Annotated in this window: 50 protein-coding genes (1 of these 50 only partly in view); 39 read left to right on the top strand and 11 right to left on the bottom strand. The window is 67.5% G+C overall.

Going from position 1 to position 56,781, the window contains the following annotated elements; translation table 11 throughout:
• A protein-coding gene (locus AC5YGJ_RS05350) for a TonB-dependent receptor (RefSeq protein WP_496185981.1) crosses the window boundary here: on the top strand, positions 1-94 show its final stretch. The gene continues 3,596 nt to the left of window position 1, outside the view; only the last 94 of its 3,690 coding nucleotides appear in the window; its start codon lies off the left edge, out of view; its stop codon occupies positions 92-94.
• A gap of 100 nt (positions 95-194) precedes the next feature.
• On the opposite strand, the gene AC5YGJ_RS05345 is transcribed toward AC5YGJ_RS05350, so the two are convergent.
• Positions 195-554, bottom strand: coding sequence for a response regulator (locus AC5YGJ_RS05345; RefSeq protein ID WP_249844201.1), 360 nt, complete (start codon positions 552-554; stop codon positions 195-197).
• Positions 544-1,707, bottom strand: a complete 1,164-nt coding sequence (locus AC5YGJ_RS05340) for a two-component system sensor histidine kinase NtrB (RefSeq protein ID WP_496185980.1) — start codon at positions 1,705-1,707, stop codon at positions 544-546. Before AC5YGJ_RS05340 ends, AC5YGJ_RS05345 begins: the two co-directional genes overlap by 11 nt.
• Positions 1,708-1,858: 151 nt before the next feature.
• Between AC5YGJ_RS05340 and AC5YGJ_RS05335 the strand changes: the two genes are divergently transcribed.
• From AC5YGJ_RS05335 to AC5YGJ_RS05315, 5 genes are all read left to right on the top strand, one after another.
• Positions 1,859-4,969, top strand: coding sequence for a response regulator (locus tag AC5YGJ_RS05335; RefSeq protein ID WP_496185979.1), 3,111 nt, complete (start codon positions 1,859-1,861; stop codon positions 4,967-4,969).
• Positions 4,966-5,790: a CheR family methyltransferase gene (locus AC5YGJ_RS05330; RefSeq protein ID WP_309336710.1), complete on the top strand. Its 825-nt coding sequence runs from the start codon at positions 4,966-4,968 to the stop codon at positions 5,788-5,790. Before AC5YGJ_RS05335 ends, AC5YGJ_RS05330 begins: the two co-directional genes overlap by 4 nt.
• Positions 5,790-6,365, top strand: a complete 576-nt coding sequence (locus AC5YGJ_RS05325) for a chemotaxis protein CheB (protein WP_496185978.1) — start codon at positions 5,790-5,792, stop codon at positions 6,363-6,365. The genes AC5YGJ_RS05330 and AC5YGJ_RS05325 overlap by 1 nt, the downstream gene beginning before the upstream one ends.
• On the top strand, positions 6,362-7,495 hold the full coding sequence (locus AC5YGJ_RS05320) for a hybrid sensor histidine kinase/response regulator (RefSeq protein WP_496185977.1): 1,134 nt from the start codon (positions 6,362-6,364) through the stop codon (positions 7,493-7,495). The genes AC5YGJ_RS05325 and AC5YGJ_RS05320 overlap by 4 nt, the downstream gene beginning before the upstream one ends.
• A gap of 83 nt (positions 7,496-7,578) precedes the next feature.
• Complete coding sequence (locus tag AC5YGJ_RS05315) at positions 7,579-8,007, top strand: BLUF domain-containing protein (RefSeq protein ID WP_496185976.1); 429 nt, start codon at positions 7,579-7,581, stop codon at positions 8,005-8,007.
• Positions 8,008-8,023: 16 nt separating this feature from the next.
• Here AC5YGJ_RS05315 and AC5YGJ_RS05310 read toward each other — a convergent pair whose 3' ends face one another.
• Positions 8,024-8,344: an ArsR/SmtB family transcription factor gene (locus tag AC5YGJ_RS05310; RefSeq protein ID WP_496185975.1), complete on the bottom strand. Its 321-nt coding sequence runs from the start codon at positions 8,342-8,344 to the stop codon at positions 8,024-8,026.
• Positions 8,345-8,415: 71 nt separating this feature from the next.
• Here AC5YGJ_RS05310 and AC5YGJ_RS05305 point away from each other — a divergent pair, with 71 nt between their 5' ends.
• The 3 genes from AC5YGJ_RS05305 to AC5YGJ_RS05295 all read left to right on the top strand — a co-directional run bounded on the left by AC5YGJ_RS05305 (position 8,416) and on the right by AC5YGJ_RS05295 (position 10,398).
• A complete protein-coding gene (locus AC5YGJ_RS05305; RefSeq protein ID WP_423172521.1) occupies positions 8,416-8,868 on the top strand; it encodes a YeeE/YedE family protein in 453 nt (150 codons plus the stop codon).
• Positions 8,865-9,278 carry a DUF6691 family protein gene (locus AC5YGJ_RS05300; RefSeq protein ID WP_249844192.1) on the top strand — a complete coding sequence of 138 codons (414 nt, stop codon included), beginning with the start codon at positions 8,865-8,867 and terminating at the stop codon, positions 9,276-9,278. The genes AC5YGJ_RS05305 and AC5YGJ_RS05300 overlap by 4 nt, the downstream gene beginning before the upstream one ends.
• 67 nt (positions 9,279-9,345) lie before the next feature.
• Positions 9,346-10,398: a linear amide C-N hydrolase gene (locus AC5YGJ_RS05295; RefSeq protein ID WP_249844191.1), complete on the top strand. Its 1,053-nt coding sequence runs from the start codon at positions 9,346-9,348 to the stop codon at positions 10,396-10,398.
• Here AC5YGJ_RS05295 and AC5YGJ_RS05290 read toward each other — a convergent pair.
• On the bottom strand, positions 10,395-11,195 hold the full coding sequence (locus tag AC5YGJ_RS05290) for a DUF6491 family protein (protein ID WP_496185974.1): 801 nt from the start codon (positions 11,193-11,195) through the stop codon (positions 10,395-10,397). The two genes, AC5YGJ_RS05295 and AC5YGJ_RS05290, sit on opposite strands and share 4 nt — an antisense overlap.
• A 93-nt stretch (positions 11,196-11,288) precedes the next feature.
• Here AC5YGJ_RS05290 and AC5YGJ_RS05285 point away from each other — a divergent pair, with 93 nt between their 5' ends.
• Positions 11,289-11,984: a helix-turn-helix transcriptional regulator gene (locus AC5YGJ_RS05285; RefSeq protein WP_249844189.1), complete on the top strand. Its 696-nt coding sequence runs from the start codon at positions 11,289-11,291 to the stop codon at positions 11,982-11,984.
• A 127-nt stretch (positions 11,985-12,111) separates the two neighbouring features.
• Complete coding sequence (locus AC5YGJ_RS05280; protein WP_496185973.1) at positions 12,112-13,062, top strand: DMT family transporter; 951 nt, start codon at positions 12,112-12,114, stop codon at positions 13,060-13,062.
• Between the two features lie 9 nt (positions 13,063-13,071).
• Here the strand turns inward: AC5YGJ_RS05280 and AC5YGJ_RS05275 are convergent, their stop codons facing one another.
• Positions 13,072-13,392, bottom strand: coding sequence for a hypothetical protein (locus tag AC5YGJ_RS05275; RefSeq protein ID WP_496185972.1), 321 nt, complete (start codon positions 13,390-13,392; stop codon positions 13,072-13,074).
• Between the two features lie 27 nt (positions 13,393-13,419).
• Here AC5YGJ_RS05275 and thrA point away from each other — a divergent pair, with 27 nt between their 5' ends.
• Genes thrA through thrC form a run of 3 tightly spaced genes read left to right on the top strand, consistent with a single transcriptional unit; the run spans position 13,420 to position 18,151 of the window.
• Positions 13,420-15,924, top strand: a complete 2,505-nt coding sequence (gene thrA / locus AC5YGJ_RS05270) for a bifunctional aspartate kinase/homoserine dehydrogenase I (RefSeq protein ID WP_496185971.1) — start codon at positions 13,420-13,422, stop codon at positions 15,922-15,924.
• Complete coding sequence (locus AC5YGJ_RS05265) at positions 15,921-16,835, top strand: homoserine kinase (protein WP_309336730.1); 915 nt, start codon at positions 15,921-15,923, stop codon at positions 16,833-16,835. The genes thrA and AC5YGJ_RS05265 overlap by 4 nt, the downstream gene beginning before the upstream one ends.
• A 29-nt stretch (positions 16,836-16,864) precedes the next feature.
• On the top strand, positions 16,865-18,151 hold the full coding sequence (gene thrC, locus AC5YGJ_RS05260; RefSeq protein ID WP_496185970.1) for a threonine synthase: 1,287 nt from the start codon (positions 16,865-16,867) through the stop codon (positions 18,149-18,151).
• A 131-nt stretch (positions 18,152-18,282) separates the two neighbouring features.
• Here the strand turns inward: thrC and AC5YGJ_RS05255 are convergent, their stop codons facing one another.
• Complete coding sequence (locus tag AC5YGJ_RS05255; RefSeq protein WP_249844183.1) at positions 18,283-19,035, bottom strand: Crp/Fnr family transcriptional regulator; 753 nt, start codon at positions 19,033-19,035, stop codon at positions 18,283-18,285.
• A 137-nt stretch (positions 19,036-19,172) separates the two neighbouring features.
• Here AC5YGJ_RS05255 and hisS point away from each other — a divergent pair, with 137 nt between their 5' ends.
• The 19 genes from hisS to cueR all read left to right on the top strand — a co-directional run bounded on the left by hisS (position 19,173) and on the right by cueR (position 39,771).
• Positions 19,173-20,570 carry a histidine--tRNA ligase gene (hisS, locus tag AC5YGJ_RS05250; RefSeq protein ID WP_249844182.1) on the top strand — a complete coding sequence of 466 codons (1,398 nt, stop codon included), beginning with the start codon at positions 19,173-19,175 and terminating at the stop codon, positions 20,568-20,570.
• Positions 20,570-20,866: a hypothetical protein gene (locus AC5YGJ_RS05245; protein ID WP_309336734.1), complete on the top strand. Its 297-nt coding sequence runs from the start codon at positions 20,570-20,572 to the stop codon at positions 20,864-20,866. The genes hisS and AC5YGJ_RS05245 overlap by 1 nt, the downstream gene beginning before the upstream one ends.
• Positions 20,867-21,066: 200 nt before the next feature.
• Positions 21,067-21,375: a YerC/YecD family TrpR-related protein gene (locus AC5YGJ_RS05240; protein ID WP_249844180.1), complete on the top strand. Its 309-nt coding sequence runs from the start codon at positions 21,067-21,069 to the stop codon at positions 21,373-21,375.
• Between the two features lie 34 nt (positions 21,376-21,409).
• The gene (gene hisG, locus AC5YGJ_RS05235; RefSeq protein WP_496185969.1) at positions 21,410-22,321 is read left to right on the top strand and encodes an ATP phosphoribosyltransferase; all 912 of its coding nucleotides are present in this window, start codon (positions 21,410-21,412) and stop codon (positions 22,319-22,321) included.
• A complete protein-coding gene (gene hisD, locus AC5YGJ_RS05230) occupies positions 22,318-23,613 on the top strand; it encodes a histidinol dehydrogenase (RefSeq protein WP_309336738.1) in 1,296 nt (431 codons plus the stop codon). Before hisG ends, hisD begins: the two co-directional genes overlap by 4 nt.
• Positions 23,610-24,704 carry a histidinol-phosphate transaminase gene (hisC, locus tag AC5YGJ_RS05225; protein WP_496185968.1) on the top strand — a complete coding sequence of 365 codons (1,095 nt, stop codon included), beginning with the start codon at positions 23,610-23,612 and terminating at the stop codon, positions 24,702-24,704. The genes hisD and hisC overlap by 4 nt, the downstream gene beginning before the upstream one ends.
• Positions 24,701-25,774: a bifunctional histidinol-phosphatase/imidazoleglycerol-phosphate dehydratase HisB gene (gene hisB, locus AC5YGJ_RS05220; protein WP_309336742.1), complete on the top strand. Its 1,074-nt coding sequence runs from the start codon at positions 24,701-24,703 to the stop codon at positions 25,772-25,774. Before hisC ends, hisB begins: the two co-directional genes overlap by 4 nt.
• Positions 25,771-26,373 (top strand): imidazole glycerol phosphate synthase subunit HisH, encoded by a 603-nt coding sequence (gene hisH, locus AC5YGJ_RS05215; protein ID WP_496185967.1) that lies wholly within the window; start codon positions 25,771-25,773, stop codon positions 26,371-26,373. Before hisB ends, hisH begins: the two co-directional genes overlap by 4 nt.
• Positions 26,370-27,104, top strand: coding sequence for a 1-(5-phosphoribosyl)-5-[(5-phosphoribosylamino)methylideneamino]imidazole-4-carboxamide isomerase (gene hisA, locus AC5YGJ_RS05210; protein ID WP_496185966.1), 735 nt, complete (start codon positions 26,370-26,372; stop codon positions 27,102-27,104). The genes hisH and hisA overlap by 4 nt, the downstream gene beginning before the upstream one ends.
• On the top strand, positions 27,098-27,874 hold the full coding sequence (gene hisF / locus AC5YGJ_RS05205) for an imidazole glycerol phosphate synthase subunit HisF (RefSeq protein ID WP_249844173.1): 777 nt from the start codon (positions 27,098-27,100) through the stop codon (positions 27,872-27,874). The genes hisA and hisF overlap by 7 nt, the downstream gene beginning before the upstream one ends.
• On the top strand, positions 27,864-28,484 hold the full coding sequence (gene hisIE / locus AC5YGJ_RS05200) for a bifunctional phosphoribosyl-AMP cyclohydrolase/phosphoribosyl-ATP diphosphatase HisIE (RefSeq protein ID WP_496185965.1): 621 nt from the start codon (positions 27,864-27,866) through the stop codon (positions 28,482-28,484). Before hisF ends, hisIE begins: the two co-directional genes overlap by 11 nt.
• A 98-nt stretch (positions 28,485-28,582) precedes the next feature.
• Positions 28,583-30,172 carry a calcineurin-like phosphoesterase C-terminal domain-containing protein gene (locus tag AC5YGJ_RS05195; protein WP_496185964.1) on the top strand — a complete coding sequence of 530 codons (1,590 nt, stop codon included), beginning with the start codon at positions 28,583-28,585 and terminating at the stop codon, positions 30,170-30,172.
• A gap of 45 nt (positions 30,173-30,217) precedes the next feature.
• Positions 30,218-30,502 (top strand): hypothetical protein, encoded by a 285-nt coding sequence (locus AC5YGJ_RS05190; RefSeq protein ID WP_496185963.1) that lies wholly within the window; start codon positions 30,218-30,220, stop codon positions 30,500-30,502.
• Positions 30,503-30,586: 84 nt separating this feature from the next.
• Complete coding sequence (locus AC5YGJ_RS05185; protein WP_496185962.1) at positions 30,587-31,609, top strand: glucokinase; 1,023 nt, start codon at positions 30,587-30,589, stop codon at positions 31,607-31,609.
• Positions 31,610-31,660: 51 nt separating this feature from the next.
• On the top strand, positions 31,661-32,659 hold the full coding sequence (locus tag AC5YGJ_RS05180; protein ID WP_496185961.1) for a glycosylasparaginase: 999 nt from the start codon (positions 31,661-31,663) through the stop codon (positions 32,657-32,659).
• Positions 32,656-33,387, top strand: a complete 732-nt coding sequence (locus tag AC5YGJ_RS05175; RefSeq protein WP_496185960.1) for a copper homeostasis protein CutC — start codon at positions 32,656-32,658, stop codon at positions 33,385-33,387. The genes AC5YGJ_RS05180 and AC5YGJ_RS05175 overlap by 4 nt, the downstream gene beginning before the upstream one ends.
• Positions 33,388-33,723: 336 nt before the next feature.
• Positions 33,724-36,681: a TonB-dependent receptor plug domain-containing protein gene (locus AC5YGJ_RS05170; RefSeq protein WP_496185959.1), complete on the top strand. Its 2,958-nt coding sequence runs from the start codon at positions 33,724-33,726 to the stop codon at positions 36,679-36,681.
• 130 nt (positions 36,682-36,811) lie between these two features.
• A complete protein-coding gene (locus AC5YGJ_RS05165; protein WP_496185958.1) occupies positions 36,812-39,304 on the top strand; it encodes a heavy metal translocating P-type ATPase in 2,493 nt (830 codons plus the stop codon).
• A gap of 11 nt (positions 39,305-39,315) precedes the next feature.
• Complete coding sequence (gene cueR / locus AC5YGJ_RS05160) at positions 39,316-39,771, top strand: Cu(I)-responsive transcriptional regulator (protein WP_249844164.1); 456 nt, start codon at positions 39,316-39,318, stop codon at positions 39,769-39,771.
• Positions 39,772-39,849: 78 nt separating this feature from the next.
• Here cueR and AC5YGJ_RS05155 read toward each other — a convergent pair whose 3' ends face one another.
• Together AC5YGJ_RS05155 and AC5YGJ_RS05150 are read right to left on the bottom strand one after the other, a co-directional pair.
• Positions 39,850-40,044 (bottom strand): heavy-metal-associated domain-containing protein, encoded by a 195-nt coding sequence (locus AC5YGJ_RS05155; RefSeq protein ID WP_496185957.1) that lies wholly within the window; start codon positions 40,042-40,044, stop codon positions 39,850-39,852.
• 219 nt (positions 40,045-40,263) lie between these two features.
• Positions 40,264-43,341: a TonB-dependent receptor gene (locus tag AC5YGJ_RS05150; RefSeq protein ID WP_107232421.1), complete on the bottom strand. Its 3,078-nt coding sequence runs from the start codon at positions 43,339-43,341 to the stop codon at positions 40,264-40,266.
• Positions 43,342-44,419: 1,078 nt separating this feature from the next.
• Between AC5YGJ_RS05150 and AC5YGJ_RS05145 the strand changes: the two genes are divergently transcribed.
• The 6 genes from AC5YGJ_RS05145 (at position 44,420) to AC5YGJ_RS05120 (ending at position 54,339) form a co-directional block, all read left to right on the top strand.
• A complete protein-coding gene (locus tag AC5YGJ_RS05145) occupies positions 44,420-46,885 on the top strand; it encodes a GH92 family glycosyl hydrolase (protein ID WP_496185956.1) in 2,466 nt (821 codons plus the stop codon).
• Between the two features lie 96 nt (positions 46,886-46,981).
• On the top strand, positions 46,982-48,031 hold the full coding sequence (locus AC5YGJ_RS05140; protein ID WP_107232423.1) for a LacI family DNA-binding transcriptional regulator: 1,050 nt from the start codon (positions 46,982-46,984) through the stop codon (positions 48,029-48,031).
• Positions 48,032-48,091: 60 nt separating this feature from the next.
• Entirely contained in the window at positions 48,092-49,405 is a 1,314-nt protein-coding gene (fucP, locus tag AC5YGJ_RS05135; protein WP_249844160.1) for an L-fucose:H+ symporter permease, read from the top strand.
• A gap of 7 nt (positions 49,406-49,412) precedes the next feature.
• On the top strand, positions 49,413-50,408 hold the full coding sequence (locus AC5YGJ_RS05130; protein ID WP_249844159.1) for a carbohydrate kinase family protein: 996 nt from the start codon (positions 49,413-49,415) through the stop codon (positions 50,406-50,408).
• Positions 50,405-51,631, top strand: coding sequence for an AGE family epimerase/isomerase (locus tag AC5YGJ_RS05125; protein WP_309336768.1), 1,227 nt, complete (start codon positions 50,405-50,407; stop codon positions 51,629-51,631). Before AC5YGJ_RS05130 ends, AC5YGJ_RS05125 begins: the two co-directional genes overlap by 4 nt.
• 89 nt (positions 51,632-51,720) lie before the next feature.
• Complete coding sequence (locus AC5YGJ_RS05120; protein ID WP_496185955.1) at positions 51,721-54,339, top strand: beta-mannosidase; 2,619 nt, start codon at positions 51,721-51,723, stop codon at positions 54,337-54,339.
• A gap of 56 nt (positions 54,340-54,395) precedes the next feature.
• Here the strand turns inward: AC5YGJ_RS05120 and mtnC are convergent, their stop codons facing one another.
• From mtnC to AC5YGJ_RS05105, 3 genes are all read right to left on the bottom strand, one after another.
• Positions 54,396-55,091, bottom strand: a complete 696-nt coding sequence (gene mtnC / locus AC5YGJ_RS05115) for an acireductone synthase (protein WP_496185954.1) — start codon at positions 55,089-55,091, stop codon at positions 54,396-54,398.
• A gap of 3 nt (positions 55,092-55,094) precedes the next feature.
• Entirely contained in the window at positions 55,095-55,652 is a 558-nt protein-coding gene (locus AC5YGJ_RS05110) for a 1,2-dihydroxy-3-keto-5-methylthiopentene dioxygenase (protein WP_249844155.1), read from the bottom strand.
• A 98-nt stretch (positions 55,653-55,750) separates the two neighbouring features.
• A complete protein-coding gene (locus AC5YGJ_RS05105; protein WP_496185953.1) occupies positions 55,751-56,392 on the bottom strand; it encodes a methylthioribulose 1-phosphate dehydratase in 642 nt (213 codons plus the stop codon).
• Between the last annotated feature and the right edge of the window lie 389 nt (positions 56,393-56,781).

The raw sequence follows: 56,781 nt of genomic DNA, 5'->3' as shown, positions 1-56,781 counted from the left end.
TGTGGGCTACAACTTCACCGACTTCAGCGATGACCTGACCCGGTTCGACTACACCCACCGCGGGTGGTACCTGAACCTGGTGGGGCGCTATTGATGAGGGCAGCCGAGCGTGGGCTCGGCGCTACAGGAGCGGATACGCCGGGCCATGCCCGGCGGAGAGGGGGTGGTAGCGCCGGGCCATGCCCGGCGACTACTCACTCCTGCTTCAGCAGCTGCACCAACTGGCGCAGGCGGTAGGGCTTGGGCAGGAATTCCACCTGCTCGGGCAGCGGGGGCAGCTGCGAACGCGCATAGCCGGACGACAGGATCATCCGCGCCTGTGGCTGTTCGCGGGCGACGTGTTCACTCAGCTCGATGCCGGACATGCCGTTGGGCATGCTGATGTCACTGAACACCACATCGAAACGCGCTTCGCCCTTCAGCAGCGCGGCCGCTTCCTGGGCATCGGCGGTCGTGGACACGTCGATGCCGAAGTCGCGCAGGGCCAGGCCGATCATCTCGCGCAGATCGGTCTGGTCCTCCACCATCAGTACGCGGATCGGGTCATCGGTCATCGGCAGGGTCCTCTATTGCAGGGAGCAGCAGGCTGACCGTGGTGCCGACACCGGGCGTGGTGGACACGTCGACGAAGCCGCCGCTCTGGGTGGTGAATCCGAACACCTGGCTCAGGCCCAGACCGCTGCCCTTGCCGATGTCCTTGGTGGTGAAGAAGGGTTCGGTTGCGCGCTCGGCGATGTCGGCAGCCATGCCATGGCCCTCGTCACAGACGCTGAGGGTGACATAGCCACGTTGCAACGTGCTGTCCGCATCCGGGTCGAGCCGATGCTCCAGTGCGGTGGCCACCAGGACGCGGCCGCCATCGAGGGTGGCTTCCACGGCATTGGCCACCAGGTTGCTCAGCGCGGTCTGCAGCTGCATCGCGTCGGTGCTCACCGCGGGCAGGCCGGGCGTCAGCCGCAGGTCCAGCACCACCGTGGGCGGGCAGGCGCGCTGCAGGTCCGGCAGCCAGTGCTGCAGCTGTGCGTTGATGTCCAGTGGCTCGCGGATCAGGGTCTGCCCGGTGCTGAAGGCCAGCAGCTGGCGGGTCAGCAGCGCGCCGCGGTCGGTGGCGGCCTGGGCCGCATCCAGCAGTTCGGCCGCGCGCCTGTCGTTGCTGCCTACGCGCATGGCCAGCAGATCCAGCGCATTGCCGATGGTGGTCAGCAGGTTGTTGAACTCGTGCGACAGCCCCCGGCTGAGCCGGCCCACCGTTTCGAACTGCTGGGTGTTGCGCAGCGCACGCTGGGCATCGCGCAGCAGCCGTTGTGCCTGCCATTGCTCGGTGATGTCGCGGGTGATCTTGACGAAGCCGAGCAGTTCGCCGGCTTCAACCACCGGCTCGATGACCACGCTGGCGCGGAACGAAGACCCATCACGGCGTACCCGCCAGCCTTCGCTGGCGACATGGCCCTGCTGCGCCGCGACGCGAAGCAGGCGTTGCGGCTCGCCGGCCTCGCGGTCGGTGGCCAGATAGAAGCGTCCGAAGTGCGTTCCGACTACTTCAGCGGCTGAATAGCCCTTGATGCGCTCTGCGCCCGGGTTCCAGCTGCACACGATGCCTTCGGGATCAAGCAGGTACAGCGCATGGTCGCGCACGCTGTCGATCAGCAGTCGCAATTGGCGGGAAGGGTCCGTCAGCACGGACGTCGTAGAAGCGGCTGCGTCCACGTGGAAATGAGCATTACCCCAGGGAGGGACGTGAAGCTAGGCAGTGCAGTGTGAAGGGTGTGTGGAGGTCTGGCACGTGCCAATGGTCCTGTGCGGCTGAATGCGACACGGAGTACCATCACCCACCCTTTGTCTTCTGGAACCGACCTGCATGCGTCCTGGTGCGACTACGCGCGACCGCTGGATCTGGATGGCCTCCGCTGTGCTGTTGGCCGCGACCATCGCGTTGGAACTCGTGGTCCCGCTTGGCTATGCCGTGTGGCTGGCCTATTTCCTGGCCGTGGGCGTCACGGTGTTCCAGCGCAGTGCGCGCGCCCCGTTCATCGTGGCTGCGGTCGCCTGTGTCCTGCTGGTCATAGGATTCAACATCGCGCCCGCCAGTTCCAATTCGGCGTTCTCGTTCGTCAACCGCAGCATCGGCGGCTGTGCGTTCCTGATGATCGCGCTGATTGTCTCGCGGGCCATCCAGGCGCGGCGGGAGGCAATGCGGGCACTGTGGCTGCAGGAGGCCGAGAACGCGGTGGCAATGAGCCTGCGCGGCGACCTCGGTCCGGAGCAGATCGCCGAGGCGGCAGCCACCAGCCTGGGCGCGCAGCTGGAGGCCGACGTCGGTGCCGTGTACCGGCTGGACGGAGGCAGGTTGCAGCTGACCGGTGGCCTGGCGCTGCCGTCCGGCATGCCCGCGTCGCTGGCATTGCAGGAGGGCGTGGCCGGGCAGGTGGCGCGGGACGAGCGCATCCGTCACCTGCTGGGGGGCGACGACGCCCTGCTTGAACTGCAGACCAGCCTGGGGCGCCTGCCGGTGCGCGAGCGCATCCTGGCGCCGATCAGCAGTGATGGCAGCGTGGTCGGCATCATCGAGCTGGGACGCGCCCGGATGGGCGGGCAGCGCGATCTGGATCGCGAGCTGCTGGCGCGTTGTGGCGAGACGATCGGCATGGCCCTGCGCGCTTCGCTGCTGCGCGCTCAGCTGGTCGTGCTGCTGGAAGAATCACAGCGCCAGGGCGAGGAACTGCAGGCGCAGCAGGAAGAGCTGCGGGTGGCCAACGAAGAGCTGGAAGAGCAGAGCCGCAGCCTGCAGCAGTCGCAGAGCCATCTGGAAGAGCAGCAGGCCGAGCTGGAACAGAGCAACGTGCAGCTGGAAGAGCGCACCCACGAGCTGGAAGCGCAGAAGCAGGCGCTGCTGGTTGCACAGTCACAGCTGGTGCGCAACAGCAACGAGTTGGCGGCTACGTCGCGCTACAAGTCCGAATTCCTGGCCAACATGTCGCACGAGCTGCGCACGCCGCTGAACAGCTCGCTGATCCTGGCCAAGCTGCTGGCCGACAACAAGGACGGCACGCTCACCGAGGAGCAGGTGAAGTACGCCCGCGCGATCCTGTCGTCCAACAACGACCTGCTGGCCCTGATCAACGACATCCTCGACCTGTCCCGCATCGAGGCCGGCCATGTCGAGCTGGCCGATGAGGTGGTGGTGGTGGACAGCGTGCTGCAGCGCCTGCGCGAGACGTTCGAGCCGATGGCGCGGCAGAAGGGCCTGGCCCTGCAGATCGAGGCCGACGCGCTGGCACCGAGCCAGCTGATGGCCGACAGCCAGCGCCTGCAGCAGATCCTGAAGAATCTGCTGGCCAATGCACTGAAGTTCACCGAGCACGGCAGGGTCAGCCTGCATGTGCGTGCCGGTGGCAACGGTCGCATCCGCTTCGAGGTCAGCGACAGTGGCATCGGCATCGCGCGCGAGCAGCTGCAGGTCATCTTCGAAGCGTTCCGCCAGGCCGATGGCAGCACCCGTCGCCGCTATGGCGGCACAGGCCTGGGCCTGTCGATATCGCGGGACCTGGCCGAGCGCATGGGCGGCAGCATCCAGGTCGACAGCGAACCGGGTCGAGGCAGCTGCTTCATTCTGGAACTGCCGTTGCAGGGCGCTCCGGTGTCTGTGCCCGGTGACACCCCCGTTGCCGCATCTGCGTTGCCCCAGCCTGCGGCAGCGGTGGTCGATGCACGCAGCACGACCGCGCCTGTGGTTGCGCCATCACCTGCGCCTGGGGCGGCCAGCGTGGCCGATGACCGCGGCCGCCGCCAGCGTGCAGGCCGCCTGATCCTGGCGGTGGAGGACGACGCGACGTTTGCCGAAGCCCTGGTGGCACTGGCCCACGAGCTGGACTTCGACTGCGTGGTGGCCGGATCAGCCGAAGAGGCCCTGGCCCTGGCCAGTGAACTGCGACCGAACGGCATTCTGCTTGATATCGGTCTGCCGGACGTGTCCGGCCTGAGCGTGCTGGAACGCCTGAAGCGCAACCCCGATACCCGCCACATTCCGGTGCACGTGGTCTCGGCGATGGACCGCAGCCAGGTCGCGCGCGAACTCGGTGCGATTGGTTTTGCGATCAAGCCGACCACGCGCGAACGCCTTGTGTCGGCCATCGAGCAGCTGGAGCAGACCAGTCAGCGTGACGTGCGGCGCCTGCTGATCGTCGAGGACGACAACGAGCTGCGCCACAACCTGGAACTGCTGCTGGGTCGCGAGCAGTTGCAGATTGTCGCGGTGGGCACCCTGGCCGGTGCGCTGGAGCAGCTCAGCACGGTCACCTTCGACTGCATGGTGATGGACCTGTCGCTGCCCGACGGCAGCGGCTACGACCTGCTCGAGCACATGGCCGGCAACGACGATGTCGGCTTCCCGCCGGTAATCGTCTACACCGGCCGCGCGCTCAGCCGCGAGGAAGAACAGCGTCTGCGCCGCTACTCGAAGAGCATCATCATCAAGGGCGCACGTTCGCCCGAGCGCCTGCTGGACGAGGTCACCCTGTTCCTGCACAGCGTGGAAGCCAGCCTGCCCACCGACCAGCAGCGCCTGCTGCGCGAGGCCCGCCGTCGCGACACCGTGCTTGATGGCCGTACCGTGCTGCTGGCCGAAGACGATGTGCGCAACATTTTCGCGCTGTCCAGCGTGCTTGAACCGCTGGGGGTGACTCTGGAAATCGCCCGCAATGGCCAGGAGGCGGTGGATCGCCTGGCCGAGCGTGAGGTCGACCTGGTGCTGATGGACATCATGATGCCGGAGAAGGACGGGCTGGCCGCGATGCGAGAGATCCGCGCGCAGCGCCATCTGCAGGACCTGCCGATCATCGCGCTGACCGCCAAGGCCATGCCGGACGATCGCGAACGCTGCCTGCAGGCCGGCGCCAACGATTACATCGCCAAACCAATCGACGTGGACAAGCTGGTTTCGCTGTGCCGGGTCTGGTGCTCGCGGCAATGAACGATCAGGCGCTGTTCGACCTGGAACTGAAGGTCCTGCTGGAGGCGATCTACCAGCGCTACCACTACGACTTCCGCAGCTACGCGGTGTCATCGCTGCGGCGGCGCATGCGCCAGGCCATGCAGCGCTACGAGTGCGCACGCCTGGCCGACCTGCAGCATCGCCTGCTGCACGAGCCGGAGCTGTTCGCCCAGGCGATGCAGTTCTTCACCGTGCAGGTGTCGGAGATGTTCCGAGATCCCGCCTACTTCCGCGAATTGCGCGAGCAGGTGGTGCCGGTGCTGCGCACCTATCCCTCGGTGAAGTTGTGGGTAGCCGGTTGCAGCACGGGTGAGGAGGTCTGGTCGCTGGCGATCCTGTTGCACGAGGAAGGCCTGCTCGAGCGCAGCATTGTCTACGCCACCGACATCAACCCGTCGGCGCTGGCCACGGCCGAGGCCGGCGCCTATGGCATCGACCGGATGGCCCAGTTCAGCCGCAACTACCTGGCCGCCGGTGGCACCGCGTCGTTGTCGGACTACTACGCCACCGCGTACGACGGCGCCGTGTTCGACCGCCAGCTGCGCCGCAACGTAGTGTTCGCCGATCACAGCCTGGCCACCGATACCGTGTTCTCCGAAGTGCACCTGGTGTCGTGCCGCAACGTGCTTATCTATTTCAACCGCGATCTGCAGGACCGCGCCGTCGGCCTGTTCCGCGAGGCGCTGGTGCATCGTGGCTTCCTCGGCCTGGGCAGCAAGGAGTCGCTGCAGTTCGGGCGTCACCATGATGCCTTCGAGGTCTGTTCGCGCGAACATCGCTTGTACCGGAAGGTTGCGTGATGGCCATGAGCAGGCGGCCTGGGTTGCTGGTGATCGGCGCATCCGCAGGCGGGGTTGCTGCCCTGCAATCGGTGCTCGGTGCGCTGCCCGCAACGTTTCCCGCGCCGGTGCTGGCGGTGCTGCATCTGCCACGCGATCGCACCAGCCGCATTGCCGAAGTGCTGACGCCCTGCTGTGCGCTGCCGGTGCGCGAGGCGGAGGACAAGCAGCCGCTGCAGCCGGGAACCGTCACCTTCGCCCCGCCGGACTATCATCTGCTGGTGGAAGACGCGGCCTCGGTAGCGCTGTCGGTTGACGCGCCGGTGCTGTATTCGCGCCCGGCCATCGACCCGTTGTTCGAATCGGCTGCTGCGGTGTTTGGCCCGCAGGTACTGGCCCTGTTGCTGACCGGGGCCAGCAGCGACGGCAGCGAAGGGGTGGCTGCGGTTCGCGCTGCTGGTGGCCACGCCTGGCTGCAATGTCCCGAGGAGGCCGAGGCATCGATGATGCCGGCCTCCGCCCTGCAGCACGCTGGCGCCGATGCCGTGCTGCCCCTTGAACTGATGTGCCGTCGCCTGAAGGAGTTTTCCGCATGAATCTGCTGCCACCGGACCCTGCGCAATCGCAGACCCCGGTCAACCTGCTGATCGTCGATGACGTGCCGCAGAACCTGGTAGCCATGCAGGCGCTGCTGCAGCGCGAGGGCGTGAATCTGCTGCTGGCCGGCTCGGGCGCACAGGCGCTGGAGCTTCTGCTGGAACATGAGGTGGCGTTGGCGTTGCTGGACGTGCACATGCCGGAGATCGACGGCTTCACCCTGGCCGAACTGATGCGGGGTTCGTACCGCAGCCGCACCATCCCGATCATCTTCCTGACCGCCTCGCCGGATGACCCGGTGCGCGCCTTCAAGGGCTATGAGACCGGCGCGGTGGATTTCCTGCACAAGCCGGTGGCGCCGCAGGTGATCCTGAGCAAGGTCAATGTCTTCATCGAGCTGTACCAGCAGCGGCAGCTGCTGAAGGCGCGCAACGAGGCATTGGAGCGCGCCCTCAAGCTCAACGAGACCATGGCGGCGGTGCTGACCCACGACCTGCGCACGCCGTTGTCGGCGATCCTGTTGTGCGCCGACAAGCTGGCGCTGGACCTGCCTGCCGACAACATCGGCGCCCGCCAGACGCTGGCGCACCTGGAGGCCAGTACGCTGCGCATGGCGCGGATGGTGGAGCAGCTGCTGGACTTCTCGCGGATCCGCAGCGGCGGCCTGCGCCTGCAGGCGAGCAGCTGCGATCTGGGCGATGTGGCGCGTGCGGTGGTGGCCGAAGCCGGCAGCGCGCATGGCCACTCGCGGATCCGCCTGGACATGCACGGTGACACCGCGCTGCAGGGCGATTTCGATCGCCTCGGCCAGGTCGCGGCCAACCTGATCGGCAATGCGCTGACTCATGGCAGCGAGGCGAGGGTGGAGGTGGATGGCCGCGATGCGCGCAACGTGCTGCTGCGGGTGAGCAATGCCGGGCACATCGATGAAGCCCTGCTGCCGCGCCTGTTCGAACCGTTCAAGGCCAGCTTCCATCCCAGCAACGGGTTGGGCCTGGGCCTGTACATCGTCGATCAGTTCGTACGTGCCCACGGCGGGCGCATCCAGGCCAGCAACGAGGCCGGGCAGGTGGTGTTCGAGGCGCGACTGCCCCGACGCTGCGACGTCCCGGGCGTGACCGCAAACTGAACTCTTCAGCAAGCGTGAACCACTTCTGAGACGGGCTCGTCCGCAACTGTTACCGTGGCTTCACCTCCTGCCAGGGAAGCGCCATGCCTCTGCGCGCCATCGCCTACGTCAGCCAGGCGTCACCGGACCTGTCACCCGAAAGGCTGGATGCATTGGTCGAAGACGCCGCGCGCTTCAACAAGCTGGCCGGGGTGACAGGCGTACTGCTGCATGACGGCGCTCGCTTCCTGCAGTACATCGAAGGTCCGCCGGATGGCATCGATTCGGTGTACGAACGCATCCTGCAGGCGGGCAGCCATGTCGACATCGTGGAGCTGGCGCGCGGACGTCTGGGCCAGCGCCAGTTTCCCTACTGGGCGATGCGCGCACTGGCGGTGGACGCGATGCTGCTGCGCCAGCTCTCATCCGGCGACTGGTCCGGGTTTACCCGCGCCCTGCAGGGCGACCGTTCCGCGCCCACGCCGGTGGACCTGCTCGACACCGTCGTGCAGCCGGTGCTGCACGCCGTCTGAGTGCCCCCCCCTCGGTTCAGCGTGCCGGGCCGCCGCAGTAGGCGGCGTGCAATGCCTGCAGTACGCCCAGTGCCGGGCCTTCGATCATCCGGTAGTGGATCGATTGTGATTGGCGCCGCGTCGCCACGATGTCCAGCGCGCGCAGCACCGCCAGATGCTGCGACAGCGCCGATGCGCTCAGCCCGGTCAATGCCTGCAGTTCAGGCACCGGCGCTTCGCCTTCCACCAGCCGGCACAGCACCTGCAAACGCGCCGGGTGGGCCAGGCTCTTGAGCAGGGCGGCCGCATGCGCGGCATGTTCGGCCATCGCGGTGGTGTCGAGCGGGGCGCGGGCCATGGTTGACCTTGTGGTTTGGATGGCGCTAATTTAGTAAAATCTAAATTACGTGGCAATCGAATGCGCGCAACATGCGAGGGCAGGGCATGAACGTGCCATGGGCGGCACTGGCCGGTGGCGGGCTGATCGGGCTGGCTGCGGTGCTGTTGCTGGCGACCACCGGCCGCGTGGCCGGCATCAGCGGGATCGCGGCCGGCACGCTGCGCCCCGCGCAGGGCGAGCGCGGTTGGCGCTGGGCCTTCCTGCTCGGTCTGCTGCTGGCAGCGGGCGCAGTGCTGTGGTGGCAAGCGGCGCCCGGGCAGCCGGCGCGCGCGCTGATCCGCGATGCGCTGCCAGCCTGGCAGCTGGTCGGCGCGGGCCTTCTGGTCGGCTTCGGCACCCGGCTGGGCAATGGCTGCACCAGTGGACACGGCGTGTGCGGCATGGCGCGTGGTTCGCGCCGGTCATTGGCCGCGGTACTGGTGTTCATGGGCTGCGCGATGCTGACCACCTTCGTGATCCGTCACGGCGGAGCCATCGCATGAGCCGCGCGATCTGGGCCGCAGGCCTGTCCGGCGCGCTGTTCGGCGCGGGGCTGGCACTGGCCGGCATGACCGACCCGCGCCGGGTGCTCGGCTTCCTCGACGTGGCCGGCGACTTCGATCCGACCCTGGCCTGGGTGCTGGGCGCGGCCGTGCTGGTCAGCGCGCTGGGCCAGCGCTGGGTGCTGCGGCGCACGCAGCCGCTGTTCGCCACGGGTTTCCAGCGGCCCGCGCTGACCGGCGTCGATGCGCGTCTGCTGCTGGGCGCGGCCCTGTTCGGCATCGGCTGGGGCTGGGCGGGCTACTGCCCGGGGCCGGCCCTTGCCGGGCTGGCTGTGGGGTCGCGTGAAGCGCTGTGGTTCGTGCCCGCCATGCTGGCAGGCTTCTGGCTGCACGCGCGGGTCACGCGCTGAGCTTTCACCGTTGTGTCACCGCACGTGCGGTGAGATCCGCTGATCACGGGGAACGGAGCGCAGCGACATGGCACGGATGACGTGGAAGCAGAAGGCAATGCTGGCGGTGGCACTGGTGGCGGCCGGCGCCCCCGCACTGGCCTGCACGCGTGCGGTGTACCTGGGTGACAACGGCGATGTGATCACCGCGCGGTCGATGGACTGGAAAGTCGATGTGGCGACCAATCTCTACGTGCTGCCGCGTGGCATGGCACGCACCGGCCAGGCCGGGCCGAAATCGCTGGCGTGGACGGCGCGCTACGGCAGCGTGGTGGCCACCGGCTACGACGTGTCGACCACCGACGGCATGAACGAGAAGGGTCTGGTTGCCAACCTGCTGTGGCTGGTCGAGTCGGAGTACCCGCAGCAGCGTGGCAACAAGCCCGGCCTGGCCATCTCACTGTGGGCCCAGTACGTGCTGGACAACTTCGCCACGGTGGACGAAGCGGTGGCGGCGTTGCGGCGCGAGCCGTACTCGATCATCACCGACAAGGTGCCGGGCGAGGATCGCCAGGCGACGCTGCACCTGTCTCTGTCCGATGCCAGCGGTGACAGCGCCATCGTCGAGTACATCGGCGGTCGCCAGGTGATCCATCATGACCGGCGCTACCAGGTGATGACCAACTCGCCGATCTTCGAGCAGCAGCTGGCGCTCAACACTTACTGGCAGCAGATCGGTGGCACGGTGATGCTGCCGGGCACCAACCGCTCGGCCGACCGCTTCGCGCGGGCGTCCTTCTACATCAATGCCATCCCCAAGGCCGAAGATCCAGTGGTGGCGCTGGCCAGTGTGTTCAGCGTCATCCGCAATACGTCGGTGCCCTATGGCATCACCACGCCGGGCGAGCCGAACATCTCGTCCACGCGCTGGCGCACCGTGGCCGACCACAAGCGCCGGCTGTACTTTTTCGAATCGGCGTTGACCCCGAACACGTTCTGGGTCGATCTGAACAAGGTCGATTTTGCTGGCAAGGTGCTCAAGCTCGACCTCGGCCCGGACCAGCGCAATACCTTCGCAGGTGATGCACTGGGCCAGTTCGTGCCCAGCGCACCGTTTACCTTCCTGGGGGTTGACGGCTAGCGCGGGGCCTGGTCGGGGACGTCCTTCGGATACACCGCCAGCACCGGGCAGGCCGGTCGCATGAAGCGTGGGGTGAACGAGCGCAGGTCACCTGGAATGTCCGACGGCGTCTCCACCATGCGGTCGCCGGGATTGCCGCAGATCAGGCCATTCTGGAAGCCGGACTGGAAATACACCGAGGTGGCGCCGGCCTGGATCGGGCAGCTGCCGGCCAGTTCGACCCGGTAGAAACGGTGCCCGCCGCTGCGGCGTGGGTTGGTTTCGACCACCACGCCCTGTGCATCCTCGCTCCAGCTGCGTACATGGCGGCTGGCGAAGCAGAACGCCGGCGACGCCTGGAAGGTCTGGCGGGTGCGGCTGCGCGGCTGCCGCGCCTCGCCCTTGGCGGTTACCGTGACACTGGGGAGCGTGGCGGCATATTGCCGTCCACTGGCCCGCGCCGTACTGGCGAATTCACGGTTGTCGATCGGAGTGACGCCGGCCACGGCGCAGCGGCGTCCATCGACCACCACCTGCTCGCTGGGGCGTCCACAGGCCCAGCCCGACGGTGCCTCCAGCCGCAGCGTGCCGGCGTCATTGATGCCGGGACAGGCAGCGCTGAAATCGATGCGATACGCCTGGCCCTGGCCATTGCGAACGGCAATGGCCGTTGCGGTCTCCTGCTCGACCTGCTGCACGTCACGTGCGTCCAGGCAGTGTGGTGCAGGGGCAGCGCGCTCGGTCGGCGACTGGCCAGCGGCGGCCATCGGCAGCAGGCCAGCAAGCACCAGCGGAAGCGTGCGGATCGTGGTGTTCATCCTGCCATCCCTGCGGTCGGAGCCGGCTGCACCATAGCATGGCCCCTCCGCGCCCGCGTTGCAGGCAGATGTCGGCGCGCGCACACTCGTCACATGGGCGCGATCTTCCACCTTCGGCACTATGGACAGGCCACCGGCCTGGACCGCCATGACTATGCGCAGTGGGTGCTGCCGCTGCAGGGTGAGCTTCAGTTCGAGATGGAAGGCCAGGGTGGCCGGTTGGATCTGCTGCAGGGAGCCTTCGTTGCCGCTGGCGAGGCACACGACCAGATGGCCGATGGTCCCAATGGCTTCGTGATCGTGGATTGCCCTCCTGGCGTGCTGGATGACGATACCCAGGAGCACCTGCGCCGCCAGCGTTGGCTGTACCTGCCATTGTCAGTGCGCCAGCGGCTGGCACAGGTGCGCGAGGATCAGCCATTGCCGGCGCTGTTGCCGCAGCTGCTGCAGATGTTCGCGCCTGCAGGCAGCGGTGCACGGCTGCAGAGCCTGTGCGCGCAGGTGCAGGCCGATCCCGGAAGGGCGTGGCCAGTGGCGCGCATGGCGGTTGTCGTGGGCGTAAGCGAAAGCCGCCTGCATGCACTGTTCCAGCGTGAGTTCGGGCTCAGTCCGCAGGCCTGGCTCAGTGCCTGCCGGCTGCGTTGGGCCAAGCACCAGCTGCGCACCAGCGCTGCGCCGATCAGCGATATCGCCCTGGCCGCAGGTTATTCCGAGCAGAGTGCACTGACCCGGGCACTGCGCCGCGAATATGGGCAAACGCCCGCCGCCTGGCGCCGGGGCGCCATCTGATCTGTAGAGCCGAGCATGGGCTCGGCTCTACAGATCAGCGACAGCGACGGGCAGTAGCCTGGGTCAAGCGCGCTCGCCGCGCCGCCGCTTACACTGCGCGGCCTGTGCTCTCCCCCTGACAATTCCAATGCGCAACAACCCGATGGCCCTGGGCATCGCCAATGGCGTTGCCGCCGGCGCGCTGTGGGGCGTGGTCTTCCTCGCGCCCGCCGTGCTGCAGTCATTCAATGCCCTGCAGTTGTCTGCTGGCCGCTATCTGGTCTATGGCCTGATTGCGGTGCTGCTGCTGTTGCCGCGCTGGAAGCGGTTGGCGCCGCAGCTGGGGCGCGCCGAGTGGTTCGGCCTGCTGTGGCTGAGCCTGGCCGGCAACCTGGTGTATTTCCTGCTGTTGGCCACCGCTGTGCAGTGGGCCGGTGGTGCGGCCGCATCGCTGATCGTCGGCTTGATTCCGGTGGTGGTGACCGTGGTCGGCGTGCGCGAGCAGGGCGCGGTGCCGCTGAAACAGCTGATGCCTGCGTTGGGCCTGTGCGTGGCGGGTGTGGCACTGGTCGGCTGGGAAGCATTGATGTCCGAGCATCTGGCAACACCGTGGCGGCAGCGCCTGATCGGCCTGCTGTGCGCGTTCGGCGCGTTGTTCTCCTGGGCGCTGTATTCGATCGGCAACAGCCGCTGGCTGGCCCGTCGCCCGGACCTGTCCAGCCACGACTGGTCACTGCTGACCGGCGTCACCACCGGCGGGCTGGCCCTGCTGCTGGTGCCGATGGCGTTCGTCGGCCACACCGGCAGCCATACCCCGGCACAGTGGAGCGGCTTCTGGGCGATCAGCGCCGGCGTGGCGGTGGTGGCCTCGATCCTCGGCAACGCGTTCTGGAACCGCGCCAGCCGGCTGCTGCCACTGACCCTCACCGGGCAGATGATCGTGTTCGAAACCCTGTTCGCGCTGTTGTACGCGTTTGCCTGGCAGCAGCGCTGGCCAACCCTGCTGGAAGCTTTGGCCATCGTGTTCCTGGTCGCCGGGGTGATGCTGTGCGCGCATGCCCATCGTGCGCCGCGGGCGATCGCCGAACATGCGGGCTAGTTGCAGGCGTCAAGCGCGCTGATGCCCGCTTTGTCTCAGATGCAACCAAATGCCGGCACGTTGAGCGATGATCGCGGCAGTCGATTTTTGCATCGCAGCACTTGACAGCCGCCCGGCGCGCAGTGTTTTCTGTACGCCATGGTCCTTGATGCCGCCCACGCCAGCCTGATCGCCCCCGCCACCGCGGGCCGTTCGACTGCGCAGGTCGCCATCACCACCATTACCACCACCACCGTCACCACTGCCCTGGTGCGGCCCGTCGTCTTCGTGTAACTCCCGAAAACCACGGCCCCGCACCATCCAGGTGGCGGGGAAACTCGACACCTGCATGCGACGGGGCCTCCTGCCGAGGTCTGCATGTCTCTCCACGCCCCCGCCCATCCCGTAGCCCCGGCCGATCTGGCTGCGCCGACCACTGTCGTGCACAAGTTCGGTGGCACCTCCGTGGCCGATGCCGAGCGCTACCGCCATGTCGCCGGCCTGCTGCTGGCCCGCCCCGAAACCCTGCAGGTCACCGTTGTCTCGGCGATGAAGGGCGTCACCGACGCACTGATCGAGCTGGCGCAGCTGGCGGCCAAGGGCGATGCAGGCTGGCGCGAGGCCTGGCATGCGCTGCGCGCCCGTCATCGCGGCGCTGCCGTGGCCCTGCTCGGCGAGCACGTGGGCGACACCGTGGAGTGGATCGATGCGCGCTTCGATCAACTGGCAGAGGTGCTGGCGGCGCTGGCGGTGATCGGCGAGCTGCCGCGCGAGGTGCTCGACCGCGTGCAGGGCCTGGGCGAAGTGTTCTCCGCACAGTTGTTGGGTACCCATCTGCGCGCGCTGGGCGAAGACTGCGCGGTGCTCGATGCGCGCGACGTGCTGGTGGTGGGGCATGGTGAGCTGGGCGTGGACGTGGACTGGGAAGCCAGTGCGGACCGCCTGGCCAAATGGCGCCTGCAGCATCAGCAGTCGCGGCTGGTCGCCACCGGCTTCGTCGCCCGTGACCGCCACGACCGCATCACTACCCTCGGCCGCAATGGCAGCGATTACTCCGGTGCGATCTTCGCCGCGCTGTTCAATGCGGATGAGCTGCACATCTGGACCGATGTCGATGGCGTGCTGTCGGCCGACCCGCGGCTGGTGCCCGAGGCGGTGCAGCTGGAGTCGCTGAGCTACGACGAAGCCTGCGAGCTGGCCTATTTCGGCGCCAAGGTAGTGCACCCGCAGACGATGTCGCCGGCGATCCGCCTCGGCCTGCCGATCTTCATCCGCAATACCTTCCAGCCGGCACATCCGGGTACGCGCATCAGCGCCGAGCGCTCGCCGCGCGGGCCGGTGAAAGGGTTGACCCTGAGCCCTGGGCTGGCCCTGCTGAATCTGGAAGGCACCGGCCTGATCGGCGTGCCCGGTACGGCCGAGCGTGTGTTCGCTGCGCTGCGCCAGGCACAGGTGTCGGTGGTGATGATCTCGCAGGGCTCGTCGGAACATTCGATCTGCTGCGTGGTACGCGCCGCCGAAGCCGCACGCGGTCGCGAAGCACTGCTGCACGCGTTCGCGCATGAACTGTCGGTCGGCCAGGTGCAGCGCGTGCAGGTCAGCGAGGGAGTGAGTGTGCTGGCGGCGGTCGGCGACGGCATGGCCGGCCAGCCGGGTGTGGCGGCGCGCCTGTTCGAGGCGCTGGGCCGTGCGCAGGTGAACATCCTGGCCATCGCCCAGGGCTCGTCCGAGCGCAACATTTCGGTGGCGGTGGACAGCGCCGATGCCACCCGCGCGCTGCGCGCTGCACATGCCGGGTTCTGGCTGTCGCCGCAGACCTTCGCGGTGGGTGTGATCGGGCCGGGCAATGTGGGCGCCGCGCTGCTGGACCAGTTGCTGGTGGCGCGGCCGCAGCTGCTGGCCAAGGCCAACGTCGACCTGCGCCTGCGCGCGCTGGCCTCGCGTTCGCGCATGCGCCTGGAAGCCGACGGCCTGCACGCCGACTGGCGGCAGGCGTTGCAGCAGGCCGGTGAGGCCAGTGACCTGGATCGTTTCACCGAGCATCTGCTGGGCGCACACCTGCCGCATGCGGTGGTGATCGACTGCAGTGGCAGTGCCGAGGTGGCCGAACGCTACGAGGGCTGGCTGGCAGCTGGCATCCATGTGGTCACGCCGAACAAGCAGGCTGGCGCCGGCCCGTTGCCGCGCTACCAGCGCATCCGTGCGGCCGCCGCCGCCAGCGGGGCGCGCTTCCGCTACGAAGCCACGGTAGGTGCGGGCCTGCCGGTGATCACTACGCTGCGCGATCTGGTCGATACCGGTGACGAGGTGCTGGCCATCGACGGCATTTTCTCCGGCACGCTGGCCTGGCTGTTCAACCGCTTCGATGGCAGCCAGCCGTTCTCGGCGCTGGTGGCGCAGGCGCGCTCGATGGGCTACACCGAACCGGACCCGCGCGATGATCTGTCCGGTGTGGACGTGGCGCGCAAGCTGGTGATCCTGGCGCGCGAGGCTGGGCACGCGCTGAGCCTGGAACAGGTACAGGTCGAAAGCCTGGTGCCGGCGCTGCTGCGCGAGGGCAGCGTGGATGACTTCATGGCGCGCCTGGGCGAGTCCGATGCCAGCCTGCTGCAGCGGCTGCAGGAGTCGCGCAAGCGCGGTGCGGTACTGCGCTACGTGGCGCGGCTGGGTGCCGATGGCGCTTCGGTCGGCCTGCAGGAGCTGCCGGCCGACCACGCCTTCGCCAACCTGCGGCTGACCGACAACGTGGTGCAGTTCCGTACCCGTCGCTACTGCGACAACCCGCTGGTGGTGCAGGGCCCCGGTGCCGGACCGGAAGTGACCGCCGCCGGTGTGTTCGCCGACCTGCTGCGGGTGGCCGCCGGTGAAGGAGCACGCCTGTGATCGCACGTGCGTTCGCGCCTGCTTCGGTGGCCAACGTTGCGGTCGGCTTTGACATTCTTGGCCACGCGATTGCGGGCATCGGCGATACCGTGAGCGTGCGTCGCATCGATGAACCGGTGGTGCGCATCGATGCCATCCGCGGCAGCGCGGTCGAGTTGCCGCTGGAGGCGGCCGGCAATACCGCCGGCGCCGCGTTGATATCGCTGCGCGAGCGGCTGGGGCTGGCGTTCGGCTTCGCCATCGAGATCGACAAGGGCATTCCATTCGGCTCGGGCATGGGTGGTTCGGCAGCCTCCTGCGTGGCGGCACTGGTCGCCGCCAACGCGCTGTTGGAGCTGCCGCTGTCGCGTGAGGCGTTGTATCCATTCGCGCTGGAGGGCGAGGCGGTGGCCAGTGGCGGCCGCCACGGCGATAACGTGGGCCCGCTGCTGCTGGGTGGGCTGGCGTTGTGCACGGCCGATCGGCTGCTGCCGATTCCGGTGCCGGCGCAGTGGCACAGCCTGCTGGTACATCCGCACGCGGTGCTGGAAACGCGACGCGCACGACAGGCGTTGCAGGGCAGTTATGCCTTGGGCGAGTTCGTGGCGCAGAGCGCGAATCTGGCGCTGGTGCTCAGTGGCTGCCACCGCAGCGATGCCGGACTGGTGCGGTCCGGGCTGCGCGATGTGCTGGTCGAGCCGCGGCGGGCTGGCCTGATCGCGGGCTTTGAAGCGGCGCGCGACGCAGCGCTGGCGGCGCAGGCGATGGGTGCGGGCATCTCCGGTGCCGGTCCCAGCGTATTCGCCTGGTTTGAAGATGCCGGGCAGGCCCACGCCGCCGCCGCGCCGGTGCAGGCGGCCTTTGCTGCCGCCGGCTTCGACAGCGACGCATGGGTGTCGCCGCTGGATGCGCCGGGAGCCCGGCTGTGCTGAATCCTTCCCCTTTACTGGATACCGAACCCATGCACTTTGTTTCGACCCGTGGCCAATCGCCGGCCGTCGGCCTCAGCGCGGCCATCGCTGCTGGATTGGCGCCCGATGGCGGCCTGTATGTGCCCGGGACGCTGCTGGCTGCGCGTGAACTGCGCGCCGGCGCGACACTGGCCGAGACCGCAGCTGATCTGCTGGCGCCGTTCTTTGCCGGCGATGCGCTGGCGTCCGCGTTGCCGTCGATCTGCCATGAGTCCTTCGACTTCCCGGTGCCGCTGCGTCCGCTTGGCGACGGCGATCATGTGCTGGAGCTGTTCCATGGGCCGACCGCCGCGTTCAAGGACATCGGTGCGCGCTTCCTGGCCGGCACGCTGTCGCGGCTGCAGGCCGGCCAGGATCGCGACCTGACGATTGTCGTCGCCACCTCCGGCGATACCGGTGCCGCGGTGGCGGCGGCGTTCCATCGCCAGCCTGGTGTGCGCGTGGTGGTGCTGTATCCGGATGGCCGCGTGTCGCCCCGGCAGGCGCATCAGCTTGGCTGCTTCGGCGACAACATCGTGGCGCTGCGCGTGGCCGGTGCGTTCGACGACTGCCAGGCCATGGTCAAGCAGGCGCTGGCCGACCGCGAACTACAGGCCCAGGTGCCGTTGAGTTCGGCCAACAGCATCAGCCTGGGGCGTCTGCTGCCGCAGATGAGCTACTACGCGCATGCGGCACTGACCCATCATGCTCAGACCCGGCGCCGGCTCAACCTGGTGGTACCGACCGGCAACCTCGGCAATGCGATGGCCGCGGTGCTGGCGCGCGCGCTGGGCGTGCCGATCGGCCAGATCGTGCTGGCGACCAACGCCAATGCCGTGCTGCCGGCGTACTTCAACGGCGGCGACTACCAGCCGCAGGCCAGCGTGGCGACCGTGGCCAATGCGATGGACGTGGGCGCGCCGAGCAACTTCGAGCGGCTGCGCTGGCTCTACCACGGCGATGATGCCGAATTGCGCGCGGCGTTCCGTGCATTCGCGGTGGATGATGTGACCATCCGTGCCACGATTGCCAGTGCGCATGCCAGCCGCGGCGAGCTGTTCTGCCCGCACACGGCGACGGCGGTAAAGGTACTGCAGGACCTGCGTGCGCGTGGCGCCAAGGGCGACTGGGCGGTGGTGGCTACCGCGCATCCGGCCAAGTTCGAGGCGGTGGTGGAGCCGTTGATCGGCGAAACGGTGGCGGTGCCGCCGGCGCTGGAGGCGCTGCTGCAGCGGCCGGCGCATGCTGAACCGTTGGCGGCCGACTACGCGGCGCTGCGTGGGGTGTTGTTGCGTTGATCGAGGATGTCCGGGGTTGCCGGCCAGCGGCCGGCACTACCACAAGGATGCAGCGCGGGTTGGGTGCGACCGGATGGACGCCGCCCGGTAGTGCCGGCCGCTGGCCGGCAACCTAACCCACCATACTGCGGTCAGATCAACCCTTCACCGGCCAGCCCGCGCAATCCATCCTCGTCGAGGATCTCCACCACGTTCAGGTGGGGCAGGGCGATCAGCCCCTGCTGGCGCAGCTTGGTGAACGTACGGCTGACCGTTTCCATGGTCAGGCCCAGATGGTCGGCGATGTCACCACGCCCCATCGGCAGCGACACCCGCAGGCCGTTGCCGCCAAGCCGGGCTTCGCGTGCGGCCAGGCGCAGCAGGAAATCGGCCACCTTCTCCGCCGGCTGCAGCCGGGCCAGCGCCAGCGCGGCGTCCTGCGCCGCATCCAGTTCCTGGCAGGCACGTTGCAGCAGCTTGCGCTCCAGGTGCGGGAAGCGGCTGCGCAGCGCTTTCATCTGCGGCAGCGCGACGCGGCACACGCGGCTGTCGGCGATGGCTTCGATATCGTAGCGATGGTGGTCGCTGCCACTCAGGCCCAGATAATCGCCCGGCAACACGAATCCACTGATCTGGCGGCGGCCATCGGCCAGGGTGCGCACCAGGCGCAGCGCCCCGGCGGTCAATGTATAGACATGCTGGCGTTCTTCGCCGGTGCGGGCCAGCGTACTGCCCAGGGTGATCTGCTGCGAATGGGTGACCTGTTCCAGCGCCTGCACTTCATCGGGCGACAGCGCCGAGCACACCGCAAGGTGGCGGACCGAGCAATGCAGGCAGTCCAGCGTGCTGCAGGACGGCGAGGCGGGATCGGGGGTGGCGGGCGGAGCGCCGGAAGGCCGGGACATGTTGCGGGGGCGTATCACGGGCGGGGAGGCCTTTATGATACTTCATGCGGCCTTGCGGCCCCCTATCGGCGGCTGAGCGCTGCGGGGCGCTAGAATGTCGCCCCCTCCCACGTCCCGTTCCAGCAGGAGTTCCGCCCGTGATCAAGCCCCGTACCCCGCCCGGCACCCTTGAACTGCTGCCGCGCGAGCAGATTGCGTTCCAGCGCATGCTGGACGTGATCCGTCGCAACTACGAGCGCTTCGGGTTCCTGCCGGTGGAGACGCCGGTGTTCGAGCTGTCCGACGTGTTGCTGACCAAGTCCGGCGGTGAGACCGAGCGCCAGGTGTACTTCGTGCAGTCCACCGGTGCGCTTGCCAACGCCGCCGAGTCCGGTGACCGCTCGCTGCCGGAAATGGCACTGCGCTTCGACCTGACCGTGCCGCTGGCGCGCTACGTGGCCGAGCACGAGCACGAGCTGACCTTCCCGTTCCGCCGCTACCAGATGCAGCGCGTGTACCGCGGTGAGCGTGCCCAGCGCGGGCGCTTCCGCGAGTTCTACCAGTGCGACATCGATGTGATCGGCAAGGACAGCCTGAGCGTGCGCTATGACGCCGAAGTGCTGGCGGTGATCCATGCGGTGTTCTCGGAACTGCGCATCGGTGACTTCAGCATCCAGTTGAACAACCGCAAGCTGATGCGAGGCTTCTTCGAAAGCCTGGGCGTGGCCGAAGGCGAGCGCCAGCTGGCGGTGCTGCGTGAGGTGGACAAGCTGGACAAGCGTGGCGCCGATTACGTGCGCGAGACGCTGGTGGGCGAGGGCTTCGAGATCCCGGCCGCACAGGTCGAGAAGATCCTGGCCTTCGTCGCCGTGCGTTCGCAGGGGCACGACGATGCACTGGCCCAGCTGGCCGCACTTGAAGCGGGTGCGGCATCGTCGGAGACGCTGCGTACCGGGGTGGCCGAGCTGCGGGAAGTGCTGCAGCTGGTGCAGGCGCTGGGTGTGCCGGAGAGCGCGTATTGCCTGAATTTCTCGATCGCGCGCGGCCTGGATTACTACACCGGCACCGTGTACGAGACCACGCTGACCGACCACCCGCAGATCGGCTCGATCTGCTCGGGCGGTCGTTATGAAGACCTGGCCAGCCACTACAGCAAGTCGAAGCTGCCGGGCGTGGGCATTTCCATCGGTCTGTCGCGTCTGTTCTGGCAGTTGCGCGAAGCCGGCCTGATCGACGGCATCGAGGCCAGCAGCGTGCAGGCGCTGGTGGCGCTGATGGACGAGCAGGGCATGGCGCAGTCGCTGGACATCGCCCGCCGCCTGCGCAGCGGTGGCATCAACACCGAAGTGCAGATGGAGCCGAAGAAGATCGGCAAGCAGTTCCAGTACGCGGCCAAGGCGGGTATCCGCTTCGTGGTGCTGGCCGGTGAGGATGAGCTGGCCCGTGGCGTGGTGGCGGTGAAGGATCTGCTGCGCGAACAGCAGTTCGAGGTGTCGCGCGAGGAGCTGGCCAGCACCCTTCAGGTGGAACTGGAGCAGTCGAAGGCGATGGCGTGATGCGCACCGCCGCAGGAGTGCTTCTCGTGCTCCTGCTGGCGGGCTGCCAGAGCGATCCGGCACTGCATGCGGCGCGGATCGGCCCGACACAGTACCGGTTGCAGGTCGATCGCTGCCACGTGATCGACCGCGCGCAACTCGAAGGTGACCTGCGGGCCCTGGCCGCGCGGAAGTGCCCGGCGGGCGCGGGTGCGCTGGAAAACATCCAGTCCCTGCCGAGCCGGCAGGGCAGCCTGTTTGGCGAGTGCCTGCGCCGCGCTGCGCTGCAGGCCGAGGTGCGCTGCCTGACGCCTTGAGGTGATCCAGGTTAATGATTTAAAAAGAAAAAACGCCCGCCATTGGTGGGCGTTTGTCGTTTCCGGAGCCCCGTTCGAGGGGTCAGATCCGTTTTCCGCAGGAAAACGGATCCGGCCCCCTGTCGTCCGGATTTGACGCACTGCGCAAGAATGCGTTAATGTACTAACGCGCTATTACATTGATGCATGAACACGACTCCATGAAAGCCCGCCCCGAGATTGCCGCCAAAGACCCGAAGGCCGACCTGCATGCCCTGGCCCAGGCCTTTGCCGCCCTGCGCGAGCCGGAGCAGGTCGAGGCATTCCTGCGTGACCTGTGCACGCCGGCCGAGCTGGAAGCCATGGCCGACCGCTGGAAGGTGGTGCCGCTGCTGCAGCAGGGTGTGCCGTACCGCGAGATCCACGAGCGCACCGGCGTCAGCGTGACCACCACCGGACGGGTGGCACGCACACTCGAGCATGGCCATCGAGGCTATGCCGCTGCCATCGACCGCCTTGCTGCGCGCTGACCCGCGCCCCGTTCCGAACTTCGAGATCTCCCCCATGAGTGCAACCCAGGCAGCGCCGGCTCGAGACCGGCTGCGTATCGCCATCCAGAAGAGTGGCCGGCTGGCCGAGCCCGCCCGCAACCTGCTCAGCGCCTGTGGCCTGAGCTGGCGCGAAAGCCGCGACAAGCTGTTCTGCTATGGCGAGTCGCTGCCGGTGGATCTGTTGCTGGTACGCGACGACGATATCCCCGGGCTGATTGCCGACGGCGTCTGCGACCTCGGCATCGTTGGCCGCAACGAATTGGACGAGCAGGCCGCCGCACGCCGCCAGACTGGCCTGCCGGATGCTTACCAGGCGCTGCGCGGGATGGGCTTCGGCCAGTGCCGGCTGATGCTGGCGGTGCCCGAGGAATGGCAGTGGCAGGGGCCGGCGCAGCTGGCCGGCACCCGCATTGCCACCAGCTACCCGGCCATCCTCAAGCAGTGGCTGGCCGAACAGGGCGTGGACGCACAGGTGGTGGAGCTGTCCGGTTCGGTGGAGATCGCTCCGAGGCTGGGCACCGCCGACCTGATCTGCGATCTGGTGTCCAGCGGCGCCACGCTGCGCGCCAACCAGTTGACTCCGGTGCACAACCTGCTTGAGAGCGAGGCGGTGCTGGCCGGTGCGGTACGCGTGCCGGACGATGCGCGTGCGTCGCTGCGCGCGATGCTGTTGCGCCGCCTCGACGGTGTGGTGCAGCGCCAGGACCGCAAGCTGCTGATGTTCCGCGCCAGCGAGGACCGCGTGGATGCGTTGGCGCAGCTGCTGGCCGATGCCGAACCGCTGGTGCGGCTGCCGGCCGATGGCGGCGCGTTGCGCCTGCAGACCATGTGCCCCGGCCCGCTGAGCTGGCAGCGCATGGAAGAACTCGAGCGCGCCGGTGCGCAGGGCCTGATGGTATTAAGCGTGGAGCGGTCGCTGGCATGAATCGTCTGATCTGGTCGCAACTTGATGACGCCGCGCGCACCGAGGCCTTGACCCGCCCGGTGCAGACCGTGGCCCAGCAGACCCGCGATGCGGTGGCGGGGCTGATCGCGCAGGTGCGCGCGCAGGGTGACGAGGCGCTGCGTGCGATTACCGCGCGCTTCGATGGCGTGGAGCTCGCATCTTTCGAAGTGTCGGACGCCGAATTCGTGGCCGCCGAAGCGGCGGTACCCACCGAACTGCGCCAGGCGATGGTCGAAGCTGCCGATCGCATCACGCGCTTCCACAAGGCCGGCATGGGCCAGGGCTACGCGGTGGAAACGGCGCCGGGTGTGGTCTGCGAACGCATGCTGCGGCCGATCGGCCGGGTCGGCCTGTACGTGCCGGCGGGCAGCGCGCCGCTGCCGTCCACGGCGCTGATGCTGGGCGTGCCGGCGCAGCTGGCCGGCTGCCCGCAGGTGGTGCTGTGCACGCCGCCGCGTGCCGATGGCACGGCCGATCCGGCGGTACTGGTGGCCGCGCGGCTGACCGGTGTGCAGCGGGTGTTCAAGCTCGGCGGTGCGCAGGCCATTGCCGCGATGGCCTATGGCACCGACAGCATTCCCGCCTGCGACAAGCTGTTCGGGCCGGGCAACAGCTTCGTCACCGAAGCCAAGCAGCAGGTCGCGCAGGACGGCGCCGCCGCCATCGATATGCCGGCCGGTCCCTCCGAAGTGCTGGTGATTGCCGATGCCGGCGCGAATCCGGCGTTCGTTGCGGCCGACCTGCTGTCGCAGGCCGAGCACGGCCCGGATTCGCAGGTGCTGCTGTTGACCGACGATGCCGCGATGCTGGCGGCGGTCGAGGCGGAAGTAGAGCGCCAGGTCGCGCTGCTGCCGCGTCAGCAGATCGCGCGCCAGGCATTGTCGGCGTCTCGGTTGATCCAGGTGGAGACACTGGGTGAAGCCTTCGCCATCAGCAACCGCTATGCACCTGAGCACCTGATCCTGGCACTGCGCGAGCCGCGCGACTGGTTGCCGCAGGTGCAGGCTGCGGGCTCGGTGTTCCTCGGCGATTACACGCCTGAAGCACTTGGCGACTATTGCAGCGGCACCAACCACGTGCTGCCCACCGCCGGCGCCGCGCGTGCCTACAGCGGTGTCAGCGTCGCCAGCTTCCAGAACCTGATCAGCGTGCAGAGCGCCAGTGCTGCCGGGCTGACCGCGATCGGCGGCTGCGCGCGCATCATCGCCCGCGCCGAGGGCCTGGATGCGCACGAGCGTGCGGTGGCACTGCGCATGGAGGTGGCCGCATGAGCGCTGCCATTGATGATGTGCTGGCATTGGTACGCCCCGATCTGCAGGCCTTCGCCGGCTACAGTTCGGCGCGCAGTGCGGCGGTGCAGGGTGAGGTCTGGTTGAACGCCAACGAATCGGCCTGGGCCAATCCCGCTGATGCCGCAGGCAGCAGCCGGCGCTATCCGGAGCCGCAACCGCTCGCGCTGCGCGAAGGACTGGCGGCGCTGTACGGCGTGACGCCACAGCAGCTGCTGATCGGTCGCGGTAGCGACGAAGCCATTGACCTGCTGGTACGCGCGCTGTGCGTGCCGGGTCGTGATGGCGTGCTGGTCACGCCGCCGGTGTTCGGCATGTACGCGGTCTGCGCACGCCTGCAGGGGGCCGCATTGATTGAAGTGCCGCTGGTGGACAGCGAGGACGGCCTGCGCGCCGATCTGGATGCGGTGATCGACACCGCCAAGGCACGCCAGGCCCCGCTGGTGTTCCTGTGCGCACCGTCCAACCCGGGCGGAAGCGATATCAGCCTGGACGAGATCGGGCGTGTGGCCACCGCGTTGCGCGGGCAGGCACTGGTGGTGGTGGACGAGGCCTACGTCGAGTACGCGCAGCGTGCTTCGGCGACCACGCTGCTGGCCGCGCACGCCAATCTGGCGGTGCTGCGCACGCTGTCGAAGGCGCACGCGCTGGCGGCCGCCCGTATCGGAACCCTGATTGCAGCCCCCGAGCTGATTGCCGTGCTGCGCCGCTGCCAGGCACCCTATCCAGTGCCGACCCCGTGCGCCGAACTGGCTGTGCAGGCACTGCAACCGGCCGCGCTGGCACGCACTGCCGAGCGCGTGGCCACGGTCATCGCCGAGCGCGAACGCCTGTTCGCGGCGCTGCCGGGCCTGCCCGGTGTTCGTCGCGTGTACCGCTCGTCCGGCAACTACCTGCTGGTCCGCTTCGCCGATGCCCAGGTCGCGTTCGATGCGCTGCTGGCTGCAGGCGTGGTGGTGCGCGACCAGCGCGCCGCACCGCAGCTGGGTGATGCACTGCGCATCAGTATCGGCAGCCCCGAAGAGAATGACCGCGTACTCGCGGCCCTGTCGGCGCGGAGGGCCGCAGCATGACCCCGATCCTGTTCATCGACCGCGACGGCACCCTCATCGAGGAGCCGTCCGATTTCCAGATCGACGCCTACGAGAAGTTGCGCTTCGTCCCGCAGGTGATCCCGGCGCTGCTGAAGCTGCGTGATGCCGGCTACCAGTTCGTGATCGTCACCAACCAGGATGGCCTGGGCAGCGACAGTTACCCGCGTGCCAGCTTCGATGGCCCCAACGAGCTGATGCTGCAGATCTTCGAGAGCCAGGGCATCACTTTCCGTGACGTACTGATCGATTGCAGCTGGCCGCAGGACAACGCGCCGACCCGCAAGCCGGGCATCGGCCTGATGACCGCCTACCTGCAGGACCGCAGCATCGACTGGGCGCGTTCGGGCATGGTGGGGGACCGCATCACCGACCTGCAGTTCGCCGACAACCTCAACATCCGAGGTTTCCAGCTGCGCACCGAGCAGTTTGGTGGCGAGTGGGACTGGCCGGGCATCGCCCACGCGCTGGCCGATGCGCCGCGCACCGCCGTGGTCCAGCGCAATACGAAAGAGACGAAGATCCGCGTCGAACTGGACCTGGATCGCGCAGGCGATGCGCGCATCTCCACCGGCCTGCCATTCTTCGACCACATGCTGGAGCAGATCGGCAAGCACGGCGGCTTCGCCCTGGACATCCAGACAGAGGGTGACCTGCACATCGACGAGCACCACACCATCGAGGATACCGGCCTGGCGCTGGGTCAGGCGCTGCGCGAGGCGCTGGGAGACAAGCGCGGCATTGGTCGCTATGGCTTCACCCTGCCGATGGATGAAACCCTGGCCAGCGCTGCGCTGGATTTCAGTGGTCGGCCGTACTTCGTGTTCGAAGGTGAATTCAAGCGCGAACGGGTGGGCGACATGCCAACCGAGCTGGTGCCGCACTTCTTCCGTTCGCTGTGCGATGCCAGCGGCCTGAACCTGAACCTGCAGGTGCGCGGTGACAACGATCACCACAAGGTGGAGGCCTGCTTCAAGGCGCTGGCGCGCGCGCTGCGGCCGGCGTTGGCGCGGCAGGGCACGGCGTTGCCGACCACCAAGGGGGCCCTGTGAGCGACGTCGCGCTGATCGATGCCGGCGGTGCCAATCTGGGCTCGGTGCGCTATGCGCTTGAACGACTCGGCGCCAGCGTTCGGCTGGTGCGCGATGCCGATGGCCTGGTCGGTGCGCGGCGGGTGATCCTGCCCGGCGTCGGCGCCGCAGGCCCGGGTATGCAGCGCCTGCACGCGCAGGGCCTGGTGGAACCGCTGCAGCGACTGGAGGTGCCGCTGATGGGTATCTGCCTGGGCATGCAGCTGCTGTTCGAACGCTCCGAGGAAGCGGGCGTGGAGACGCTGGGGCTGATTCCCGGCGTGGTACGCAAACTGGTGCCGGCCTGCGGCATCCGCGTGCCGCACATGGGCTGGAACCGGCTCCTGCCGCTGCGCGAGTCATTGCTGCTGCGCGGCGTGCCGGAGCGCGCCAGTGCCTACTTCGTGCACAGCTATGCGGCCCCCCTGAACAGCCACACCGTGGCCGCCTGCGATCACGGTGGCCTGTTCACTGCCGTGGTGGAGCAGGGCCGCTACTACGGCGCGCAGTTCCATCCCGAGCGTTCCGGCGACACCGGTTCGCTGATGCTGCGAAATTTTCTCGAGGGCACCGTTGCATGAGTTTCATCGTCTACCCCGCATTGGATATCCGCGATGGCCGTGTGGTACGGCTGCGGCAGGGCGACTACGCGCAGGAAACCTCCTATGGCGACGATCCGTTGCCGCGCGCGCAGGCGTTCGCCGCACAGGGTGCGCAGTGGATGCATCTGGTCGACCTGGATGCTGCGCGTGCCGGCGGCTATACGCTGGCGCCGCTGCTGGCGGCGATCCGCGCGAACACGCCGCTGCAGTTGCAGACCGGTGGTGGCGTGCGCGGCCGCGATGATGTGGCGCGTATCCTCGATGCCGGCGCACACCGCGTCGTGGTCGGTTCGCTGGCGGTGCGCCGCCCCGACGAAGTCGTCGGCTGGCTGGAGGAATTCGGCGCCGAACGCATCACCCTTGCACTCGATGCACGCCAGGACGCGCAGGGACAATGGCAGCTGCCGGTGCACGGCTGGACCGAGAACGCCGGGGTGACCCTGGATGATCTGGCCCAGCGCTACGCGCGCGCCGGGATGCGTCATCTGTTGTGCACCGACATCGCCCGTGACGGCATGCTGGCCGGGCCCAACATCAGCCTCTACCAGCACCTGTCGGCACTGCTGCCGGGTGTGGCGGTGCAGGCCTCCGGTGGCATCCGTGACGTGGCCGACGTCGCCGAGGCGCGCGCGGCGGGCTGCGGCGGTGCGATCCTCGGCAAGGCGCTGCTGGAGCAGCGCATGGACCTGGGCGAGGCGCTGGCATGTTGAGCCGCCGCATCATTCCCTGCCTGGATGTACGCGATGGCCGCGTGGTCAAGGGCGTGCGCTTCCGGGATCACGTCGACATGGGCGACATCGCCGAACTGGCACAGCGCTACCGCGACCAGGGCGCCGACGAGCTGGTGTTCTATGACATCGGCGCCAGTCCCGAGGCACGTTCGGTGGATGTGGCCTGGATCGAGCGCATCGCGCGGCTGATCGACATTCCGTTCTGCGTGGCCGGTGGCATCGACAGTGTCGAGACCGCGCGTCGCGTGTTGTTTGCCGGTGCCGACAAGGTCTCGATCAATTCACCTGCGTTGGGGCGTCCCGAACTGATCACCGAGCTGGCCGACGAGTTCGGCGTGCAGTGCGTGGTGGTGGGTGTCGATTCGGTGCGCGAGGCCGACGGGCAATGGCGGGTGCGCCGCTTCAGTGGCGATCCGGACAAGACCCAGGCGGTGCCATTGCGCACCCTGGACTGGATCGTCGAGGCACAGCGCCGTGGCGCCGGCGAGATCGTGTTGAACTGCATGGACAGCGACGGCGTGCGCCGCGGCTACGATATCGCGCAGCTGCAGCAGGCGCGGGCACTGTGCCTGGTGCCGCTGATCGCCTCCGGTGGCGCCGGCACGATGGACCACTTTGCTGAAGCGTTCGACCAGGCCGATGTCGATGGCGCACTGGCCGCCAGCGTGTTCCACAGCGGCGCGATTGCCATTGCGGACTTGAAGCGCTACCTGCGCGAGCAGCAGATCGAGGTGCGGGATGTCTATTGAAATCAAGCCGTCATTGGACGCACTGCAGAAACTGGACTGGGGCAAGGGCGAAGGCCTGCTGCCGGCGGTGGTGCAGGACGTCGATACATTGCAGGTGCTGATGCTGGGCTACGTGAGCGCCGAATCGCTGGCGGCGACCCTGGCGATCGGCCACATGACCTTCTTCAGCCGTAACAAGCAGCGGTTGTGGACCAAGGGCGAGCAGTCCGGAAACGTGCTGGAGGTGCAGTCGATCAGTGTCGACTGCGACGCCGATACGCTGCTGGTGATGGCGCGCCCGGCGGGGCCGACCTGCCACACCGGCGCCGATAGCTGTTTCGATGGCGCGCCGAAGGACTTCCTCGGCGGGCTGGGCCAGCTGGTGGCGATGCGCGACGCGCAGCGGCCACCGGGCAGCTACACCACGAGCCTGTTCGAGGGCGGCATCCGCCGCATCGCGCAGAAGGTGGGCGAGGAGGGCGTGGAGACCGCGCTGGCGGCGGTGGCGCAGGATGACGACGCGCTGCTGGGCGAGGCCTCGGACCTGCTGTATCACCTGCTGGTGCTGCTGCGCGCGCGCGGGTTGTCGCTGGATGATGCGCGGGCGATGCTGGAAAGGCGCCATCGTTGAGGAAGGCGTACGGACCAACGGTCCGCACCCACCTTTGCGATGCAGCCGAGCATGGCTCGGCTCTACAATAGGCGGTCTTTCTTTCCCGGACCGCCCCCATGAAACTGCCTGCCGCCTGGCTGTGCTGCCTGTTGCTGACCTCGCCGGCCTGGGCCGCCGATACCCTGGTCAGCGGCAAGGTCTATCTGGAGCGCGACGGCAGGCCGGGGCGGGGCGCGACCGATCCGGGCCTGGCCGGGGTGCAGGTCTCCAACGGCGAGGCCATCGTCAAGACCGCCGCCGACGGCAGCTACAGCCTGCCGGTGCGCGACGGCCAGACCGTGTTCGTGATCAAGCCCGATGCGTATTCGTTCCCGAAGGCGGTCGATGGCCTGCCCTCGTTCTGGCGCCATTACCGCCCGAACGGCTCGCCAGCGCTGAAGTACGGTGGCATCGCCGCCACCGGCGATGTCACCCGCAACTGGGACTTCGCCCTGCAGCCGGACCGCCATGACAGCCGCCGCGGTTTCCAGATGCTGGTGTTCACCGATTCGCAGACCGCCAGCCTGAAGGACATCGGCTACTACCAGCAGTCGATCGTGGCACCGCTGGTCGGCCAGACCAGGGCGCGTCTGGGCACCACGCTGGGCGACATCGTCAACGACGATCTGACCCTGTATCCGGCGATCAACACGGTCACCACCTCCCTGGGCGTGCCGTGGTTCCATGTGCCGGGCAACCACGACCTCGACTTCGATGCGGCCAGCGACGAGCATTCGCTGGACAGCTGGCGCAACATCTATGGCCCGGATACCTACGCAGTGGAAGAGGGCGGTGCCAGCTTCGTGTTCCTTGATGATGTGGTGTATGACCCCAAGGCCAAGCCGAAGTATGTCGGTGGCCTGCGCGAAGATCAGTTCGCGTTCCTCGACAACTACCTGAAGGGCCTGCACAAGGACCGCCTGCTGGTACTGGGCATGCACATCCCGCTGTTCGATGCGGCGCCGGGGCGCGAGACGTTCCGCCATGCCGATCGCCAGCGCCTGTTCGATCTGCTCAAGGACTTCCGCAATGTGCTGGTGCTCAGCGGCCACAGCCACACCCAGCAGCACGTCTACCATGGCAAGGCCGACGGCTGGAAGGGCGACAAGCCGCTGCACGAGTACAACGTCGGTGCCAACTGCGGCGCGTTCTGGTCGGGCGTGAAGAATGCCGCTGGGGTGCCGGACAGCACCATGAGCGATGGCACACCCAAGGGCTACGCGCTGCTGGATGTGGCCGGCAACGGCAGCTACACGCTGCACTACCGGGTGGCGGGCAAGCCGGCCAGCGAACAGATCGGCCTGCATGCACCCAAGGTGCTGCGCCAGGGTGCCTACCCGGCGTGGGGCATCTATGCCAACGTCTACATGGGCGAGAACGCCAGCGTGGTCGAGTACCGCGTCGATGGCGGCGCCTGGCAGCCGATGAAGCAGGTCAGCCAGCCCGATCCGCGCCTGATGGTGGAGAACGTGGCCGATGATCTGGCCAGCACCCTGCGCGGCTACGACCGCTCGCCGGAAGCCACCGCGTCGCCGCACCTGTGGCGTGGCGCGCTGCCGACCGATCTGGCGGTAGGCAGCCACAAGGTTGAAGTACGCTCGACCCAGCCGGACGGCGCAGTGTTCACCGCCACCACCAGCTACAGCCTGCAGACGGCCCAGCCCTGAGCCCGGCACTTCAGGCCCACGGTTCCCATCACGAAAGGACGCAGCATGGATATCCGTTTCATGGCCGGCACCACGCCGGTCACTCTCAGGCGTCACTGGTTCACCGGCGCGATGCTGCTGCAGAGCGCCACCGAGAAGGTCTGGGTGCAGCATCCCTGGCACCCGGGCACGCATTTCTCGTTCTCGCTGGTACAGTCGTGGCTGCGCCACATCGCCGGCCACGAAGTGCTGGTCGAGCGCACCCGGCCGCTGCTGTTCGCCGGCTTCCGCCCGCAACGCCTGCGCGTGCTGGTGGATGGCGTACAGGTGGCCGAACAGGAAGGCATGTAGGCCCACCTGAACCACCGGCGCGCTAGGCAAAGCCGCCCCGATGCCTGAGAATCGGGGCGATTCAATCGATCCAAGCAGGCCAGCGTGACCATCGCAGCAGCGTCTCCGGTTTCTTCCGACTCCGCCCGCGGCGGGCTTCCACGCAGCCTGGTTGTCGCCGATGTCGGCGGCACCTTCGCGCGTCTGGCGCTGGCCGAAGGGCAGCCCGGCCAAGCCCCGCGCCTGGGCGGCTACCGCACCTACGCCTGCGCCGACCATCCCAGCCTGGCCGCGATCCTGGCCGACTTCACCGCCGGCCTCGGCCAGCCGGTGCAGACCGCAGTGGTCGCCATCGCCGGCCTGCTCGATGGCGATGTACTGATCAACGCCAACCTGCCGTGGACGGTGTCGCTGTCGGCCACCCGCGCGCAGTCCGGGCTGCGCGAGCTGCAGCTGATCAATGATTTCGAGGCGGTGGCGCTGGCCATTCCCTACCTGCAGCCTGACACGCTGGTACCGCTGAACGGCGATGCCGATCCGGCGCACGCGTTTCCGGCCCTGGTGCTGGGCGCCGGCACCGGCCTGGGCGCCGCACTGCGCTTTGCCGACGGCGAGCGCCCGGTGCTGGCCAGCGAAATCGGCCATGCCGCGCTCGGCGCCGGCAATGCGCTGGAACTGCAGGTGCTGGGCAAGCTGCTGCAGCGCTGGGCGCACGTGGACAACGAGCGCGTGCTGTCAGGTAGCGGCCTGATGAACCTGTATCCGTGCCTGTGTGAACTGCGCGGCGTCGCCCCGGTGTGGACCAGTACCGAAGCGCTGATCGGCGCGGCCCGCAGCGGTGAGGATGCGCTGGCGGTCGAGACGCTGCAGGTGTTCTGCGCCTGGCTGGGCAGCCTGGCCGGTGACGCGGCAATCGCCGTCGGCGCGCGCTCGGTGTACCTGGCCGGCGGCATCTCCGCGCATGTGCAGGATTTCCTCGCCGATGGGCGCTTCCGTGAGCGTTTCCTCAACAAGGGCGTGCTGACCGAGGTGCTGCGCCAGGTGCCGGTGTGGCGGGTGGAGCATGGCCAGCTGGGCGTGCTCGGCGCGGCGGTCTGGCATGCCGCGCGGCAACCCACGCACGACTGATCGTTGCGACCGGCATCGGGCCGGCCGCGCATTGCAGACTGGGAGGGGAAGATGGTGGATCGCAGGCAGTTCCTGCAGGCCGGCGCACTGGCCGCAGGCATCGCAGCATTACCGGGCGTGCAGGCGCGCAGCCAGGGCGGGGCGAAGGTCGTGTCAACCTGGGATTTCGGCGTGCCGGCCAACCAGGCGGCGTGGAAGGTGCTGGCCGGCGGCGGCAGCGCGCTGGATGCGGTCGAAGCCGGCGCACGGTGGGCCGAGAGCGAACTGTGCAACCCCACCGTCGGCCATTGCGGCAACCCTGATCGCGACGGCGTGCTGAGCCTGGACGCGAGCATCATGGATGGCGATGGCCGTTGTGGAGCGGTGGCCGCGCTGGTCGACATCCTGCATCCGGTGTCGGTGGCCCGCAAAGTGATGGAGAACAGCCCGCATGTGCTGCTGGTGGGCGAGGGCGCGCAGCAGTTCGCAGTGCAGCAGGGCTTCGAACGCAAGCACCTGCTGACGCCACAGGCAGAGGCCGCATGGCGTGAGTGGCTGAAGACCGAGAAGTACCGGCCGCAGATCAACGCCGAGCGCCGCGGCATCCCCGGCAACAGCGACAACCACGACACCATCGGCATGCTGGCACTGGATGCCCGCGGCAACCTGGCCGGCGCCTGCACCACCAGCGGCATGGCCTGGAAGCTGCACGGCCGGGTCGGCGACAGCCCGATCATCGGTGCCGGCCTGTATGTCGATAACGAGGTGGGTGCGGCGACTGCTTCGGGCGTGGGTGAGGAGATGATCCGCAACGCCGCCTCGTTCCTGGTGGTCGAGCTGATGCGCCAGGGGCGCTCGCCGGCGCAGGCCTGCCGCGAGGCAATCGACCGCGTCGTGCGCAAGCGCCCCGAAGCGAGCAGGATCCTGCAGGTGTGCTTCCTGGCCATGAACAAGCAGGGCGAGGTGGGCGCGTATGCGCTGCATCGCGGCTTCGTCTATGCGGTGTGCGATGCGCAACGCCAGGACGACCTGCGCGATTCGCCGTCGATCTACACGAGCACGCAGGCGTGAGCACGCGGCTCACCCTGGAGATCGCCAGCAACTCGCTGGCCTCGGCGTTGGCTGCGCAGGCCGACGGCGCCGACCGCATCGAGCTGTTCGACAACCTGGCCGAGGGCGGCACTACGCCGTCGTTTGCCAGCATCGCCATCGCCCGCGAACGACTGTCGATTCCGCTGTTCGTGCTGGTGCGCCCGCGCCCGGGCGACTTCCACTACGACGCGCTGGAAACCGAACTGATGCTGCGTGACATCGCGCAGTGCCGTGCGCTCGGTTGCGATGGCGTGGTGATCGGCGCGCTGGATGTGCAGGGCAACATCGACCTCGCGTTGTGCCGTGAACTGGTGCAGGCCGCCGGGCCGCTGCAGGTGACCTTCCATCGCGCCTTCGACGCCGCGCGTGATCTGCCGGTCGCGCTGGAGCAGGTGATCGCACTCGGCTGCCAGCGCGTGCTGACCTCCGGTGGCCAGGTCAGCGCCGAGGCCGGTGCCAACGTGTTGGCCGGCCTGGTTGCCCAGGCGGCAGGGCGCATCTCGGTGATGGCCGGCGCTGGATTGGCTCCGGGCAATATCGCCGCTGTCGCGCGGCAGAGCGGCTGCACCGAGCTGCACGCCTCGGCCAAGGGTCTGCGCCGCTCGGCCATGCAGTTCCAGAATACGGCCCTGCGCGGGCTGGACCCGGACTGGAGCCAGACCGCCACCGCCACCGTGGCCGCACTGCGGCAGGCGCTGGACGATTGACCAATCCGCCGGGCCATGCCCGGCGAACGCGCATCCGGATCCCGGACAAAACCGTTCCGCGCGTGATTGTCGCGTTCGTGTCATGCGTTCCTGCGCCGCTCTCCAGGCGATAGTCCGCAACCTGTTGATTACTCTCGATACCGGCAGCCAATAGCGGCATTCCGTCGCCGCTTGCTGCGTCGCCGCATGCCCGGCATGGTTCAGCTGTGCTTTAGTTTGGATCGATCCACAGGGGAGGGTGCCGGGACGGTGTTGAACCGATCCAGGCGCCCGGATCAGCTGTCGTGCCGCGCCACCACCCGTCTGTGCGTCCACACTTTCCAAGAGCAACCACCCATGGCTCAGTCCGTCCGCAAGCGCCGTCACCTGCTGTCCCAGGCTCTGGTCCTGGCCCTGTTGCCCCTGGCTGCCAGCGCGCAGGAGGCGGCCAGTTCCTCCACAAAGGATCTCGACGCGGTCACCGTGACCGGCTCGCGCATCAAGCGCGCCAGCGTCGAGGGCCCGGCGCCGGTCAATGTGATCACCGCCCAGCAGATCCAGAAGGAAGGCTTCGTCAGCGTGTACGACGCGCTGAAGACCCTCACCGAGGCCACCGGCACCGTCGAGGCGGCTTCGCAGTGGGGCTCGCACACGCCCAACGCCAGTGGCCTGAACCTGCGCGGGATGGGCCCGAACCGTTCGCTGCTGCTGGTCAACGGTCGCCGTGTGGCGGACTACCCGCTGCCTTACGGCGGTGAAACCAACTTCTCCAACTACGGCAACATTCCCGCTGCTGCGGTCGAGCGCATCGAAGTGCTGACCGGCGGCGCCTCGGCCATCTATGGTTCCGACGCGATTGCCGGCGTGGTCAACGTCATCCTGAAAACCAATTACGACGGCGACGAAGTGCGCGTACGCGGAGGCACTTCCACCGAAGGCGGCCGCGATACGTGGGACCTGTCCTGGGCCGGCGGCAAGACCGGCGACCACTGGAGCTTGACCTACGCGCTGCAGTACACCAAGCGCGACCCGCTGTTCGGCCGCGACCGCCCGCAGATGGACGATGCCGACGATGCGCCGTACCCGTCCTGGAACATGGAACAGCGCAAGGTCGGCTTCCGTCCCACCGCGGGCCTGGCGCTGATCGATCCGAGCAACGGCCAGCGCCTGGCGCCACCGGCTGGCACCTGCGAGAAGTTCGACGGCGAGTACTACACCGCCGACCGCCTGGTCTACAACTACGCCGCCAACACCATCAGCAACACCGGCCGCCTGTGCGGCATGAGCGCCGACTACGCCAACTGGCTGCTCACCGGCGGTGCCGAGAACGTGTCCGGCAACCTGTACGCCACCTTCGATTTCAGCAACGACCTGCAGGCCTGGACCAACCTGGCGGTCTACCGCTCCGAAGCGATCTGGGGCACCAACCCGCCCGGCGTGTCGCTGATCGACGATGCCAACGGCTACTACTGGGATGCCAACCGCAACCGCCCGATCCTCGGCGTGCGCCAGTTCACCCCGAACGAGGTGGGTGGCCTGGATACCCTGCGCAACACCAACCGCGAACTCTCCTGGGACTGGAGCGCCGGCCTGCGCGGACGCCTGGCCGAGCGCTTCGACTGGAGCGCGTCGGTGGGGCGCTCGTACTACCGGGTGGAGGAGCGGCAGAACGTGGTGGACGAGCAGAAGTCCTATGATTTCTTCCTCGGCCCGCGCCTGGGCACCACCGCCGATGGCGAGGCGATCTACGCACTGAACGAATCGCGCTGGTGGAACCCGATCACGCCGGACCAGTACTGGCAGATGGGCACGGTGGCCAAGAACCGCGCCGCCTCGTGGGTCAACCAGGCCTCGGCGGACATCACCGGAGAGCTGTTCCAGGGCTGGGCCGGCCCGATCTCGTTCGCAGCGGTGGCTGAAGTCGCACAGCAGGGCTATCACCTCAGCCCCGACCCGCGCGCGGGCATCGACTTCGACCTGCAGAACGTCGATCGCGGTGGCGGCGAGCGCACCCGCTATTCGGCCGGTGTCGAATTCAAGATTCCGCTGCTGGAAAGCGTGACCGCCACTGCGGCCGCGCGTTATGACCGCTATGGCAACTACAAGGCAGACGACAGCAGTGAAGCGCTGAACATCGGCAGCCAGAAGGAAACCACCTGGAACGTCGGCCTGGAGTGGCGGCCGGTCGAAGCGCTGCTGGTGCGGGGTTCGTACGCCACCAGCTTCCACGCACCGGACATGCATTACCTGCTGGGCCAGCCGAGCAGTTCGGAGGTGCTGACCTACGATCGGCTGCGCTGCATCCAGAGTGGCGCCTACCTGGTCAACAACTGCGGTGTGGGCAACACCGATGTCTGGTACGCGTTCGACGTGAACCGTCGTGGCACACCGCTGCTGCGCTCGGAGACCGGCGATTCGTGGACGGTGGGCTTCGTGTGGGACGTGATGCCGAACCTGTCGGTCAGCGCTGATTACTGGGCGATCAAGCTGGAAGACATGATCGTCGATGTGGGGGCCGACGAAGTGCTGGCCAGCGAGGCGGGCTGCCTGACCGGCAAGAACATGGACGGTACGCCGTGGGCCAATCCGGCCGGTGGCGAGTACTGCGCCGGCATCCTGGCCCGTGTGAACCGCGACAGCAACGGGCGCCTGGTGTCGATCGAGCGTGGCCCGTTCAACCTGGCCAGCCGTGAAGTGCGTGGCATCGATCTGACCGCGCGTTATCGGCTGGACACCGCGCAATGGGGCAGCTTCCAGCTGGGCCTGAACTACACCAACCAGATTTCCACCAAGGAGCAGCGTTACGCCGCCGACCCCAACCCGGAACGCCGTGACCGCGACCTGCGCAGCAAGCTGCGTGCGAGCCTGGCCTGGCAGCGGGGCAACTGGAACGCCAATGTCTATGCCGACCGTGTGGGCTCAGTGCCGGGCGTGCGCTACCACTGGGGCACCGACCGCCTCGACAACCCGGGTGGCTGCCTGCCGTTCGCCGATGGCTACGTGCCCAGTGACAGCCCCTCGCTGAACTGCCTGGAGCCGTCGACGCGTCCGGATGGCTCGCCCAATCCGAACCCGAATGCAGGCCAGCGGACCGCGCGCTACTTCGGCCGGGTCGGGCCGTTCATCACCTGGAATTTCAACGTGGGCTACCAGGTGACCGAGCACGCCAAGGTCAACGTGTACGTCAACAACGCGTTCAACTCGGCCAGCTGGAACCACAAAGACCCGTACAAGCTGGACTACGACTTCGCGCCGACCCGCCTGTTGAGCGCGGTGGGCCGCGAGTTCGCGCTGGAGTACGTGTTCACCTTCTGAGGTGGATTGCGGGCGGTACGCCGGGCCTGGCCCGGCGCTACCGGTCGTTCCCGGGGCGGCTGGATTTGACCTTCCCACGATGGCAAGGTTTAGCCTGTGCGCATCCACAAGCAAGCCCGGGAATCCGATCATGAGTACGCCTCGCGCCACTGCCGTCCCCGCTGCGATCAGCCTGCCCATCGAGGGCATGACCTGTGCCAGCTGCGTGGGCCGCGTCGAAGCGGCGCTGTCAAAGGTGGAGGGCGTGGGCAGCGTAGCGGTGAACCTGGCCACCGAGCGTGCGGACATCCGCCTCTCTGGCCCGGTTGATCGCGCAGCGCTGATCCAGGCCGTGGAGCGGGTGGGCTATGACGTACCGGCCGCCACCACCGAACTGGCCGTGGAAGGCATGACCTGTGCCTCCTGCGTGGGCCGTGTCGAGCGCGCGCTGCTGGCGGTTCCCGGCGTCAGCCAGGCCAGCGTGAACCTGGCCACCGAACGTGCCACCGTGCGTGGCGTGGCCGATGCGGCTGCGCTGATTGCGGCCATCGACAAGGCCGGCTATGACGCACGTGTGATCGAGGACGGCGCGGCCGCCGAGGATGAAGCGGCCGAAAGGAAGGACGTCGAGCGCGCCGAACTCAAGCGCGACCTGATCGTGGCCACCGCGCTGGCACTGCCGGTGTTCGTGCTGGAGATGGGCTCACACCTGGTTCCCGGCATGCATCACTGGGTGATGTCCACGATCGGCCTGCAGGCCAGCTGGTACCTGCAGTTCGTGCTGACCACCCTGGTGCTGGCGATCCCGGGCCGCCGCTTCTACCTGAAGGGCTTCCCGGCACTGCTGCGGCTGGCACCGGACATGAACTCGCTGGTGGCGGTAGGCACCGCCGCAGCCTTCGGCTACTCGGTGGTGGCCACCTTCCTTCCGTGGCTGCTGCCGCCGGGCACGGTGAACGTCTACTACGAAGCGGCGGCGGTGATCGTCGCCCTGATCCTGCTGGGGCGCTTCCTCGAAGCGCGTGCCAAGGGCCGGACCTCGGAGGCGATCAAGCGCCTGGTCAAGCTGCAGGCGAAAGTCGCCCATGTCATCCGTGACGGGCGCGCGGTCGATATTCCGGTCGGCCAGGTGCTGGCCGGTGACGTGGTGGAGGTGCGCCCGGGCGAGCGGGTGCCGGTGGATGGCGAGGTGATCGAAGGCCGCAGCTACATCGACGAATCGATGATCAGTGGCGAGCCGGTTCCAGTCGAGAAGCAGCCCGGCAGCAACGCGGTGGGAGGCACGATCAACCAGACCGGCGCATTGACCGTGCGCGCGACGGCGGTCGGCGGGCAGACCCTGCTGGCGCAGATCATCCGGATGGTCGAACAGGCGCAGGGCTCGAAACTGCCGATCCAGGCCGTGGTCGACAAGGTGACGCTCTGGTTCGTGCCGGCGGTGATGCTGGCCGCGCTGGCGACCTTCCTGGTCTGGTGGGTGGTCGGTCCGTCGCCGGCGCTCAGCTTTGCCCTGGTCAACGCGGTGGCGGTGCTGATCATTGCCTGCCCGTGCGCGATGGGGCTGGCCACGCCGACCTCGATCATGGTCGGCACCGGCCGCGGCGCGGAAATGGGCGTGCTGTTCCGCAAGGGCGAGGCCTTGCAGCTGCTGAAGGACGCGCAGGTGGTGGCGGTGGACAAGACCGGCACCCTGACCGAAGGCCGTCCGCGGCTGACCGACCTGGAGATCGCCGACGGCTTTGATCGCAGCACGGTACTGGCAGCGGTGGCGGCAGTGGAGTCGCGCTCGGAGCATCCGATTGCCCGCGCGGTTGTGGATGCCGCCACTGCGCAGGGCATCGCGCTGCCGGCGATGGTCGATTTCGAATCGGTCACCGGCATGGGTGTTCGTGCCGGAGTGGGGGGCACGCGGGTGGAGGTTGGCGCCGATCGCTTCATGCGCGAGCTGGGCGTGGACATCACGCCCTTTGCTGCGCAAGCCAGCCAGCTCGGAACGCAGGGCAAGTCGCCGCTGTATGCCGCCATCGACAGGCGCCTGGCGGCGATCATCGCGGTCTCCGATCCGATCAAGCCGAGCACGCCCGCAGCCATCGCGGCGCTGCACCAGCTGGGCCTGAAGGTGGCGATGATCACCGGTGACAATGCGGGCACCGCGCAGGCGATCGCGCGTCAGCTCGCCATCGATGAGGTGGTCGCCGAGGTGCTGCCGGCAGGCAAGGTCGAGGCGATACGTCGACTGAAGGCGGTACATGGGCACGTCGCCTTCGTCGGCGACGGCATCAACGATGCGCCAGCACTGGCCGAGGCCGATGTCGGACTGGCCATCGGCACCGGTACCGATATCGCGGTGGAATCGGCCGATGTGGTGCTGATGTCGGGCAGCCTGCAGGGCGTGCCCAATGCCATCGCGCTGTCGAAGGCGACGCTGGGCAACATCCGGCAGAACCTGTTCTGGGCCTTTGCCTACAACACCGCGTTGATTCCGGTGGCGGCCGGCGTGCTGTACCCGGTCTGGGGCGTGCTGCTGTCGCCGGTGTTCGCGGCCGGTGCGATGGCCCTGTCCAGCGTGTTCGTGCTGGGCAACGCGCTGCGCCTGCGCCGCTTCCAGCCGCCGATGGCGGATGCGCCTGCTGCGACCCGTTGAAGGAGACCTGCATGAACATCGGTGAAGCCGCCAAGGCCTCCAATGTCTCGGCGAAGATGATCCGCTACTACGAACAGATCGGCCTGATTCCCGCGGCCGATCGCACCGAGTCGGGCTACCGGGCGTACTCGCAGGCGGACATCCACCGCCTGCGCTTCATCCGCCGCGCACGCGATCTGGGCTTCCAGGTGGCCGAGATCACCGATCTGCTCGGCCTCTGGAACGACACCTCGCGGCACAGTGCCGACGTCAAGCGCCTGGCCGAACAGCACATCGTCGACCTGGAACAACGCATCGAAAGCATGCGGCAGATGGCCGACACGCTGAAGTCCCTGATCAGCTGCTGCGCAGGCGACGAACGTCCGGAATGCCCGATCCTGGAGCGGCTGGGTAAGGATGAAGAAATGCAGCTGCCGGTGGATGCACCGAAGACCGGCGCGGTGCGGCGGCGCGCGCACAAGCACTGAGACGCTGTCGCGCATATGAAAAAGCCCGCCGGGTGTGATTGCACCGGGCGGGCCTGGTCGTCGACGCGAGGCTGCGGATCAGGCGGTGCGCAGCGGGAAGCCTGCGTCGTTCACCGCGGCGAACACCTGCTCCTGCGAGGCGGTGGTCTGCACCTTGACCCGCCCGGTCGGCGGGTCGGCCTCCACGCGGGCGTCCGGATCAATCTGCTGGATCGCACGGGTCACGCTGCGCGCGCAGCCGCCGCAGGTCATGCCGTCAACATGGAATTCCATCTGTCGCTCCGTCGCTGCTCTTGAGAGGGATCCAGTGTGCACCTTCCAACGATGGCAGGGTCAAGCGCGGGGCTGAACGCCAGGCCAGCGCCGCCAACGCGTCACCCCTTCCAACAAAAACGGCAGCCACCTGTACCAGCGTGGCTGCCGTGGAGGAATGACCCCGCGCGCGGCGGGGCGGGGCAGCACCGGGTCAGGCCCGGGCCACCCGGTGCGACGTCAGAACTTCCAGGTGGCGCCGAAGTACAGCTGGCGGCCTGCATAGGTGTTGGAGATGAGGCGGGCCTTGCTGTCACTGCCCAGGTGCACGCGCTGTTCGGACTTGGTGGCGTTGATCACCGAGGCGGTCAGCGTCCAGTCCGGGGTCAGGTTGTAGGCAACGTTCAGATCCAGCTGATCGTAGGGCTCGGTGTAGACGGTCAGGCCGTTGTTGAGCCCGCCCACCACCTGGCCACGCCGGTTGAACGAAGCGCGTGCGAGGAACTTCTCGTTCTCGTAGAAGACGGTCACGTTGGCCTGGTTCTTGGCACTGCCGACCAGCGGCGAGGAGCCGATCTCCTGGCCATCCAGCACGATCGATGCCAGGTTGGTGTCGTTGTAGGTGTAGTTGGCCTGCACGCCCACGCCAAAATCGAAGGTGTACTGGCCGTACAGCTCCACGCCCTGGGAAACGCCATCACGGCCGTTGGCCTGGGTCTCGTAGCGCTGCACGGTCACCGCCTCGCCACCGATGACCATCGGCGTGTCACGCACCACCGGCAGGGTGAAGTTGTCCACGTTCTTGCGGAACAGGCCGACGCCGGCAACGGCACCGGGCTGGAAGTACCACTCCAGGCCCAGGTCGAACTGGGTGGCCTTGAACGGCTCCAGCTGCTTGTTGCTGCCCTGGCCGACCCAGCCGGCGGTCGATGCACCGCCCGCCACGCGGCGATCATTGACGTACTCCTGGCTGTAGTAGCTCAGTGCACCGGGCGCGGCGATGTCGGTGTAGCCGGGGCGGGCGATGACCTTGGACGCCGCGCCACGCAGGACCAGCGTATCGGTGATGTCCCAGGCGATGTTGAAGCTCGGCAGCACATCGGTGTAGGTGCGGTCCACGCCGATCAGGTCGTAGGTCTTGCTCTGCGCCAGATCATGCGGAAGGCGCACGAAGCCACTTTCGCAGCTGTAGGTCGGATAGGCCGCCGCGGCCGGATCGGTGCACGCCATCGGCGCGCCGGAGGCGTTGTCCAGGAAGTAGTCGTTGAACTTCTCGATCGAGTCGGAGGACTGGGCGAACTGCTTGGTACGCACCACGCGCACGCCGACATTGCCGCGCAGGCGCTCGGTACGGAAGTTGGCCTGGAAGTAGCCGGAGTAGATCTTCTCGTTGACGTTGTAGACGAAGTCTTCCTCGGTCCGGTTGTGCGAACCGCCGTAGGTCTGGTTCAGGTAGTCGATGTAGGCCGGGTAGTTGATGCCCGGGAATACATTGGCGTTGAAGCCGCCGGCAATGTTGCTGATCGGGTTGGACAGGAAGAAGCCCGGCTGCGCGTTGCCGGCGGTCGGGTCGCAGCCGCTCTGGTAGCGGCTGTTGTCATAGTCGGCCGGGTCGCGGCCCGGGCACACCCAGTACGTATTGCCGGTGTTGCGGTGGACCTTGCCGTCACGGTACTTGGCGCCGAACTGGATCGAATCCAGCCAGCCGGACTCGAACAGCTTGGTCACATCGGCCTGGAAGTAGTTCTGCTTGACCTCGGTGCGCTTCCACGACGAATCGGTGGAGCCGGTATCGACTTCGGCGATGCCGTTCATCAGCTGCTGCTGCAGGTCCGGCGAGAAGGTCGCAGACGGGGTGCCGGTCAGATCCCACGCGCTGTACAGATTGCCGGGCAGGTAGACGTTGCCGTCCTTGCGGCGCGGCTTGGCCGACATGCGGAAGTTCATCGACGGGCCACCTTCGGACCAGGTGCGGCCACCGGTGAACGAAGCCTTCCACAGCGGGCTGATATCCCAGTCGATGCTCAGGTCGGCGGTCTGCGAGAGTGCCTTTTCCTTGCTGTAGCCACCGGTCAGCTGCGGGGTGGGAACGGTGCAGTCGTCCGGGCCCCAGCCGCCGGGTGCAAGACCGGCGGCCTTGGCCTCGTCCTCGCTGCAGTAATAGGTTTTACCGGCCAGCTTCTCGAACTGGCCACCGGTGACGATGCTGCCACTGGGATCGAAGTCCAGGCCGTTGAGCAGGCGGCCGCCGGCCCAGTTGCCGTCGCCGTTGAAGCGGGCCATGCTCCATTCGGGAATTTTCAGCATGTTCTGGGTGTAGTCACCCTGAAGCTCGAAGCGGAAGTAGTTCGCGGTCAGGGTGAGGTTGTCGACCGGCTTGAACTGGAAGGTCAGCTGGCCGCCCTTGCGCTCGCGCTTCTCTTCCTTCACCGCGAAATTCACCGAGGTGGGCATGAAGAAGTCGGTGTAGTTCTGGCCGGACTGGTTGTTGAAGCCGGAGCGGCCCCACCAGTAGTGGATGCCATCCTGTGCCTGCGTATTGCCGTAGGCATCACGCGCCTTGCCGGCGCCATACCACTGGTAATCCTCGGTGCTGGCCTCCATGGTCCGGGTGGTGCGCTTCTGCTGGGTCACGCCCACCAGCACGCCGAAGCGTTCGTCCTGGCTGTGCCATGAGTACAGCGCCGACGCCTGCGGATCGATATCGTGATGGGTGTCGGAGGAGGTGCCCTCGAGCGTGACGAAGCCCGAGTTGGATTCCATGTCCAGCGGGCGTCGGGTGTGCAGGATGACCGTGCCGCCGATGCCGCCTTCATCGATGCGCGCTTCCGGCGACTTGAACAGCTCGGCGCTGGACAGCATGTTGGACGGCAGCAGGGTGTAGTTGAACGAACGCGTGGCTTCGTCGTTGGTTTCCGAAGTAGCAACGTAGTTGCCGTTCAACTGGGTCAGGGTCAGGTCCGGTGCCAGGCCGCGCACGCTGACGCTTTTGCCTTCACCGCCACTACGGGTGATGACCACGCCGGGGACGCGCTGCAGCGCATCGGCGACATTCTTGTCGGGGAACTTGCCGACGTCTTCGGCGGTGATCACTTCGACCACGGCGTTGGCGTCGCGCTTCTGCTCGAGGCTCTTCTCGATGGCGTAGCGGTAGCCGGTGACCTGGACACTGTCCAGGGTGGTGGCGTCCTGCGTGCCGGTGCTGGCGGCCTGCTGCGCGGCGGCGCCAGCCGGCAGAACGGCGGCAGCCAGGGCCAGCGCGATGGCCAACGACAATGCGTCCTGGCCATGCGTACGTGTTGAATGCTTCATTCCCATCTCTCCCTCTCTCCTGGATTGATCCGGTGACGTGGCACGGACAACTTGAATCGATCTAATTTGAAGTGACATTGTCGCTGTCGCCATGCAGTGGCAGTGGCACCGTGCGCGTGGCCTGGTACGTCCTGTTTCCGCTTCCCCAACTCCCGGCCATCGCAATGTCGTCTTGGATCGATCTAAGCGATGGGCGGGCGATTTTTAGCATGGGTCGCCCGTGGGCGCATGCTGCTGCGCAATATGGTACTGGCGTGGCAATGCTGTGACGGTTTGCTGAAAACAGTGGAAACGTTTTCGTGCGCAGGGGAGGGTGGGTCGGCAGGGCGGCGCCCTGCACCTGCGGGTAGTGCCGGCCGCTGGCCGGCAACAGCCAAAGCCAATGCCAAAGCCAAAGCGGCTCTGGGTTGTCTGTGGCTTGGCGGGGCGGTGTGGGCTGGCAGGACACGCCGTAAACCCGTCCATGGGGGCTCGATGGCGCCATCCATGGCGCCAACGGTCCTGCCAGCCCACACCGCCCCGCCTTCGTCAGTTTCCCGGTGACGGTTGGATGGGGCCTGGGGACGGCAGGGGGTAACGGCCTGGGGTCAGATCCATTTTCCGTTGGAAAACGGGTCTGACCCCGATTGATTTCGTTATCTGTCAGAGATTCGGCCAAGCATGGCGTGGATCCGTTGCAGATCGCGAGAATCTGTCGAAGGCGGGGTGGGTCCGGTTGCGGGGGTGTCCGCGGCATGGATGCCGCGGCCAAGCCCCCAGGGACGGGTTTACGGCGTCCCCCGCTACCGGACCCACCCCGGCTCCCCACATGAAACCGGCTTCTGCTGTTGCTTCTGCTGTTGCTGTTGCTCCAGCTCGGAGCAGGTGCAGGGCGCAGCCCTGCCGAACACCCCCATCTCATGCTGCGCCGCAGAATGCATTCGGCTGAACCTGCATGCTCTACTTGAATCGATCTAAATCCACGGTCGCGTGGGTCGGGCGTCATTCCAGGGGGAGCCATCTGCCGATGCGGGCAAGGTTCAGCGGAACGGTGCCGGACGGCCCCGATCGTCTGCCTTCGCGTCATCGACTACAGGAACCCGACATGCGTCCAGTGCCGTCCGCTCCCGCCGTCCCCTTGTCCGAGCGCCCGCTGGCGCGCCTGGCCTGCCTGCTCGCCCTGTCGGCCATGCCGATGCTGCTGCAGGCGGCACCGGTGGCGCTGGAGCGCGAGGTCAATACCTTCATCGGCAGCAAGGACGATGGCAACACCTTCCCGGGCGCATCGGCGCCGTTCGGCCTGATCCAGGTCAGCCCGATCGGCAGCCATTACTCGGGCTGGCGCTACGACGACGAGAAGATCCGCGGTTTCGGCCATTCGTTCATTTCCGGTGCCGGTTGCTGGGAACAGGGCGGCCAGGTGTCGGTACTGCCGGTGACGGGCAGCATCGGCCCGGGCGGCGATTTCGATACCGGCAACCCCAAGCAGTTCGATCACAAGGCCTACGCCGCGTCCTATACCCATGACGGCGAAATCGGACAGGCCGGCTACTACAAGGTGCGGTTGACCAGCTACGGCGGCATCGACGCCGAGGCGACCGCGCGTACCCGCGCCGCCGCCGAGCGCTACACCTTCAGCCAGCGCAGCGGCGACGGCCACGTGCTGGTCAATGTCGGCCAGGCCAACGAGCGCCATTCGGTGATCGGCAGTGTGGTCGACGTGGTCGGTGACCGCGTGGTGGAAGGCAAGCTGGTCACCAAGAGTTTCTGTGGTGGGCACCAGTACACGACCTGGTTCCGCATCGAGTTCGACCGCCCGTTCAAGGCGCACGGCACCTGGGGCGAGGGCGGTGGCCTGCCCGGTGCGCGCCACAGCATGGAAGGCGAGCAGAAGCCGAATGGCGCCTGGCTCAGTTTCGATCTGGCCAAGGGGCAGTCGGTGACGGCGGTCAGTGCGATCTCGCACGTGGACGCCGAAGGCGCGCGCACCAACCTGCGCGCCGAGGGCATGCAGGGTGGGGCGCTGCTGGGTTTCGACCGCATGCGCGCGCTTTCCCAGCAGTCCTGGCGCGAGCAGCTGGGCCGGGTGCGCGTGCAGGGCGGCAGCGCTGACGACCGCGCCGTGTTCTACAGCGCGGTCTACCACGCGCTGCTGCAGCCGATGACCGGCAACGATGCCGACGGCCGCTACCGTGGCTATGACGATGGCATCCATCGTGCCGATGGCTGGACCTACTACGAGTACTTCTCGCTGTGGGATACCTACCGTGCGCAGAACCAGTGGCTGGCGCTGACCCGCCCGGACGTGGCGCGCGACATCGGCCGCACGCTGCTGGCGATCGACGAACAGGGCGGCTGGCTGCCGCGCTGGGGCTATGCCAACTTCGAGACCAATATCATGACCGGCGATCCGGTCACCCCGTTCATGGTCGACCTGTGGCGCTTCGGCGCGCTCAAGGGCCGCGAATCGCAGGCCTGGGATGCACTGCGCCGCAACGCTTTCGGCACGCCGCCGCTGAACTCGCGCATGGCAGGCCGTTCCGGCAACCCGACCTACCTGGACAAGGGCTATGTGGTCTATGACCGCGCGTTCCCGTCCAAGGGCATGGACGTCGATCCGCACCACGGCGGCTCGGCGACGCTGGAATATGCGCTGGCCGACTGTGCGCTCTCGCAGATGGCCGATGGCCTCGGTCATGCGCAGGACGCGGCGACGCTGCGTGAACGCGGCCGCAACTGGCGCAATGTGTGGGACCCGCAGGTGCGCGATGCCGAGACCGGCTTCACCGGCTTCCCGCGCCCGCGTACCGAAGATGGCCAGTGGTACACCCCGTCCGATGGCCACTACAGCCCGCGTTCGCACCACGGCTTCCATGAGGGCACCGCGTGGCAGTACCAGTGGCTGGCGCAGCAGGACGTTCCGGGCCTGGTGGAAGCGATGGATGGCCGCGAACAGGCCGGCCGCCGCCTCGACGCGTTCTTCGCGATGGACGCGCTGCAGGCCGATCCGCTCAACGCCGCGCGCAAGGAGTGGGTGGTCGGGCCGTACAGCTACTACAACCAGTTCCGCTACAACCCGAACAACGAGCCGGATCTGCACTCTCCGTGGCTGTACACGCTGATCGGCCAGCCGTGGAAGACGGCGGCGGTGGTGCGTGCCGCGCAGCAGCTGTTCACCAATGCCCCCAACGGCGTGACCGGCAACGATGACCTCGGCACGATGTCGGCCTGGTATCTGTTCAGCGCCATCGGTGTCTACCCGGCGGTGCCCGGCAGTGGCCAGTTCCTGCTGCACACCCCGCGCTTTGCCAAGGTGGAAGTGGACATGGGCAATGGCCGCACCCTGCGCATCGACGCGCCGGGTGCCGACGGCCGCCGCCTGCAGTACGTGCAGGGCGTGCAGGTCGATGGCCAGGCACATGCACCGGTTTGGCTGGACTGGAGCCGCCTGCAGCAGGGTCCGCGCCTGCACTTCAGCCTGGACGCCAAGGCACCGCAGCAGGGCTGGGGCACCGCCGTGAAGGACCTGCCGGTGTCCTGGTGCGCGGCACCGGGCAGCGCATTGCGCTGAGCCGGACTGTGCCGTTCGCGGTGACCCAGCGAACGGCACCGCACGACATGGCCGTGATCCATTAGGCTTGAGCCTCCAGCGGAGTCCGGGAAGACGATGAACGACAACGGCAGCAGTTCCAGCAAGCGCGCCGGCAAGGCGGTGACGGTGACCGACATCGCGCGTGCCATCGGCGTGTCACGGGCCACCGTGTCGCTGGTGCTGCGCGGCAGCCCGCTGGTCAACGTCGACACCCGGGCCAAGGTCGAGGCCGAGCTGCGTCGCCAGCGGTATGTCTACAACCGCGCGGCGGCCAACCTGCGCCGGCGCACCTCGTCGAGCATCGCGCTGGTGATCAACGATCTGTCCAACCCGTTCTTCGCCGAATTCGCTTCGGGTGTGGACGAGGCGCTGGGCGGGCGTGGTTACGTGACCCTGCTGGGCAGCACTGGCGAATCGCCGGAGCGGCAGCAGGCGGTGCTGTCCACATTGATGGAGCACACCCCGGCCGGCCTGATCCTGTCGCCGGCCGAGGGCAGCGATACCACGCAGCTGCGCCAGGCACTGGGCGCCAATGCCAACGTGCTGCTGTTCAACCGCGAACTGGACGGCGCCGACTGGGACTTCCTGACCCTGGACAACCAGCACGGTGCCTACCTGGCCACGCGCCACCTGATCGAGCGTGGCCATCGCCAGATCGCCTTCTTCGGCGGCCATGCGGCATCGAGCTCGTGCCACCAGCGCCGCGCCGGTTTCCAGCAGGCGCTGGCCGAGGCTGGCCTGTCCCTGCCGCCGGGCTGGATGATCGAGTCGGCGCCGAACCGGCTGGAGGCTGCCGCGCGTACCGATGAACTGTTTGCCGATGGCCATCGCCCGAGTGCGGCGGTCTGCTACAACGACACCGTCGCGCTGGGCCTGATGCTGGGCCTGAACTCGCGCGGCATCCGTCCCGGCGGTGATTTCGCGGTGACCGGTTTCGATGATATTTCCGAGGCGGCGGTGGCCGTTCCGCCCTTGACCACGCTGACCGCCGACCCGCGCGAACGCGGCCGGCAGGCGGCGGCGCTGCTGCTGCAGCGGCTGGACGAACCGGATGCGCCGCCACGGCGCACGGTCGCGCCGGTACAGCTGCGCATCCGTGAAAGCAGCGCCGCACGACCGAACTGATCCCTTTCATACACCCCTTCCACGCAACAACGACCTTCCGCGCATCGAGGCGCGTACCGCATGCCGATCTCCGCAACGCCCCGTCCATCGGGTTCTTCGGGCAACGCACCTGCCGTCACCAACGGCAAGGCGCTGGCCGTGGTCACCACGATCTTCTTCATGTGGGGCTTCCTGACCTGCCTCAATGACATCCTGATCCCGCACCTGAAGGCGGTGTTCGAGCTGAACTACGCCAAGGCGATGCTGGTGCAGTTCACCTTCTTCGGCACCTACTTCCTGATGTCGCTGCCCGCAGGCCGGTTGGTCGCCGCGCTGGGTTACAAGAAGGGCATCGTGGCCGGCCTGGTGATCGCCGGCATCGGCGCGCTGGGCTTCTGGCCAGCGGCCGAGCTGCGCGTGTACGGTGCCTTCCTCGGCGCCCTGTTCGTGCTGGCCACCGGCATTACCGTGCTGCAGGTTGCTGCCAATCCCTACGTCGCGCTGCTGGGCCCGGAGCAGACCAGCTCCAGCCGCCTGACCCTGGCGCAGGCCCTGAACTCGCTGGGTACGGCCATTGCACCGATCTTCGGCGGCATGCTGATCCTGTCCAACACGGTCAAGAGTGCCGATGATCTCGCCGCGATGCCGGCCGCCGAGCAGCTGGCCTACCGTGCCGCCGAGGCGCAGGCCGTGCAGGGCCCCTATGTTGGCCTGGCGGTGGCGCTGGTGCTGCTGGCGCTGTTCGTGTTCCTGTTCCGCCTGCCGGCATTGAGTGATGCCACCGAACAGGCCGACCAGGGCCACCACCACAGCTATCTGGATGCGCTGCGCAAGCGCCACCTGCTGCTGGGCGTGCTGGGCATCTTCTTCTACGTCGGCGCCGAGGTGTCGATCGGCAGCTTCCTGGTCAACTACCTGTCGATGCCCACCATCGGCGGCTTCAGCGAGCAGGAAGCCACGCACTATGTGTCGGCCTACTGGACCATGGCGATGATCGGCCGCTTCGCCGGCTCGGCGCTGCTGGCCCGCTTCTCGCCCAGCCGCCTGCTGGCGATCTTCGCGCTGGTCAATGTGGCCCTGCTGGTCACGACCATGATGAGTTCCGGTCACCTCGCGCTGTACTCGGTGGTGGCGATCGGCCTGTTCAACTCGATCATGTTCCCGACCATCTTCGCGCTGAGCATCGAGCGCCTGGGGCCGCTGACCAACAAAGGCTCCAGCCTGCTGATCATGGCCATCGTCGGCGGCGCCGTGGTGCCGTACCTGCAGGGCGTGCTGGCCGACCATATCGGTGTGCAGGCCAGCTTCATCCTGCCGCTGCTGTGCTACGGCTACATCATCTTCTACGGACTGGTCGGCGCGCGTACGCCGGCTTCCGCAACGCAGGGAGGCTGAGTCCGGAATGGGTTCCATCGTTTGCTTCGGCGAAATTTTGATCGATCTACTAGCGCAGCCGCCGGCCTCGGCCGATACGCCGCGCGCGTTCCTGCAGTACGCCGGCGGTGCGCCGGCCAACGTCGCCGTGGCGGCCGCGAGGCTGGGTGCAAAGACCCAGTTCGTCGGCATGCTCGGCCGCGACATGTTCGGTGACTTCCTCGCCGACAGCCTGGTCGAGCATGGCGTCGGCACCGACTACATCGTGCGTACCGACGCGGCCAAGACCGCGCTGGCGTTCGTGGCGCTGGACGCTACCGGCGAACGGAGTTTCAGCTTCTACCGCCCACCGGCGGCCGATCTGCTGTTCCGTGACCGCGATTTCCAGGCCGCCTGCTTCGACAGCGCGCAGTGTTTCCACGTCTGCTCCAACAGCCTGACCGAGCCGTCCATTGCCGAGGCGACCTTCGCCGGCATGGAGCGTGCCCGCGCCGCCGGCGCGGTGGTCAGCCTCGATCTCAACCTGCGCCCGGCGCTGTGGCCGGCCAGCGAAGATCCGACGCCGCGCCTGTGGCAGGCGCTGGAACGGGCCGACCTGGTCAAGCTGTCGCGCGAGGAGCTGGACTACCTTGCCTCGCCGCTCGGCGATGACGGTGAGCGGCTGGTGCTGCGGCGCCTGCTGGCCGCGCAGGCACGCTGGGTGATCGTCACCGACGGTGCGGCCACGCTGCGCTGGTATACCCGCGACGACCACGGCACGGTCACCAGCTTCCGTGTGGCCACGGTCGATACCACCGCCGCCGGCGATGCCTTTGTCGGTGGCGTGCTGGTCGGCTTGCTGGAGCGGGGTGGGGCCGGCGCTGGTTTCGCTGCGTTCTGCCAGGACCCGCAGGCGATTACTGCCACGCTCCGCTTCGGTGCTGCGGTCGGCGCACTGGCGGTTACCCGCAAGGGCGCGTTCGCCGCGATGCCCTCGCTCGATGAAGTGCAGCAGCTGCTGCAGGCCCAGGACATTACCGCATGAGCACCTCGCCCGATTTCCGTTCGCCCGCCTTCCTGCGCGCGCATATCGCCGACACGATGGCGTTCTACCATCCGCGCTGCATCGATCCGAACGGCGGCTTCTTCCACTACTTCCGTGATGACGGCAGCATCTACGACGCCAGCCACCGCCATCTGGTGAGCAGTACGCGTTTTGTCTTCAACTATGCGATGGCCTACCGGGAGTTCGGCAACGCCGAATACCGCGACGCGGTCGAGCACGGCGTGCGCTACCTGCGCGAGGTGCATCGCAATCCGGCCACCGGTGGCTATGCCTGGACCCTGCGCGACGGCAAGGTCGAGGACGACATGAACCACTGCTATGGCGTGGCGTTCGTGCTGCTGGCCTACAGTTGTGCGCTGAAGGCCGGTGTCGAGCAGGCCCGCGGCTGGATGGACGAGACCTGGCAGCTGCTGGAGGCGCGCTTCTGGGAGCCGCAGCACGGCCTGTACAAGGACGAAGCCGATGGCCAGTGGAACTTCACCGGCTATCGTGGCCAGAACGCCAACATGCACATGTGCGAGGCGATGCTGGCCGCGTTCGAGGCCAGCGGCGAGCAGCGCTATGTCGAGCGCGCGCTGCAGCTGGCCGACAACATGACCCGCCGCCAGGCGGCCAAGGCCGGTGGTCTGGTCTGGGAGCACTATGACGTGAACTGGGAGATCGACTGGGACTACAACCTGGACGATCCCAAGCATCTGTTCCGCCCGTGGGGTTTCCAACCGGGCCATCAGACCGAATGGGCCAAGCTGCTGCTGATCCTCGATCGCCATGTGCAGGCCGATTGGCTGGTGCCGACCGCGCAGCACCTGTTCGATGTGGCCGTGGCGCGCAGCTGGGACGAGGCGCGCGGTGGCCTGTACTACGGTTTCGCACCGGAATCGCGCCGGCAGCCGGGCATGGACGGTGCCCCGATCGGCGGCGACAGTTTCGTCTGCGACGATGACAAGTACTTCTGGGTGCAGGCCGAGACGCTGGCCACGGCCGCGCTGATGGCCCAGCGCACCGGCGAGGAGCGCTACTGGCAGTGGTACGAGCGCATCTGGGCATACTCCTGGGAGCACTTCGTCGACCACCAGTACGGCGCCTGGTTCCGCATCCTGGATGCTGACAACCGCAAGTACAGTGACGAGAAGAGCCCAGCCGGCAAGGTGGATTACCACACCATGGGTGCGTGCTACGAAGTGCTGAACGTGGTGCGTTGAGGTGGGTAGGCCGGGCATGGCCCGGCGCTACGTGAATCGGATCTGCAGATAGCGCCGGGCCACGCCCGGCGGAAGAACAGGAGCTGTGCGTGCATCGTCCTTCCCTCGTTGTCCGTCTGCTCCTGCTGCTGATCGCAGCCTCTGCTTTCCCTGCGTTGGCGGCCCCACTGCAGGCGCAATGGGAGTTCCGCATGCTGCCGGGTGACGCACAGGGCGCCGCCCATCCCGGCCTGCAGCAGTGGCGTGGCGCCACGGTGCCGGGCAGTGTGCATACCGACCTGCTGGCGCATGCGTTGATCCGCGACCCCTATGTCGGTGCGCCGGAGAGCGAGCTGCAGTGGATCGGGCTGGCCGATTGGGAGTACCGGGCCCGCTTCGACGTGGATGCTGCAACCCTGGCCAAACCCAACGCCGAACTGCGCTTCGACGGGCTGGATACCTATGCCGAGGTCAGCCTCAACGGCAAGCCACTGCTGCGCGCAGACAATGCGCACCGTACCTGGCGTGCCCATGTGGAAGGCCGTCTGCGCGCGAAGGGCAACGAACTGCGGATCGTGTTCCGGTCGCCGATCCGCACCCTGCTGCCAGGCGTGCAGGCAATGCCGCACAGGATTGCCGGCAACTATCCCTCGCCCTATGGCGATGAGCCGAAGGACGCGATGGTCGGCAACTTCGCGCGCAAGCCGGCCTATCACTTCGGCTGGGACTGGGGCCCGCGCTACGTCACCGCCGGTGTCTGGCGCGGGGTCGACCTGCAGGCCTGGGATGCGCATCGGCTGAACGATGTGGCGGTACGCACCGACGCGCTGGATGCCCGGCAGGCGAAGCTGACGGTGCTGCTGCAGGTGGAGCAGGGCAGCGCCGCCGGTTCTGCGGTCGTCAATGTCGACGTGCGCGATCCGCAGGGGCGCAGCGTTGCCCAGGTGCAGCGCACGGTGCTGCTGAAGCCCGGCCAGAACAGTGTGGAACTGCCGGTTGAATTGGCAGAACCGAAACGCTGGTGGCCGGTGGGCCACGGCGCACAGGATCGCTACACCGTGCAGGCACGCCTGGACGGTGGCGCCGATGCAACGCTGGTGCGCGAGCAGCGCATCGGCCTGCGCACGGTTGAGCTGCGCCGCGAGGAGGATGGCAAGGGTGGGCAGGGCTTCGCTTTTGTCATCAACGGTGTGCCGGTCTTTGCCAAGGGCGCCAACGTGATTCCGTTCGACGCCTTCCCCGCACGCGTGGATGCCGCGCGCCTGCGCCAGGTGCTGGTGGCGGCGCGCGATGCCAACATGAACATGCTGCGCAACTGGGGCGGCGGCTACTACGAAGACGATGCCTTCTTCGATATCGCCGATGAACTTGGCCTGCTGGTCTGGCAGGACTTCATGTTCGGCGGCGGCATGCAGCCCGGTTACGATCCGGCGTTCCGCGCCAGTGTGGTCGCCGAGGCCCGCGACAACGTGCGCCGCCTGCGCCATCACCCCAGTATCGTGTTGTGGTGTGGCAACAATGAAGAAGAAACCGCCTGGAAGGATTGGGGCCATGGCCGCGACCTGAAGGCGGCCGATCCGGCGTTCGCGGCCAAGGTCTGGCAGGGTTATGTCGATCTGTTCGGCAATGATCTGCGCCAGGTGGTCGGCGAGGAAGCGCTGGGCGTACCGTACTGGTCCAGTTCGCCCAGCAACGATCTGGACGAGAAGGCCAACGACTCCACCCGCGGCGACAAGCACTACTGGCAGGTGTGGGGCAATCCGGCGTTGCCGGTGCAGGCCTATCTGCGCGAGACCCCGCGTTTCATGTCCGAGTACGGGTTGCAGGCGTGGCCGTCGGTGGCGACGGTGGACCAGATCGCGACCCGTGCCGAGCAGCGCATCGACAGCCCGGTGATCCGCGCACACCAGAAGTTCATGGCCGGCGAAGGCAACAGCCGCCTGCTGCACTACATCGAACTGGGCTACGGCACGCCGAAGGACTTCGAGGACTTCGTCTACCTCAGCCAGGTGATGCAGGCCGATGGCATCGCGCTGGCCGCGTTGCATCACCGCGCCTCGCGGCCGTACACGATGGGCTCGTTGTACTGGCAGCTCAACGACGTCTGGCCGGGCGCCTCATGGTCCAGCGTGGATTATTTCGGTCGCTGGAAGGCGCTGCACTACGCCGCACGCCGCTTCTTCGCGCCGGTGACGGTGGCGGCACTGCGTGACGAAGGCCGTACCCGGGTGCGACTGCTCAATGACGGTGCTGCACGGGATGCGCGCTGGCGGCTGCGAGTGATGGACATGGACGGCAAGGTGCTGCGTCGTCGCGAGCAAGCGGTGAGCCTGGCCGCAGCAGGGGTGACCTCGATCGGTGATTTCACCGATGCGGAACTGCTGGCCGGCGCCGACCCGAAGCGCACGGTGGCGGTGTTCGAGCTGCTGCAGGACGGCAAAGTGAGCGCGCGGCAGGTGGTCGGCTTCGCTGAAGCCAAGGATCAGGTGTTGCCACGGCAGAAATTGAAGGCGACTCTCGCCATCGACGGCGATCACTATCGCCTGCGGCTGCAGAGTGCGGCCTATGTGCGCGCGGCGTGGATCGACTTCGGCGCGTTGGACGTGACGCTTGAAGACAACCTGCTGGACCTGCTGCCGGGCGAAACCCGCGACATCGCGGTACGCGGCCCGGTGGACCTGACCACCCTGCGCGACGCGCTGAAGGTGAAGACCCTCAACGACCGTTGAGGGCTGGAACATCCTGCTCTGGTAGATGCCAACCAAGGTTGGCATCCTCCTCATTGTTACAGCTGGATCTGCTGGAAGTTCTCGACGCGATCGTGGCCGTTGGTCGCCTGGCCGGTGCGCGGCAGCGGGTAATCGTCCAGGCGGTCGATCAGGCGGGTCTGCAGGCCGGCTTCGCGGGCGGCGTCCAGTTCTTCCACCACATCCGACAGGAACAGGATCTCGCCAGCCGGTACGCCGATGGCCTGCACGATACGGCGATAGCTGTCCGCCTCACGCTTGCCGCCCACTTCGGTATCGAACCAGCCCGACACCAGCGGGCTGAGGTCGCCGGCATCGCTGAAGCCGAAGAACAGCTTCTGCGCCGGCACCGAACCGGAGGAGTACACGTACAGCGGCAGGCCCGAGGCGTGCCAGCCCTTCAGTACCGCCGCCACTTCCGGATAGAAGTGTGCAGTGTAGTCGCCGCGACGGTAGCCGCCGTCCCAGATCCGGCCTTGCAGCGCCTTCAGTGCGGTGTGCTTGCGGTCCTGGTCGATCCAGCCCTGCAGCGTCTCGACCACCAGGCTGTCCTGGCAGGCGCCGCCGATCTCGCTGGCCACCGCGTCCAGCCAGCGGCGCACGTCCGGGTCCTGGCCATGTTCGGCAACGAAGCCGGGCAGCGCCTGGCGCGCATAGGGGAACAGCACGTTCTTGACGAACGAGATGCTGCTGGTGGTGCCTTCGATATCGGTCAGGATGACGCGGGGCTGCATGGATCAGGATGCCTGGGTAGGGACGTAACGGGGGAACTTCTGCGCGATGTCGGTGCCGGTGAAATGGCCGACCCAGCCATCCGGCTCGGTGAAGAAGCGGATCGCCACGAAGCTGGGCTCATCGCCCATGTCGAACCAGTGGGTGGTGCCATCGGGCACGGCGATCAGGTCATCCTTCACGCACTCGATCTCGTACACCTTGTCTTCCACGTGCAGGGTGAACAGGCCGGAGCCGGCGACGAAGAAGCGCACCTCGTCTTCCTTGTGGAAGTGTTCGTCGAGGAACTTCTTGCGCAGCTCGGCGCGGTTCGGGTTGTCCGGCGCGATCGAGGCCACATCCACGCTCTTGAAGCCGTTCTCGGCCACCAGGCGGTCGATGTCGGCGCGGTAGGCGGCGAACACTTCCTCCTGGCTGGCGCCCGGCGCGACCGGGGCAGTGGCCTGCCAGCGTTCAAAGGTGACGCCGATCTGCTTCAGCTCGGCAGCGATGAGCGCGCCGTCCTGGGTGTCCAGCAGTGGCGATTCGGGGCGGGTGTCGTCGTAGATGCGCAGTCGGCTCATGGCGGCAGCTTGAACGTCTCGGGGGGAAGACAGGGTAGCAGGGTAGGGGCAGGGTGCAGATTCCGGATCGGCATCTGCACCTGCACCTGCGCGCGGGTTCAGCCGCGCAGCCTGCGCAGCTCCAGCTCGCAGTGGAACAGGAACTCGAAGGCCTCCAGGTGGCGGCGCGCCTCGGCCATGTCACGGCCCCAGGCGTACAGGCCGTGGCCATCGATCAGGTAGCCCCACAGGTTCTGCCGATCGAGCAGGTCGTCGACCTGCGCCGAGAGCACGTTCATGTCCTGGGTGTTGGCGAACACCGGCACATCCACGGCCATCTCATGGGTGCTGTTGCCGGCGAACGCTTTCAGCAGCTCGTAGCCTTCCAGGTGCACATGGCCTTGCGGCGCGTACAGGCGCGAGGCGATGGTCTGCACCGGCGAATGGGTGTGCAGCACGCAGCCCACTTCGGGGAAGCGGCGGTACAGCTGGGTGTGCAGCAGGGTTTCGGCGGACGGGCGCAGCGGGCGGCCGACGGCCTGGCCGTCGAAGTCCACCACCATGATGTCGTCCTCGATCAACCGGCCCTTGTCCTTGCCGGACACGGTGATCGCGGCGTGGCGGTCGTCCAGGCGGTGGGAGAAGTTGCTGCTGGTGGCCGGGGTCCAGCCGGCGTGGGCCAGCTCGCGGACGTTGTCGATCAGCAGCTGGGCCAGTTCGCCCAAGCGGGCGGTGTCGTAGGGGAAGGTGGTGGCGTTCATGCGGGTGATTTTACTGGATTCGGCCAACGGCTGAGCCCCTCGTGGCTGGGCGGTGGGGCTGGATCTCTCTTTGGCCGGGCGGGTGGGCTGTGCAGGGGACGCCGTAAACCCGTCCTTGGGGGCTTGGCCGCGGCATCCATGCCGCGGACACCCCTGCACAGCCCACCCGCCCGGCCACGGACAGGTTCCGTGCGCGCCAGCCACGGAGTGAAGAAGGAAAGGCAGAAGCGGGTTGCGGCGCTGCGCTTGCTCGGAGCCGAGCATGGCTCGGCTCTACAGAGGATTCATCGACCGGAGAAGATTCATTTCCCAGATGAATTCATCCACGCATGGCGTGGATCTACCGAACGCGCCGGGAGACTGTCAGGGGTGGGGAGGCATGGGTACGC

The organism is Stenotrophomonas sp. CS3K5, from assembly GCF_059515225.1.
This window is presented reverse-complemented; position numbering and strand designations above follow the sequence as displayed.

Bases quoted from the DNA above. Each gene is read 5' to 3' on its own strand.
- mtnC (WP_496185954.1), bottom strand. From the start codon at position 55,091: ATGCAGCCCCGCGTCATCCTGACCGATATCGAAGGCACCACCAGCAGC.
- AC5YGJ_RS05305 (WP_423172521.1), top strand. From the start codon at position 8,416: ATGCGAGGGCAGGGCATGAACGTGCCATGGGCGGCACTGGCCGGTGGC.
- AC5YGJ_RS05325 (WP_496185978.1), top strand. From the start codon at position 5,790: ATGGCCATGAGCAGGCGGCCTGGGTTGCTGGTGATCGGCGCATCCGCA.
- AC5YGJ_RS05345 (WP_249844201.1), bottom strand. From the start codon at position 554: ATGACCGATGACCCGATCCGCGTACTGATGGTGGAGGACCAGACCGAT.
- AC5YGJ_RS05285 (WP_249844189.1), top strand. From the start codon at position 11,289: ATGGGCGCGATCTTCCACCTTCGGCACTATGGACAGGCCACCGGCCTG.
- hisC (WP_496185968.1), top strand. From the start codon at position 23,610: ATGAGCGCTGCCATTGATGATGTGCTGGCATTGGTACGCCCCGATCTG.
- hisG (WP_496185969.1), top strand. From the start codon at position 21,410: ATGAGTGCAACCCAGGCAGCGCCGGCTCGAGACCGGCTGCGTATCGCC.
- AC5YGJ_RS05105 (WP_496185953.1), bottom strand. From the start codon at position 56,392: ATGAACGCCACCACCTTCCCCTACGACACCGCCCGCTTGGGCGAACTG.
- AC5YGJ_RS05150 (WP_107232421.1), bottom strand. From the start codon at position 43,341: ATGGGAATGAAGCATTCAACACGTACGCATGGCCAGGACGCATTGTCG.
- hisA (WP_496185966.1), top strand. From the start codon at position 26,370: ATGAGTTTCATCGTCTACCCCGCATTGGATATCCGCGATGGCCGTGTG.
- AC5YGJ_RS05245 (WP_309336734.1), top strand. From the start codon at position 20,570: ATGCGCACCGCCGCAGGAGTGCTTCTCGTGCTCCTGCTGGCGGGCTGC.
- AC5YGJ_RS05315 (WP_496185976.1), top strand. From the start codon at position 7,579: ATGCCTCTGCGCGCCATCGCCTACGTCAGCCAGGCGTCACCGGACCTG.
- AC5YGJ_RS05130 (WP_249844159.1), top strand. From the start codon at position 49,413: ATGGGTTCCATCGTTTGCTTCGGCGAAATTTTGATCGATCTACTAGCG.
- AC5YGJ_RS05195 (WP_496185964.1), top strand. From the start codon at position 28,583: ATGAAACTGCCTGCCGCCTGGCTGTGCTGCCTGTTGCTGACCTCGCCG.
- AC5YGJ_RS05145 (WP_496185956.1), top strand. From the start codon at position 44,420: ATGCGTCCAGTGCCGTCCGCTCCCGCCGTCCCCTTGTCCGAGCGCCCG.
- AC5YGJ_RS05320 (WP_496185977.1), top strand. From the start codon at position 6,362: ATGAATCTGCTGCCACCGGACCCTGCGCAATCGCAGACCCCGGTCAAC.
- AC5YGJ_RS05335 (WP_496185979.1), top strand. From the start codon at position 1,859: ATGCGTCCTGGTGCGACTACGCGCGACCGCTGGATCTGGATGGCCTCC.
- AC5YGJ_RS05165 (WP_496185958.1), top strand. From the start codon at position 36,812: ATGAGTACGCCTCGCGCCACTGCCGTCCCCGCTGCGATCAGCCTGCCC.
- AC5YGJ_RS05155 (WP_496185957.1), bottom strand. From the start codon at position 40,044: ATGGAATTCCATGTTGACGGCATGACCTGCGGCGGCTGCGCGCGCAGC.
- AC5YGJ_RS05170 (WP_496185959.1), top strand. From the start codon at position 33,724: ATGGCTCAGTCCGTCCGCAAGCGCCGTCACCTGCTGTCCCAGGCTCTG.
- AC5YGJ_RS05290 (WP_496185974.1), bottom strand. From the start codon at position 11,195: ATGAACACCACGATCCGCACGCTTCCGCTGGTGCTTGCTGGCCTGCTG.
- thrA (WP_496185971.1), top strand. From the start codon at position 13,420: ATGTCTCTCCACGCCCCCGCCCATCCCGTAGCCCCGGCCGATCTGGCT.
- AC5YGJ_RS05180 (WP_496185961.1), top strand. From the start codon at position 31,661: ATGGTGGATCGCAGGCAGTTCCTGCAGGCCGGCGCACTGGCCGCAGGC.
- AC5YGJ_RS05110 (WP_249844155.1), bottom strand. From the start codon at position 55,652: ATGAGCCGACTGCGCATCTACGACGACACCCGCCCCGAATCGCCACTG.
- AC5YGJ_RS05190 (WP_496185963.1), top strand. From the start codon at position 30,218: ATGGATATCCGTTTCATGGCCGGCACCACGCCGGTCACTCTCAGGCGT.
- thrC (WP_496185970.1), top strand. From the start codon at position 16,865: ATGCACTTTGTTTCGACCCGTGGCCAATCGCCGGCCGTCGGCCTCAGC.
- cueR (WP_249844164.1), top strand. From the start codon at position 39,316: ATGAACATCGGTGAAGCCGCCAAGGCCTCCAATGTCTCGGCGAAGATG.
- AC5YGJ_RS05240 (WP_249844180.1), top strand. From the start codon at position 21,067: ATGAAAGCCCGCCCCGAGATTGCCGCCAAAGACCCGAAGGCCGACCTG.
- AC5YGJ_RS05300 (WP_249844192.1), top strand. From the start codon at position 8,865: ATGAGCCGCGCGATCTGGGCCGCAGGCCTGTCCGGCGCGCTGTTCGGC.
- hisF (WP_249844173.1), top strand. From the start codon at position 27,098: ATGTTGAGCCGCCGCATCATTCCCTGCCTGGATGTACGCGATGGCCGC.
- fucP (WP_249844160.1), top strand. From the start codon at position 48,092: ATGCCGATCTCCGCAACGCCCCGTCCATCGGGTTCTTCGGGCAACGCA.
- hisD (WP_309336738.1), top strand. From the start codon at position 22,318: ATGAATCGTCTGATCTGGTCGCAACTTGATGACGCCGCGCGCACCGAG.
- AC5YGJ_RS05140 (WP_107232423.1), top strand. From the start codon at position 46,982: ATGAACGACAACGGCAGCAGTTCCAGCAAGCGCGCCGGCAAGGCGGTG.
- hisB (WP_309336742.1), top strand. From the start codon at position 24,701: ATGACCCCGATCCTGTTCATCGACCGCGACGGCACCCTCATCGAGGAG.
- AC5YGJ_RS05295 (WP_249844191.1), top strand. From the start codon at position 9,346: ATGGCACGGATGACGTGGAAGCAGAAGGCAATGCTGGCGGTGGCACTG.
- AC5YGJ_RS05330 (WP_309336710.1), top strand. From the start codon at position 4,966: ATGAACGATCAGGCGCTGTTCGACCTGGAACTGAAGGTCCTGCTGGAG.
- AC5YGJ_RS05275 (WP_496185972.1), bottom strand. From the start codon at position 13,392: ATGCAGGTGTCGAGTTTCCCCGCCACCTGGATGGTGCGGGGCCGTGGT.
- AC5YGJ_RS05125 (WP_309336768.1), top strand. From the start codon at position 50,405: ATGAGCACCTCGCCCGATTTCCGTTCGCCCGCCTTCCTGCGCGCGCAT.
- AC5YGJ_RS05280 (WP_496185973.1), top strand. From the start codon at position 12,112: ATGCGCAACAACCCGATGGCCCTGGGCATCGCCAATGGCGTTGCCGCC.
- hisIE (WP_496185965.1), top strand. From the start codon at position 27,864: ATGTCTATTGAAATCAAGCCGTCATTGGACGCACTGCAGAAACTGGAC.
- AC5YGJ_RS05310 (WP_496185975.1), bottom strand. From the start codon at position 8,344: ATGGCCCGCGCCCCGCTCGACACCACCGCGATGGCCGAACATGCCGCG.
- AC5YGJ_RS05255 (WP_249844183.1), bottom strand. From the start codon at position 19,035: ATGTCCCGGCCTTCCGGCGCTCCGCCCGCCACCCCCGATCCCGCCTCG.